Source organism: Terrilactibacillus laevilacticus, assembly GCF_006517395.1.
Taxonomy (GTDB): domain Bacteria; phylum Bacillota; class Bacilli; order Bacillales; family Sporolactobacillaceae; genus Terrilactibacillus; species Terrilactibacillus laevilacticus.
Map to the genome: position 1 here is coordinate 634,385 of NZ_VDCY01000001.1, position 50,074 is coordinate 684,458.

At 37.4% G+C, this 50,074-nt stretch carries 50 protein-coding genes and 1 riboswitch; of the genes, 16 read left to right on the forward strand and 34 right to left on the reverse strand.

Annotated features, from left to right (window positions below; genetic code table 11):
* Positions 1-219: 219 nt before the first annotated feature.
* A complete protein-coding gene (locus FG390_RS02810; RefSeq protein WP_141189476.1) occupies positions 220-1,155 on the reverse strand; it encodes a PhzF family phenazine biosynthesis isomerase in 936 nt (311 codons plus the stop codon).
* 369 nt (positions 1,156-1,524) lie between these two features.
* On the opposite strand from FG390_RS02810, the gene FG390_RS02815 reads away from it, so the two are divergent.
* From FG390_RS02815 to mbcS, 3 genes are all read left to right on the forward strand, one after another.
* Positions 1,525-3,141, forward strand: a complete 1,617-nt coding sequence (locus tag FG390_RS02815) for an ABC-F family ATP-binding cassette domain-containing protein (RefSeq protein ID WP_141189477.1) — start codon at positions 1,525-1,527, stop codon at positions 3,139-3,141.
* A 320-nt stretch (positions 3,142-3,461) separates the two neighbouring features.
* On the forward strand, positions 3,462-4,613 hold the full coding sequence (gene spoIIP / locus FG390_RS02820; protein WP_141189478.1) for a stage II sporulation protein P: 1,152 nt from the start codon (positions 3,462-3,464) through the stop codon (positions 4,611-4,613).
* 261 nt (positions 4,614-4,874) lie between these two features.
* Positions 4,875-6,458: an acyl-CoA synthetase MbcS gene (mbcS, locus tag FG390_RS02825; protein ID WP_141189479.1), complete on the forward strand. Its 1,584-nt coding sequence runs from the start codon at positions 4,875-4,877 to the stop codon at positions 6,456-6,458.
* Positions 6,459-6,548: 90 nt separating this feature from the next.
* On the opposite strand, the gene FG390_RS02830 is transcribed toward mbcS, so the two are convergent.
* From FG390_RS02830 to FG390_RS02840, 3 genes are read right to left on the reverse strand one after another with little or no spacing between them, the layout of a single operon-like run.
* Positions 6,549-7,355, reverse strand: a complete 807-nt coding sequence (locus FG390_RS02830; protein ID WP_141189480.1) for an energy-coupling factor transporter transmembrane component T family protein — start codon at positions 7,353-7,355, stop codon at positions 6,549-6,551.
* Entirely contained in the window at positions 7,352-8,806 is a 1,455-nt protein-coding gene (locus FG390_RS02835; protein ID WP_258311542.1) for an ABC transporter ATP-binding protein, read from the reverse strand. The genes FG390_RS02830 and FG390_RS02835 overlap by 4 nt, the downstream gene beginning before the upstream one ends.
* Positions 8,787-9,368: an ECF transporter S component gene (locus tag FG390_RS02840; protein WP_141189481.1), complete on the reverse strand. Its 582-nt coding sequence runs from the start codon at positions 9,366-9,368 to the stop codon at positions 8,787-8,789. The genes FG390_RS02835 and FG390_RS02840 overlap by 20 nt, the downstream gene beginning before the upstream one ends.
* A gap of 155 nt (positions 9,369-9,523) precedes the next feature.
* Positions 9,524-9,624: riboswitch (TPP riboswitch) on the reverse strand.
* A gap of 165 nt (positions 9,625-9,789) precedes the next feature.
* Between FG390_RS02840 and FG390_RS02845 the strand changes: the two genes are divergently transcribed.
* From FG390_RS02845 to FG390_RS02855, 3 genes are all read left to right on the forward strand, one after another.
* Positions 9,790-10,053, forward strand: coding sequence for a DNA alkylation repair protein (locus FG390_RS02845; RefSeq protein ID WP_141189482.1), 264 nt, complete (start codon positions 9,790-9,792; stop codon positions 10,051-10,053).
* Between the two features lie 149 nt (positions 10,054-10,202).
* Entirely contained in the window at positions 10,203-10,568 is a 366-nt protein-coding gene (locus FG390_RS02850; protein ID WP_141189483.1) for a hypothetical protein, read from the forward strand.
* Positions 10,569-10,791: 223 nt separating this feature from the next.
* The gene (locus tag FG390_RS02855) at positions 10,792-10,998 is read left to right on the forward strand and encodes a hypothetical protein (protein WP_141189484.1); all 207 of its coding nucleotides are present in this window, start codon (positions 10,792-10,794) and stop codon (positions 10,996-10,998) included.
* Here the strand turns inward: FG390_RS02855 and FG390_RS02860 are convergent.
* Both FG390_RS02860 and FG390_RS02865 read right to left on the reverse strand, forming a co-directional pair.
* Entirely contained in the window at positions 10,969-11,358 is a 390-nt protein-coding gene (locus FG390_RS02860) for a YppE family protein (protein ID WP_181406334.1), read from the reverse strand. The genes FG390_RS02855 and FG390_RS02860 overlap by 30 nt on opposite strands.
* Positions 11,359-11,426: 68 nt before the next feature.
* Positions 11,427-11,783 carry a hypothetical protein gene (locus FG390_RS02865; RefSeq protein ID WP_141189486.1) on the reverse strand — a complete coding sequence of 119 codons (357 nt, stop codon included), beginning with the start codon at positions 11,781-11,783 and terminating at the stop codon, positions 11,427-11,429.
* Between the two features lie 356 nt (positions 11,784-12,139).
* Between FG390_RS02865 and recU the strand changes: the two genes are divergently transcribed.
* Both recU and FG390_RS02875 read left to right on the forward strand, forming a co-directional pair.
* On the forward strand, positions 12,140-12,754 hold the full coding sequence (gene recU / locus FG390_RS02870) for a Holliday junction resolvase RecU (RefSeq protein WP_141189487.1): 615 nt from the start codon (positions 12,140-12,142) through the stop codon (positions 12,752-12,754).
* A gap of 81 nt (positions 12,755-12,835) precedes the next feature.
* Positions 12,836-15,520 carry a penicillin-binding protein 1A gene (locus FG390_RS02875; protein WP_141189488.1) on the forward strand — a complete coding sequence of 895 codons (2,685 nt, stop codon included), beginning with the start codon at positions 12,836-12,838 and terminating at the stop codon, positions 15,518-15,520.
* A 32-nt stretch (positions 15,521-15,552) separates the two neighbouring features.
* On the opposite strand, the gene FG390_RS02880 is transcribed toward FG390_RS02875, so the two are convergent.
* From FG390_RS02880 to panB, 9 genes are all read right to left on the reverse strand, one after another.
* Positions 15,553-16,065, reverse strand: a complete 513-nt coding sequence (locus FG390_RS02880; RefSeq protein WP_141189489.1) for a YpoC family protein — start codon at positions 16,063-16,065, stop codon at positions 15,553-15,555.
* On the reverse strand, positions 16,055-16,726 hold the full coding sequence (gene nth / locus FG390_RS02885) for an endonuclease III (protein WP_141189490.1): 672 nt from the start codon (positions 16,724-16,726) through the stop codon (positions 16,055-16,057). The genes FG390_RS02880 and nth overlap by 11 nt, the downstream gene beginning before the upstream one ends.
* Before the next feature lie 24 nt (positions 16,727-16,750).
* A complete protein-coding gene (locus FG390_RS02890; RefSeq protein WP_309147166.1) occupies positions 16,751-17,449 on the reverse strand; it encodes a DnaD domain protein in 699 nt (232 codons plus the stop codon).
* Positions 17,450-17,608: 159 nt separating this feature from the next.
* Positions 17,609-18,901: an asparagine--tRNA ligase gene (asnS, locus tag FG390_RS02895; protein ID WP_141189567.1), complete on the reverse strand. Its 1,293-nt coding sequence runs from the start codon at positions 18,899-18,901 to the stop codon at positions 17,609-17,611.
* A 23-nt stretch (positions 18,902-18,924) separates the two neighbouring features.
* The gene (locus tag FG390_RS15695) at positions 18,925-19,410 is read right to left on the reverse strand and encodes a hypothetical protein (protein ID WP_181406335.1); all 486 of its coding nucleotides are present in this window, start codon (positions 19,408-19,410) and stop codon (positions 18,925-18,927) included.
* Between the two features lie 584 nt (positions 19,411-19,994).
* On the reverse strand, positions 19,995-20,750 hold the full coding sequence (locus FG390_RS02905; protein ID WP_141189492.1) for a ComEC/Rec2 family competence protein: 756 nt from the start codon (positions 20,748-20,750) through the stop codon (positions 19,995-19,997).
* Between the two features lie 104 nt (positions 20,751-20,854).
* Positions 20,855-21,238: an aspartate 1-decarboxylase gene (gene panD / locus FG390_RS02910; RefSeq protein ID WP_141189493.1), complete on the reverse strand. Its 384-nt coding sequence runs from the start codon at positions 21,236-21,238 to the stop codon at positions 20,855-20,857.
* Positions 21,213-22,109, reverse strand: a complete 897-nt coding sequence (gene panC / locus FG390_RS02915) for a pantoate--beta-alanine ligase (RefSeq protein WP_141189494.1) — start codon at positions 22,107-22,109, stop codon at positions 21,213-21,215. Before panC ends, panD begins: the two co-directional genes overlap by 26 nt.
* Positions 22,106-22,945 carry a 3-methyl-2-oxobutanoate hydroxymethyltransferase gene (panB, locus tag FG390_RS02920; RefSeq protein ID WP_141189495.1) on the reverse strand — a complete coding sequence of 280 codons (840 nt, stop codon included), beginning with the start codon at positions 22,943-22,945 and terminating at the stop codon, positions 22,106-22,108. The genes panC and panB overlap by 4 nt, the downstream gene beginning before the upstream one ends.
* 553 nt (positions 22,946-23,498) lie before the next feature.
* Between panB and FG390_RS02925 the strand changes: the two genes are divergently transcribed.
* Positions 23,499-24,959 (forward strand): spore germination protein, encoded by a 1,461-nt coding sequence (locus FG390_RS02925; protein WP_141189496.1) that lies wholly within the window; start codon positions 23,499-23,501, stop codon positions 24,957-24,959.
* Between the two features lie 561 nt (positions 24,960-25,520).
* Positions 25,521-26,162, forward strand: coding sequence for a YitT family protein (locus FG390_RS02930; protein ID WP_246092634.1), 642 nt, complete (start codon positions 25,521-25,523; stop codon positions 26,160-26,162).
* 41 nt (positions 26,163-26,203) lie between these two features.
* Here FG390_RS02930 and FG390_RS02935 read toward each other — a convergent pair whose 3' ends face one another.
* A complete protein-coding gene (locus tag FG390_RS02935) occupies positions 26,204-27,487 on the reverse strand; it encodes an MFS transporter (protein WP_141189497.1) in 1,284 nt (427 codons plus the stop codon).
* A gap of 369 nt (positions 27,488-27,856) precedes the next feature.
* Here FG390_RS02935 and FG390_RS16310 point away from each other — a divergent pair, with 369 nt between their 5' ends.
* Entirely contained in the window at positions 27,857-27,985 is a 129-nt protein-coding gene (locus tag FG390_RS16310; RefSeq protein WP_258311546.1) for a hypothetical protein, read from the forward strand.
* A gap of 160 nt (positions 27,986-28,145) precedes the next feature.
* On the forward strand, positions 28,146-28,532 hold the full coding sequence (locus FG390_RS02945) for a hypothetical protein (protein WP_141189498.1): 387 nt from the start codon (positions 28,146-28,148) through the stop codon (positions 28,530-28,532).
* 67 nt (positions 28,533-28,599) lie between these two features.
* Here FG390_RS02945 and FG390_RS02950 read toward each other — a convergent pair whose 3' ends face one another.
* From FG390_RS02950 to FG390_RS02985, 8 genes are all read right to left on the reverse strand, one after another.
* Positions 28,600-28,875, reverse strand: coding sequence for a YqhV family protein (locus tag FG390_RS02950; RefSeq protein WP_141189499.1), 276 nt, complete (start codon positions 28,873-28,875; stop codon positions 28,600-28,602).
* Positions 28,876-29,041: 166 nt separating this feature from the next.
* Positions 29,042-30,022, reverse strand: coding sequence for a biotin--[acetyl-CoA-carboxylase] ligase (locus FG390_RS02955; RefSeq protein ID WP_141189570.1), 981 nt, complete (start codon positions 30,020-30,022; stop codon positions 29,042-29,044).
* On the reverse strand, positions 30,019-31,200 hold the full coding sequence (locus tag FG390_RS02960) for a CCA tRNA nucleotidyltransferase (protein WP_181406336.1): 1,182 nt from the start codon (positions 31,198-31,200) through the stop codon (positions 30,019-30,021). The genes FG390_RS02955 and FG390_RS02960 overlap by 4 nt, the downstream gene beginning before the upstream one ends.
* Positions 31,201-31,258: 58 nt before the next feature.
* Positions 31,259-32,395: an N-acetyl-alpha-D-glucosaminyl L-malate synthase BshA gene (bshA, locus tag FG390_RS02965; protein WP_141189501.1), complete on the reverse strand. Its 1,137-nt coding sequence runs from the start codon at positions 32,393-32,395 to the stop codon at positions 31,259-31,261.
* Positions 32,395-33,105, reverse strand: coding sequence for a bacillithiol biosynthesis deacetylase BshB1 (bshB1, locus tag FG390_RS02970; RefSeq protein ID WP_141189502.1), 711 nt, complete (start codon positions 33,103-33,105; stop codon positions 32,395-32,397). Before bshB1 ends, bshA begins: the two co-directional genes overlap by 1 nt.
* A complete protein-coding gene (locus FG390_RS02975; RefSeq protein WP_141189571.1) occupies positions 33,102-33,524 on the reverse strand; it encodes a methylglyoxal synthase in 423 nt (140 codons plus the stop codon). The genes bshB1 and FG390_RS02975 overlap by 4 nt, the downstream gene beginning before the upstream one ends.
* Positions 33,525-33,537: 13 nt before the next feature.
* The gene (gene dapB / locus FG390_RS02980; RefSeq protein ID WP_141189503.1) at positions 33,538-34,344 is read right to left on the reverse strand and encodes a 4-hydroxy-tetrahydrodipicolinate reductase; all 807 of its coding nucleotides are present in this window, start codon (positions 34,342-34,344) and stop codon (positions 33,538-33,540) included.
* Positions 34,341-34,661, reverse strand: coding sequence for a nucleotide pyrophosphohydrolase (locus tag FG390_RS02985; protein ID WP_373681521.1), 321 nt, complete (start codon positions 34,659-34,661; stop codon positions 34,341-34,343). Before FG390_RS02985 ends, dapB begins: the two co-directional genes overlap by 4 nt.
* 201 nt (positions 34,662-34,862) lie before the next feature.
* Here FG390_RS02985 and FG390_RS02990 point away from each other — a divergent pair, with 201 nt between their 5' ends.
* The 4 genes from FG390_RS02990 (at position 34,863) to FG390_RS03005 (ending at position 39,367) form a co-directional block, all read left to right on the forward strand.
* Positions 34,863-35,732: a YitT family protein gene (locus FG390_RS02990; RefSeq protein WP_141189505.1), complete on the forward strand. Its 870-nt coding sequence runs from the start codon at positions 34,863-34,865 to the stop codon at positions 35,730-35,732.
* 240 nt (positions 35,733-35,972) lie between these two features.
* Complete coding sequence (locus FG390_RS02995; protein WP_246092635.1) at positions 35,973-36,998, forward strand: zinc-dependent alcohol dehydrogenase; 1,026 nt, start codon at positions 35,973-35,975, stop codon at positions 36,996-36,998.
* A 38-nt stretch (positions 36,999-37,036) separates the two neighbouring features.
* Complete coding sequence (locus FG390_RS03000) at positions 37,037-37,789, forward strand: glucose 1-dehydrogenase (RefSeq protein WP_141189506.1); 753 nt, start codon at positions 37,037-37,039, stop codon at positions 37,787-37,789.
* Positions 37,790-38,032: 243 nt separating this feature from the next.
* The gene (locus FG390_RS03005; RefSeq protein WP_141189507.1) at positions 38,033-39,367 is read left to right on the forward strand and encodes a gluconate:H+ symporter; all 1,335 of its coding nucleotides are present in this window, start codon (positions 38,033-38,035) and stop codon (positions 39,365-39,367) included.
* 302 nt (positions 39,368-39,669) lie between these two features.
* On the opposite strand, the gene FG390_RS03010 is transcribed toward FG390_RS03005, so the two are convergent.
* The 10 genes from FG390_RS03010 to FG390_RS03055 form a co-directional block, all read right to left on the reverse strand.
* Positions 39,670-40,710 carry a uroporphyrinogen decarboxylase family protein gene (locus FG390_RS03010; RefSeq protein WP_141189508.1) on the reverse strand — a complete coding sequence of 347 codons (1,041 nt, stop codon included), beginning with the start codon at positions 40,708-40,710 and terminating at the stop codon, positions 39,670-39,672.
* A 31-nt stretch (positions 40,711-40,741) separates the two neighbouring features.
* The gene (locus tag FG390_RS03015) at positions 40,742-41,485 is read right to left on the reverse strand and encodes an SDR family NAD(P)-dependent oxidoreductase (RefSeq protein WP_141189509.1); all 744 of its coding nucleotides are present in this window, start codon (positions 41,483-41,485) and stop codon (positions 40,742-40,744) included.
* Positions 41,486-41,572: 87 nt separating this feature from the next.
* Positions 41,573-42,313, reverse strand: coding sequence for an amino acid ABC transporter ATP-binding protein (locus tag FG390_RS03020; protein ID WP_141189510.1), 741 nt, complete (start codon positions 42,311-42,313; stop codon positions 41,573-41,575).
* Complete coding sequence (locus FG390_RS03025; RefSeq protein ID WP_141189511.1) at positions 42,300-43,094, reverse strand: amino acid ABC transporter permease; 795 nt, start codon at positions 43,092-43,094, stop codon at positions 42,300-42,302. The genes FG390_RS03020 and FG390_RS03025 overlap by 14 nt, the downstream gene beginning before the upstream one ends.
* Before the next feature lie 13 nt (positions 43,095-43,107).
* Complete coding sequence (locus FG390_RS03030) at positions 43,108-43,806, reverse strand: amino acid ABC transporter permease (RefSeq protein ID WP_141189512.1); 699 nt, start codon at positions 43,804-43,806, stop codon at positions 43,108-43,110.
* A gap of 22 nt (positions 43,807-43,828) precedes the next feature.
* Positions 43,829-44,710: a transporter substrate-binding domain-containing protein gene (locus FG390_RS03035; RefSeq protein WP_141189513.1), complete on the reverse strand. Its 882-nt coding sequence runs from the start codon at positions 44,708-44,710 to the stop codon at positions 43,829-43,831.
* A 14-nt stretch (positions 44,711-44,724) separates the two neighbouring features.
* Complete coding sequence (locus FG390_RS03040; RefSeq protein ID WP_141189514.1) at positions 44,725-45,495, reverse strand: VOC family protein; 771 nt, start codon at positions 45,493-45,495, stop codon at positions 44,725-44,727.
* Between the two features lie 2 nt (positions 45,496-45,497).
* The gene (locus FG390_RS03045; RefSeq protein WP_141189515.1) at positions 45,498-46,307 is read right to left on the reverse strand and encodes a pyrroline-5-carboxylate reductase family protein; all 810 of its coding nucleotides are present in this window, start codon (positions 46,305-46,307) and stop codon (positions 45,498-45,500) included.
* A gap of 858 nt (positions 46,308-47,165) precedes the next feature.
* Complete coding sequence (locus FG390_RS03050) at positions 47,166-48,473, reverse strand: DUF445 domain-containing protein (RefSeq protein WP_141189516.1); 1,308 nt, start codon at positions 48,471-48,473, stop codon at positions 47,166-47,168.
* Positions 48,474-48,486: 13 nt separating this feature from the next.
* Positions 48,487-49,755, reverse strand: a complete 1,269-nt coding sequence (locus FG390_RS03055; RefSeq protein WP_141189517.1) for a DUF445 domain-containing protein — start codon at positions 49,753-49,755, stop codon at positions 48,487-48,489.
* Positions 49,756-50,074 lie beyond the last annotated feature (319 nt).

Genomic DNA, 50,074 nt, shown 5'->3' on the forward strand with positions numbered 1-50,074 from the left:
CACCAAATGATAAGCTGCGAATCTCGGGGCCCGCTCGTTTATTCCGGTCCTCATGTATCGGATACAAGAGGATCGCTGGCTAAAATCGCTCACGTCCTGTGGCTGGCGCCTGAAGCTACCACATCCTGCGGAATGACGGTCCTAAGGAACAGCGCCGCTATTCTCCTTCTTGCTTCTAATTTGTCACCTTTTTGAACACGCACTATAAGTCTGAGAAGTTTAGTTTTGCTTTTGGATCTTTCCTTGAATTAGACCTTGATCGATCTCTTCTTGATCGATCTCCACTTTATTTACGTAGACGGCTGTTCCTGTGATGGTAACAATAGGTTTTTCATCTTCATACTGAATTTGGACGACCACCTCTCCCCGCTTACCCATTTCTTGGCCTTGTTCAATGACTAATTTTTTACTTTTTTCAGGATGGATATAAGTTAAATAATAGGCTCCCATAACGCCAGAAGCTGTCCCTGTTACGGGATCTTCTTTGGTTCCCGAGTACGGTGACGAGAAGTGTCTAGCGTGCATGTTACAATCATGACTATACGTTTCCAAACAAAATGGATGAATCGATACCTTTGGCATGTCTTGAAGTATGAAAGGAAAATGCGTATTTTTAGGATTCATTCTTTTAAATACTTCAAGTCGTTTAATAGGGACTAAGAGTGTCCATGTACCCGTGCTCCCATAAACAATGGGTAAAGATGAATCAATATCATCATTTGTTATATCGAGTGACCTTGCTAAAGATTTAATGGATCCTCGAAATGGTTTAAATTCAGGCGGTCGTTGATGCATGGTTACTTGAAGCTGACCAATACGATTTCGTTGTATTTTAATAGGCAACACTCCCGCTTTCGTTTCGATTAAGACTTCCTTTTTATGATCAATAATTTTTTTTGAATAAAGCGCATAAACCATTGCAATGGTGGCATGCCCACAAAGGTCAACCTCATGACCTGGTGTAAAATACCTTATTTTAAAATCAGCAACTTTTGAAGGAAGGAAGAATGCTGTCTCGTTGTATCTAACGTATGTTGCGATATTTTGCATTTCAGTCTCACTAAGATTAGCTGTTGTAATCACAATACCTGCTGGATTACCTCTATTTGGTATATGACTAAATGCGTCATAGTGGTAAATGGTTATTTTCTTCAACGTATTCTACCCCTTTATATAAATAAGACATGATTCTTTCAAGTATGTTCTTTATACTATTCTCTAACAAGCCATGAATGAAACAATTTTAAACGTGATTAAATAGATTTACCTACGACTATAGACCCATATATTTTGACGCTTATTCTTGAAAAATGAAGAAACTGTAGGTAGGTTCCATAGTCTAAAAATCTTTCTACACCTTAATACTTTTAGTCTAAGATAATAACTTTGCAAAAAACTCATCACTAATAGAAAATTAAACATCCTCTTTTACTATCAGATTCTCGTTTCCTTTTTCTTGCATTCCTATTTGCTATCTAAACATGGTATAATAAACGGAAATCACTTTTTTGGAGGAACTGCATATTGATTACAGTAAATAATGTTGGGTTGCGTTATGGCGATCATAAGCTCTTTGAAGAGATCACCATTAAATTTAATCCAGGCAACTGTTACGGCCTCATAGGGGCCAACGGTGCTGGAAAATCAACGTTTTTAAAAATATTATCAGGAGAAATTGAACCTCAAACAGGCGATGTTCACATGACTCCAGGCGAGAGACTCGCTTTCTTAAAACAAGACCACTTCCAATATGAAGAACAGGTTGTTCTTGATGTTGTTATTATGGGCCATACAAGATTATATGAAGTCATGCAAGAAAAGAACGCCATTTACATGAAGCCTGATTTTTCAGATGAAGACGGTATGAGAGCCGCGGAACTTGAAGGAGAATTTGGTGAATTGAACGGATGGGAAGCAGAATCAGAAGCTGCCGTTCTATTAAATGGTTTAGGTATTTCTGAAGACCTTCATTCTAAAAAAATGAATGAATTAACTGGTTCTGAAAAAGTAAAAGTCCTCTTAGCACAAGCTCTATTTGGTAAACCAGATATTCTTCTATTAGATGAACCGACGAACCATTTAGATAGTCGTGCGATTCAATGGTTAGAAGAGTTTTTAATTAACTTTGAAAACACGGTTATCGTTGTCTCTCACGACCGTTATTTCTTAAATAAAATCTGTACACATATTGCTGATCTGGATTTTGGTAAAATTCAAATTTATGTTGGTAACTATGATTTCTGGTATGAATCAAGTAAATTGGCACAAAAAATGATGCAGGAATCAAATAAGAAAAAAGAAGAAAAAATCAAAGAACTTCAAGCCTTTGTTGCTCGGTTCAGTGCAAACGCATCAAAATCCAAACAAGCCACTTCACGTAAGAAGTTACTTGATAAAATTACTCTCGATGATATTCAGCCTTCTTCACGACGGTACCCTTTTATCCATTTCAAACCCGAACGAGAGATAGGAAATGATGTCCTCTTCGTTGAAGGTTTAACGAAAACAATTGACGGTGTTAAAGTTCTTGATAATCTTCATTTCACTCTTGGCCGTGAAGATAAAGTTGCCTTTGTAGGTCCTAATGAACTTGCCATTACGACTCTATTTAAAATCTTAGCGGGAGAACTTGAACCAGACAGCGGCTCATTTAAATGGGGCGTCACGACAAAGCAGTCTTACTTCCCAAAAGACAACAACGCTTACTTTGAAAATAGTGATCTAACATTAGTCGATTGGCTAAGACAGTATTCGCCTGATGATCAAAGTGAAAGCTTCTTAAGAGGATTCCTAGGTCGTATGCTATTCTCCGGCGAAGAAGCACTCAAAAAAGCGAAAGTCCTTTCTGGTGGTGAAAAAGTTCGCTGCATGCTCTCAAAAATGATGTTATCTGGTGCTAACGTATTAATGCTTGATGAACCAACGAACCACTTAGATCTCGAATCCATTACAGCTCTGAACGAAGGGCTAATCAACTATAAAGGTGTCCTTCTTTTTGCATCACATGACCATCAATTTGTCCAATCGATGGCAACTAGGATCATGGAAATCACACCTCAAGGGTTGATTGATAAAGAATGCTCCTATGACGAGTATTTGGAAGATGCTGAATTACAAGAAAAAGTTAATAGCATGTATTAATTCTAAAACCATGACTATGTGTGAACCCGATAGTCATGGTTTTTTTGCACTTTTCACTCACACTCTATTAGATTTTGGGTTAATTGATCGTTTTCGTTCGCCAATAAAGTTTTACTCTTCATAGTTTAGGATATCGTCAAGTTTTATAGGGTATACAACCCTTAATCTAAAAGCTTTGACTCTCACCTTCTTCTTTTCATGTCTTGTTTATAGGATCGACCTCCTCCCTTTTTCTATTAAAAAAATCTATTTTCTATCATATTCCATAAGCATCATTCATAGGTTTATAGAGACAAGGATCAGATAGGAGGACAAACCACATGAATTCACGATCCAACAAAGATCAGCAACCTTTCTTTACCCAGCTTTTATACAAATGTATTATTTTGTTTCTAACCATCTATGGTTTTATTCTTATTCTGGTTCTAAATCACACACATATAGGGGTTGTGGACTCTTATTTAAACAATATGACGATTCATTCAAAAACGCTTTTCTTTGAGACGTTTGGAAATGAAAATGCAAATTTCAAACAAGTTGTATCTAAAGACGACGAACCCGTTAATGTTTATAATTTATTACTTCAAAGCATAACAAATATAAAATTTAATGATATTCGTAGTCTTATGGGCTCAGAGATACCTGGATTTTCCTCTTATAATGCTAAAATCTTTGTAGCTGGTAAAGGGGTGAATTACACAAATCTACCTGAAGAATCTCCACCGCCACCAAAGAATAGTCTACCGGATACGGATAACGAAAATAATGATAAAAATGAAAATAGTCATAACCAAGACAATCAACAAAATAATCCATCAAACCCGATAAGGAAAAAAGTCGTGTTCTTATACCACACACACAGCTGGGAGTCCTATTTACCGGCATTAAATAAAAAGTCAAATCCAAATGATGCTGTTAGCAATGATCCGTCAAAAGATGTTCTACGAATCGGTAAAGACATCCAAGATTCTCTTGCTAAAAAAGGCATTGGTTCGATTCACGACACGACAGATAAAAATAAACTATTAAAACAAAACGGCTGGAATTATAACCAAGCTTACCAATTTTCACGAAGTATTGTACAGGGTGCAATGAAAAAAGATAAAGACCTGAACTATTTGATTGACATTCATCGAGATTCTTCAGGACGCAAATTAACAACGACAACAATTAAAAATCAAACATATGCTCGAATTGCGATTATCATTGGAGAAGCAAATCCAAATTACTCAGCTAATCTATACTTTGCCAAACAGATTCATAAAGAACTCGATAAAAAATACCCAGGATTGAGTCGTGGTATTATCGGGAAAAGTAAATTGGAAGGAAACGGTGTTTATAATCAGGATCTTTCGAAAAACGCCATACTCATTGAAGTTGGTGGTGTTCAAAATACACTTGATGAACTCGATCGATCAGCAAATGCCTTTTCTGAAGCTTTGACGGAAGTCATCAACTCGACAGATAAATAGATTGAATAAGGGGCCTTATCTTTACATTATTTTAACGATTCATAAGGCCTTTTTATTTTTTCACCGTTTTTCAAAACTTATCCAGTCTCTCCAAGTTGTGAGTAGTCCATTTTTCTGATTTATGTTAAAATGAAAAAAGAATATAAATTTTTAGTAGCAGGTCATAATATTAAGTAATATAATATAACTATAGAAATATATTTACTATAGGCACAGTTGTGATTCTGTGAACATCATAATCTTTTTATAAGGAGACAGAATATGGAACTTCGCGATCTTATAGCACCTGATCAGTATAACTTAACAAGTGAAATAGAAGCCTTTGCTTCAGATAAAACAGCGATTATTTGGGAAGATGACACGGGAGAACAAAAGAAAGTAACTTACAATGAGCTGATATCAAGAGCCAATCAATTGGCTAATGGACTAACGCGCCTAGGTCTTACAAAAGGTGATAAAGTTTTAGTTATGGTCCCAAGGCTGATTGAAGCTTATGTCGTCTATCTTGGTTGCCTTAAAGCAGGAATGGTCCTTATACCTGGATCTGAAATGCTCAGAACTAAAGATATTCATTATCGTATTCATCAAGGTGAAGCAAAAGCCGTCATATCTTTTAAAGACTTTTGCCCGCAAATTGATCGAATAACAGATCCAACACCAACTTTAAAATTCAAATTTTCGATAGGTGGTAAAGTTGAAGGTTGGGAAACACTAGAATCGATTACGAATCCTGAATCTGAAACTTTTCAAACGGTTGCGACAAAACAAGATGACGTGGCGTTCTTAACCTACACATCTGGTACGACAGGTAACCCTAAAGGTGTCGTACATAGTCATGGTTGGGCTTACGCACATTTACGGATTGCTCCGACTCGCTGGCTTAATATTTCAGAAAATGACACCGTATGGGCAACTGCAGGTCCAGGTTGGCAAAAATGGGTATGGAGTCCTTTCTTATCTGTTTTAGGAAAAGGGGCTACAGGGTTTGTTTATCATGGTCGATTCAAACCAGAAAAACAATTAGCCTTATTAGAAAAACATCAGATCAATGTATTGTGCTGTACCCCGACAGAATATCGACTAATGGCTAAAGTGGACCATTTAAGTGATTTTGACCTATCACAGTTGCATAGTGCCGTCTCTGCAGGTGAACCATTAAATCGCGAAGTCATCACTGTTTTCCAAAACGCCTTTGGTATTCAGGTACGTGATGGTTATGGTCAAACAGAAAGTACTCTGCTTATAGGTACGCTTAAAGGCATGGAAATTCGTCCTGGATCAATGGGAAAACCCCTTCTAAGCGAATTTATCACCATTGTTGATGAAGAAGGCCATCCGGTTCCACCAGGAGTCGAAGGAAATATTGCTTTAAGACGTGATTTCCCTGCTCAGTTCAAAACTTATTATAAGGAACCTAAACGTCTGGATGCAGCCATTAGAGGCAATTACTTCTTAACTGGCGACCGTGCAACAAGAGACGAAGATAACTATTTTTGGTTCCAAGGTCGTCGTGATGATATCATCATTAGCTCTGGCTATACCATAGGACCTTTTGAAGTGGAAGATGCTTTGATGAAACATAAAGCCGTTAAAGAATGTGCTGCGGTTGCAAGTCCAGATGAAATTCGCGGTAATATTGTTAAAGCCTTCATTGTTCTTAAAGACGGTTATTCAGGTTCTGAGGAACTTATTAAAGAACTTCAAACGACGGTAAAAGAAAATACCGCTCCGTATAAATATCCACGCGCGATTGAATTTGTTGAGGAGTTGCCAAAAACAGATAGTGGTAAAATCAGACGGGTGGATTTACGTAATCGAGAGCTTCAAGCAGCAAAGCGTTCATAAACCTGATATTTCTCATAAATAACAGCCTATTAAAAGGACTCTCACTGACTAAAATGAGAGTCCTTTTCTTTTGTGCATAAGAAAAAAATTTTAATAAGATCTTTCTAATACGTTGTTATACGGGGTTAACGGAACATAGGATGAGAAAATCCATGCACCAATGATAATAAAAAGAATAAGAGTCGTGAATATAAGATCATATCGACTAAATCCAATTTTATAATAGTATGTCCTCTTTTTAACCATTGAAAATTGCTTCGCTTCCATGGCCACAGCAATTCGCTGAGCACGACGGATCGCTTGGGCTAACAAGATAATAGCATACCTTTTCACACGCCTGTAAAATGCAAGTAGTCCCTTTTCTTCCGACATTCCTCTTACTTTCATGGCTGCTCGAATAATTCGATATTCTTCTATCATGATGGGAATTAATCGAAAAGCGGCTAGGAAAGAATAAGCATATTTAGGCGGGATTCTGAGCTGCTGCATACATGAGTAAAAAAATGGGACGGGCTCAGTTGTTGAAGCAAAGATCAGTCCTAACATACCGTAGACGAATGTCCGTAGCCCTAAATGTAAACCCCTTGTCATACTTTCAATGGATATAGTCATGAAGTGCCATTCAAAAAGCATGTGTGTTCCCTTTCCAAAGAACACCATGGCTGACGCACTAAAAACCGATAAGATAAACGTCATGGTTACGAGCCAAAACGAGAGTTTTCTGGAAAAACCGTTACAGAATAAGTAAAAAATAAAAAAAGCAAATGAGGAAACTAACATCACATTAAAGTTATGAACGAAGAGATATATCATAAAAATAGCGGCTATCGTCAAAAATTTCAAGGTTGGATTGACTCTTGCTAACCATTTTTGATTTGGGTTCAAGTAACTGTTCATGTATTGACCCCTTCCAATTGCACCACTCGCTTCGTTCTTTCATCCGATTTAATTTGGCCGTTATGAATCATGATTTCACGAGTTGCAAAACGATGAACAATTTCTTCTTCGTGAGTAACCATAATCAATGTTGTCCCTTCTTCTCTCATCCTTTCAAACTGTCTGAGCAGGGAAAATGTATTTCTTGCATCTTGCCCAAAGGTAGGCTCATCTAATAGAATGATACTTGGTTTATGAATGATCGAGGAAGCAACGCTTAACCGTCTCTTTTGACCAATGGACAGTTGAAATGGATGTAAATGACGAACATGATCCAAATTAAATAACCGAAGGGCTTCATTCACTTTTAATTGAATCTCCTCCTCTTTGACTCCCCTTATGACGAGTCCGAAAGCCATCTCCTCTTCTACACTATCTGTAACAAATTGGTATTCGGGATTTTGGAAGACAAAACTCACATCATTTTTCTCATTTTTAACCTTCCAGACCCGATCTCCCTTTGTTTTGATTAAATCCATTATTCCTTCAATAAACGTGCTTTTCCCGGCTCCATTTTCGCCAACGATAGCGACCCATTCTCCTTTATTGATTTGGAATTGGGATACTTCAAATTTAACCTGTTTGCCCCGGTAAGCTTTAAAATCTTTTAATATTAAACATGGCTCGGTTAAAAATTCTTGGGGCAACTTTAAGATCTCCCCGTCTGGAAAAGTCTCTTCCCATATTCCAGGGTACCAGATGCCATATTGACGTAATTCACTTCTATATTGATTAAAAATCATTTCTTTTGGACCATCAGCTATTATCTGTCCATTGAAGTTAAATAAGACGATTCGGTCTACATAGTCTATGACATGATCGATTTTATGTTCGACAATGATAAGCGTTTTATCTTTTGAGACGGTTTGTACCGTTTTCCACAGGTCTTCTGTTCCTTTAGGATCAAGCAAAGCTGTCGGTTCATCAAGAAATAAGATATCCGGTTTTAAGGCTAAGACAGACGCTACAGCTAGCCGCTGTTTCATTCCTCCAGATAGCGTTGAAATGAGTTGGTGTCGATGATGTAATTTAAGCCCCACAGCCGTTAGATACTGATCAATCATGTCTTCCATATCATCTTGAGCGACTTGTTGATTTTCGAGGACGAAAGCTATTTCTTCATCTGCATAGGGCATACAAAATTGTGTTTCTGGATCTTGAAAGATAATGCCGCATCTTTTTGGGATGCGGCTTTCTCTTGTTTTAATCGGTATTTCAATACTATTGGGAATCAACCCAGATAAGACTTGCAAAAGAGTCGATTTCCCGCACCCTGAAGGACCTAAAAATAAGATTTTCTCTCCTTGATGATATTGGAATGTTAGGTCTTTAAAAAATAAGTCCTTCTCTTTCGGAAACACAAGTCTAAGATCTGTCACACCAAATGGTTCACTATTTGTTAAGGACATCATAGTCATCCTTAGAGGCTGGTCTCACAAGATTTGTGACCCCCGTTTTCTCAAGTGCTTTAACAAGGAAATAGGCAATAAATCCTGAAATAACCATTGTTCCTAGGAAACGAAATACAACATTTAACAAAATATTCCACCCTGCTAAATCAACAAGATAGCCATAATAATAATCTAAAATATAAGAGCCTACAGCAGCAGCTAAACCAGATAGTATCGTAACAGGAAGATTAAATTTCTTGTAAGCAAAGATTAAGAATATAATTTCGGAAAAGGCCCCTTGAATGATTCCATAATAAAAATTAATGATCCCACCGCTTCCAGCGAATAAAACTTCCATCATAGCAGCTGCAACTTCAGCTAATAGAGCAACGCCAGGTTTACGAATAATTAACATAGCGACTGGAGCAGCAATAAAGTAAATACCATATGTTAATTGTTCGGCCTGGAATCCCAGTATTTTTACAATGTCATATAGCGGACCTGAAATTTTGTAGATTAGCCCAAAGACGATGGCAATTACAATGGTAACTAAAATATCTGTTAATTTAAGACGTTTACTCATGAAACGACTTCCTCCCTATGTAATATTATGACACTTCGGGTTGTTTGAACCTTATCCTGTTCATGATCAGTCATCTTATAATTGGTAACCAATTAAAAAACCACTCCAAACGATAGGAAGTGGTTGATTTTCTCTTTGAAAAAATATGAATGAAAGCCATGAGAAAACCACTTTCCTACGCTGGTATTAACCAGATCAGGTCTAAGGGTCAAAGCCATACGCTTTTCTCAGCAAAAACGCTCCCCTAGTGGACAAATATTGTATTTAATTCTTTTATAAGATACACCAAGTTTCTCCATATTTCAATAGATTCTTTTGGAAGAAAGTTAAAACCAATAAAAAGTGTCTACTTTAGATAAAAACTTATTTGTATAACTTGTGCTAAAGGTGGAAAGATAGAATTTGAGGAGGTGTGTTGTTAGTGTCTCATCCTTATACATGTCCGAACTGCCGGACAAATAAAACGAGATTTAATCTTATTGATCAAGTCGCTCATGCCGTGAAACTGGATCCCAATTCCGGAGAGGTCGTTCAAGAGTACTCATCGGGTCAACTTGAGCCCTTCCATATCCCTTACCGTGGTCCGGAGAGAAAAGTCCAGTGTGCAACTTGTGGTCTTATCGAAGATGAACTCGTTTTTTTAAAACAAGCTGAATACTTACAAGCCAAACAACGTAACGGATGATCTTTTCAAAAATAGCATTAACGGCGGGCTTCATCCTTTCTGTGATACTTCATTGGCATGAGCCTCTCGTAGATAGTGAGCACTCGTACCGAAGTGTCAGACAATTAATCAATACCTCAGATGTTATCGTTCTTGGTACTATCCGAAACGTGAAACATCAAGTCCGGACAAATCGCCAAGTTGGACGTGGCCGGTTAGTTAATTATGAACAAATAGTAAACATCAAACATGTGTTTAAAGGGAATACGAGCTCCAACCTTTCATTAATAACGACCGGCGTGAACCCTCTTCCTCCTCCTCGGGATCCTATTAATAAACGTTATACCGGTCCACTTGCAGAAGGAGATTATCTTCTCTTTTTGTCTTCGCTAAAACAAAATAGTTTTTTTCGGTTAAACAGTGGATTTCAAAGTGTCTACCCATTTATTAATCAAAAAATGATTGCTTTGGAAGAAGGGTTCCATTCCTTAAATGGACTTACAACAGATGAAGTAACATCTTATCTCTCTCAATAATTAATCAAACTTCCATCTATCTCGTCTTTGAAAATAGATGGAAGTTTGTTATATGGTCATTATATACCTGTTAGCCACGAAAATAATCTAGTCAACCTCGTTAATGAATCTTAATAACACTCTTTCACTGATCTCATCGTAATCTATTAAATTTTTTTCTTTTTGGTATAAGGTTAATAGGACAAGCATAAGATGTACTATTAAAACCAAGGAGGAGTCCTTCATGATGATAGAAAAAAACGCACAAAAAACCATCTCTTATTCCGACCAACTCTTTCGAAAATTGAGCCGCTCTATTCGTAATCTTCAACATCTTACTGCTGAAGCTTTATTAGAAAAGATCACGAGTCTCATGTTTGGAATGATTCTATTACTTGGTATTCCATATTTCATCTACATCTTAATCCGGTTTTTGCTCTTGTCCCATTAACTGCTCAAGTATCGTATTTAAGGCGTAATCAATAGCATGAATGGTATTGAGAAATCGTTTCCTTCGTGTATCTTTTTGAAAAGCTGTTACCGAAACAATGGATAAATTTTCTACTAGATTTTCTACTTGAAGTGGATAGACATATTTAGGATGGCATTCACGGATCCATGTCATGACAAGAGGTTCAAATTCCTCAAGGATCTCTTTTAATTCATCAGCGAATGGTTTAACCATACCAAAGAAGTCGATTTCCACATCGGAGTGGGCTGTCCGTTCAATAAATATATCATGCAAGGCCTTATTTTTTAGACGTAATTTTTCAGTCAGTAATTTTAATAATTGTAACTTGGTAGGATCCATGTCATTCACCTCTCGACATATCATACCAAAAAGGACGACAGATTGGGAAACATTACCCTTTGATATAGTTAATTAAGCGTACCTGTTTGAATTGGTTGCAAACGATTAGCCTTAATAGGGTTATAACGATAAACTGGGTTTTGCTTTGTTGCTATTTGATGTTTTTGGGCAAACTGATCTAACTCATTATCAATATTTTTCATCTGTTCATCAATACGTTGCATGGCAAGAAAAATGTTCTCTAACTCCAAGCGTTGTTTCCGCACTTCCTGACTGATCATACTTTCTGCTTTATTCTCGACTTTACGTTCCATTTGTTCTAATTTTAATTCAAACAAATCGAGTCGAAAGGAAAAATCTTCTTTCGTTTTACCACTGTTTTGATTGTTTGTCATCTCGCTTGAATCTATTACTTGTTTTGACATATCGATCACTCCTTCACTATTTGTTGTAATTACACATTTCTTCATCCCGCTTCATTTCCCTTCTCTCTTGACAAAACAAGTGTTCCTTCTTCAAAGAAAGTGTCTTTTCTTTTGATTTAGTAGAAATTCGACAAATAAGTGGAAATGAATCGATGATCCTTGAAATTACCTAACTTTTTAACTTTTTTCTAAGCCATATTGAATAAAAAGAACAAAAGATCCCCTTTTTTGTTATAATAGGTCTGTTATCTAGTCATTAGTTGGGATTTTTCATTCATTTTCACGTGTTTTCAGATTTATACTCTAATCCCTTTAAATAATTGAAAATGTAAATTCAACAAAAGGAGTTTTGCCTCTTGACCTTTTATTATCCTAATGGTAAACCCTATAAGGAGCCTTTTGAAACGGGTAAAAAAACGATCAAACCCATGAATAAAAATAAGATCCAATATGGGAATAGAGGGATGTCCTTAGAGGATGACTTAAACTTAACAAATCAATATTATCTTGAACGACAAATGGCCGTGGTACATAAAAAACCCACCCCAGTTCAAATTGTAAAGGTTGACTACCCTAAGCGTAGTCAGGCTAAAATTACTGAGGCTTATTATAGACGTGCTTCAACGACGGATTATAATGGTGTTTTTCAAGGGAAGTATATTGATTTTGAGGCAAAAGAAACTCATAATGTTAACTTATTGCCGCTCAAAAATTTTCATGATCATCAAATAAAACACATGAGACAGGTGATGATGCAGCAGGGCATTTGCTTCATTATTGTTAAGTTTTCAAAAAAACAGGATGTATATTTACTTGATGCGGGTATTCTTATTCGGTATTGGGATCTTCAACAAACGGGTGGAAGAAAATCGATTCCAAGGGAGACAATAGAACGTGAAGGCCATTTAGTTCCTCAATCGTACTTGCCCCGTCTAGATTATCTCTCTATCGTCAAGCAAGTATACTTATAACTTAGCCATAATTATTTGATAACATTCGAATAATATATGTGGATGAGAATAGCCGCTGTAGAAAGGTAGGATTTTACAATTATGGTCGAATATAATTCGAGAATGGAAAGACGAAAAGCCATGCAGCAACAAAAAAACAAAAACGCTCAGCATGGACAAAAACAATCAAATCCAACAAAGAAAAATAGAAAAAAAACTTTTAAACGAGTTGCTCTTATATGTTTACTTCTGTTCTTATTTTTCATTCTTGCAAGTATGATAACCGTATTTGCAATCATAAAGAACGCACCTTCATTAGATCCTAAAATGCTTAAAGATCCAATTTCTAGCCAAATTATCGATAAGAATGGCAAGATGGCAACCAATGTATTTAATGGTAATAATAGAACGTATTCAGATATCGATAAAATACCGAAAAATGTGCAAAATGCGTTTATATCAACCGAAGATGCTCGTTTTTACCAACATTTTGGTATTGATCCATATCGTATTGGTGGCGCAGTCGTCGCTCAATTTAAAAAAGGATTTGGATCTGAGGGTGCTAGTACGATTACACAGCAAGTGGTGCGAAATTCATTTTTAACCCAGAAAAAACAAATGACAAGAAAAATTCAAGAAGCGTATCTAGCCATTAAATTAGAACAAAAGTATACTAAAAAACAAATTTTAGAAATGTATCTTAATAAAATTTATTTAGGGGCTGGTGCGACTTATGGGGTTTCAAATGCTTCTAAACTATACTTTGGTAAAAATATTCAAGATGTAACCCTTCCTCAGGCAGCCATGCTCGCAGCGATGACGAGGAATCCAGGGTATTATGATCCATTAAGACAACCTGAGCATGCCAAACAGCGACGAGACCTCGTTCTTGATCTGATGGTTCAACATCATGCTATTTCAAAGGAAGAAGCTGAAAAGGCAAAAAAAGTTTCAATTAAAGAAATGACGAAAGGACACACAAAAGTTAAACAAAATAAAACAAAATATAGTGCTTATGTGGACTATCTCTATAAAGAATTAGTCGAAGATAAAAAAGTCATCTCGGCAAATGATTTTTATAATGGCGGACTCAAAATTTACACATCTCTTGATCCTGCCATTCAATCTCGTGTAGAAGAAGTCCTTGATAATGAAAATAACTTCCCTGGAGTTAAACACAATTTCCAAGCAGGCATTTCTATTGTAGATACTAAAACGGGATCCATCCAAGCCATTGGCGGAGCAAGAAATTATGTTAAGGGAAATTTCAACTATGCTACATCGGCTAGTAATAACATAGGATCAACAGCTAAACCAATCATAGACTATGGTCCTGCTATTGAATATATGAATTGGGCGACGAATCATACGGTTGATGATACAGCTGCAGAGGCACACTATTCTGGAGGGCAATCATTCGGAAACTGGAATGGTACATTTGAAGGACCGATGACCATGCGTCGAGCGCTTGCGAGATCACGAAATGTTCCCGCAGTCCAAACGTTAAAAATCTTGAAAGATCAAGTTGGAGATGCAAAAATTAAACAATTTACTAAAAAATTAGGTATCCCACTCGATACGATTTATGAAACATATGGGATTGGGGCATTTGGTGCCTCTCCTTTACAGCTTGCTGGGGCCTATGCTACCTTTGGTAATAATGGTAAGTACAATCAACCCTATGCAGCGATTAAAATCGAATATCCTGATGGTCAAATTCAAGACCTTGATCATGTTCAGCATGTTGCCATGCATGATTACACAGCATATATGATAACGGATATGTTGAAAGACGTGGTTACAAGTGGTACAGGAACGGCTGCAAATCTTCCAGGAGTTCCGTTAGCCGCCAAAACAGGTACTCAAAATGTACCAAAAGAGATTGTTGATAAATACAATCTCAGCAGCTATGAGCAAAGAAATGGTGCCATCAGTTCTTGGTTTGTTGGTTACACCACAAAATACACAGCTTCTATTTGGACTGGATATGGTCACTCTAATGACAAAAATGCTGGGCATGTTTTGATGGGAGCTGAACAGCACTACAATCAATATATATTTAAATATATCATGAGTGGATTCATGCAGGGATCTCAAGATTTTAAGCGACCTAATTCTGTTATAGATATTGGTAATGGAGAGCTCGCCGTAAGAGGTACTCAAGCCGAGGTTCGAAAAGAAACTAAAGAAGATAAAGATAAAATAGTCGATTCACCTACTGGTTTAAATGCCCAATATAATGCAGCATCCAAAGTCGTTTCAATTCAATGGAATTATGATAACGATGCAACATTTATCGTTACGCAAGACGGCGGACCAAGCACATCGACATCAAATAAACAAGTGACCGTCCAAAATGTCACGCCTGGTCAAACTTATACGTTTACGGTTACTGCGAAAACGAAAGATGGCACAAGTAAACCGGCTAGTGTTTCCATTAAAATACCGCAAGATGCAACAACCAATCCAAATGAAAACCAAAATAATCAAGATAATAATGGAAACACAAATTCCAATAATAATGGAAACAATGGAAATAACGGGAATAACCAAAATAACAATAATAACAATAACAACAACGAGAATACTGGTAATAACTCGAAAAACAATCAAAATTCGAATAATAATTCAAATGAAAATACCAATAATACAAACGACAGCAACACATCGGCAAACAATGATAAACCAACGAGTGGTAATGAAGATGCTAATCAAACCCAAAATCAAAATGACAAGAAAAAAGAACCTAACAAACAAGAAAAAGTTCAGAAAGATAATAATCAATAATGACAAAAACCGCTGAAAATCTTCAGCGGTTTTTACTTTCTTATTTTTTTTGCGATGTATTTTTTCATTAATTCATCATACAAAGCATTTAATTGAATAAAACTTACATGATGCACGGGTTTATGACAAATGTAACGAACGCGGTCCGATGCGTTCACGGGTACTAAAGATAAACTAATCATTTCACGATACAAAGATTGATCTAATGTAGGGACGGGTCGACCCTCTATCCAAAATAGAAGGTCAATATAATTGGCTAAGGCCAATATGATGATGGCTTGCACATTGTTCCCTTTTCGATTATGAAAGGCGTCTTTTAGCTGTGGGGAAATCTCCTTCCAGTGATCAAATTTCGCTTTAACATATCCAGTGTCTTGCCATGGCCATGTCGCTATCTGATCATTATGACATAGATATAATATATCATAGAAAAACGGAAAGCTATTTTGTGTCTTTATGTCTATAGGTAACATATCCCCTTCATGGTAAAAAGGTGGGTAACAAAATGAACGAGGAATTTTTATTTTAACGGTGTTATTTTTCAACGCTAACATCTCTTACATTTTTATTCATACGTTTTTTCCCTTCCCGGCAGAGGTGTAGGAGTGGACACTCAGGGCACTCGGGTCTCTGAGCCTTACAATGATATCGCCCGAAAAAAATCAATCGATGGTGGGTTTCAGACCATTTATCTTTAGGAACGATCCTCATCAACGTTTTTTCCACTTCTAGTACACTGTCTTTCCATCTACAAATTCCTAGACGTTTTGATACACGTTCGACATGTGTATCAACAGCTATAGCTGGTTCACCAAATGCAACCGAGACAATAACATTGGCCGTTTTCCGTCCAATTCCAGCTAATTTTAATAATTCTGCGTGATTTGAAGGAAGTTCTCCATCGTAATCTTCAATTAACTGCTGACATAGTTTTCGTATATGCTTAGCCTTGTTACGATATAACCCAATCGAACGAATATCATTTTGTAACTCTTCGATAGGTACAGCTAAATAGTCTTCTGGATGATGGTATTTCTGAAACAGATGAGGCGTCACTTTGTTTACGAGTGCATCTGTACATTGTGCCGATAAAATCACGGCGATGGCTAACTCGAAAGGATTGTGATGGTGTAATTCACAATGTGCCTCTGGAAACATCTCACCAATGACATCCAGTGCTTCGATCGTTTTTTGTTTACTTAACATGAGCCCTTCCCTTTCTCCTCCTCATTATTTTTCCAACCAATTATATAAAGGAAATGTCTGTTGCACTTGGTTTTCCTTCTCTTTCACGGTCCGTGGATATCCTTTCGTATGAGACCGAATCTTTTCACCATGTGCTTTTGCCTGTTGTAATGTTGTGATACCTTTTTTCTTCCAATCAAATAAGATACGATCAATGTAACGGAAATTCAATTTGCCAGAAATCACAGCCTCACGTAGAGCCCCTTTGATTAGTTGGATCGAATGCCGGTCTTCTTCTAACCACAAGGTTAAGGTTTCACATTCTATCGGAGATAAGGGTCGGCCAAATTCATTCTCGAATATCGTATACAAACTCTCTTCCTCTTGTTGATTGGATTCAGTTTCTATTTTACAATACTCAGATACCATTTTTTCCCATAATGGATCAAGAGAATAGCTTTCGGAATAAAGGTGATGATCATTATTTTGTTCAATAGCTAAATAGCCTTGTTGAATCAGCTGTCTTAATAATTGAGCACATTCCGTCCTAGTTAATGTCATTTTATGAGATAGATCCTCAAGAGAAGGAAAGCAAATTCCTTTTATAATAAATGAATGTAATTGAATCAGTAACATACAACTCTTTTCATTCAGCCCCATCGATTTATATGTCTCTAATAATAACGTTGGAATCATAATATTTCCATTCAAAATCATTTCTTTTAACTTTTTATTCTCCATCATTCGACACCTCTTATGCCATTATAACACGCTAAAAGTATAGATTGTGACTCATATGATTATTAAATAAAAAGAAGAATGATTAGAAATATTGTATAAATGAAGGACCCTATCCAGACCTTTATACAATAAAAAAACCTCACATAGTGAGGTTTTTTTGTATTAAGGATAAATTCGGTTTAATAATCTAGGGAATGGACTTGTTTCTCTAATATGTTCAATTCCACAAACCCATGCGACGGTGCGTTCAAGCCCTAAACCGAAGCCTGAATGTGGAACGGAGCCAAATTGTCTAAGTTCCAAGTACCACTTGTATGCAGGATCGGTCAAGTTATGCTCTTCATATCGTTTCTTAAGAAGTTCTAAATCGTCAATACGTTGACTGCCTCCGATAATTTCTCCATATCCTTCTGGAGCTAGGAGGTCTGCGCAAAGAACCACTTCCTCACGACCAGGTTGCGGTTTCATATAAAATGCTTTGATCGTCGTTGGATAGTTGGTTACAAAGACAGGTAGATCGAAACTTTCGGCAATCGCCGTCTCATGTGGTGCACCAAAATCCTCACCCCATTCAATATCATTAAATCCTTTGTCTTTCAATAATTTAATCGCATCATCATAAGTGATTCTTGGGAACGGGGCTTTAATATTTTCAAGTTTACTGAGATCCCGGCCAAGAGTTTTCAAATCTGATGGACAATTTTTAAGGACTGATTGAACAAGAAAAGAGACATAATTTTCTTGAATAACAAGACTTTCTTCATGGTCAGTAAAAGCCATCTCAGGCTCAATCATCCAAAACTCAATTAAATGGCGACGCGTTTTTGATTTTTCAGCACGAAAAGTGGGTCCGAATGAAAATACCTTACCAAAGGCCATCGCGGCTGCTTCCATATACAATTGACCACTTTGAGATAGATAAGCATCACGGTCAAAGTATTCAGTATGGAATAAATCTGTCGAACCTTCAGCTGAGCTTCCTGTCAAAATCGGTGGATCAATTTTAATAAAGTCATGATTATTGAAAAATTCATAGGTTGCTCGAATGATTTCATTTCTAATTCTTAATATGGCATGTTGTCTTGAGGATCTTAACCATAAATGGCGATGGTCCATCAAAAATTCTGTGCCATGTTCTTTTGGTGTGATTGGATAATCGGTGGCATATTGTATGATGTTGAGATCTGTTACGGTGAGTTCAAATCCAGATGGAGCCCGGTCATCTTTACGAACAAGACCTTTAACATAAAATGAACTTTCTTGTGTTAGATGTTTGGCTGCTTCCCAAGCTTCCTCTGATACTTCTTTTTTTACAAGAACACCTTGAATAAACCCCGTACCATCCCTCAATTGTAAAAATTGAATCTTCCCACTAGAACGTTTATTAGTTAACCATACGCCGATCGTCACTTCTTGATCAACATATTGGCTGACTTTTGAAATAGTCGTTTTGATCATATATTTAGCCTCCAATATTTCTAAATATGCAAAATATGTTGTATCTCTTTCCCATCATCAAAGGTTAAAGAGACATAGTTGTAACGTTTTTGATGATCGAGAAACGTAACTTCCCATATGGGAACATCATTAATTGCCCCAAGTTTAACTGAAACAACTTTCAAGGTATCATACTTGAGTGAGTAGAAAATACTTAAGGCTTTATTTTTTGTAATACCGTCTTTTACATTTCTTTCAATGTAACTCCCCTTCTTTGTATCAGGCACCCATAGATAAACATCCTTATTTTTTTTCTTAGTTCTGATAATATGATAAGGCGTTTTACCATTATAGTAAGTCACATTTGAAATTTGTGAGGATGAGATTTTGTCATGTTTTTCAGCCTTCTTTATGGCTGTATTTTCTTCTTTATTTTTGTAAGAGACAGTTTTGTGATAAGTTATCCATGATTGAGAAATGACAACTACAACAATAATTGAAATAAAAATTATAATCCATTTTTTCAAAGTATCACCTTTTATCCCGCCTTAACGGCTAGAAAAGACCCCACCACAAGATTCTGAGTATTTAAAGAAGATAGGCGGGGAATCAACTTCCCGTAAAGGTCCGATTGGTTCAAGCTTTCCATCAGGGGGAATAACGCAGGCTAAAAACGTGACGTCCTGTCGCAACGCCTGCACTAGCACATCCTGTGCGTCGAAAAACCCCCACTGATGGAAGTTTCACTTTATGTAATTAAATCATGATAAATTTGGTTTAAAAATCATATAGAAATGACATCTCTGCCATTCATATCCTCCTTTACGTAAAATCTGTTAGACATAGTTCAATGGAAAAAGGTCAAACTAAGATTACCCTATATTAAAGGGAAAAATTATTCCTAACTCACACGCTTTAAAACGAAACCTATTTTGGTTTCGTTTTATTTTACACTTTAAGAAAGTAAGGATAGTACGAGCTTATCCTCTTTCTACGCTTTCTAGGACCCTCAATCGGCAAGTTTTCTTAAAAACCTTTTTGGTTCATTTCACATATCACATAAATGTGACCAAAGTTTCAAATATCAAAATCATTATATCACGAATTAGCTTCAATTATCAGGTATGGAATGGACTTGATAATCATTTGGTGATAACAGGACTAATACAGTCCCTGTTTCATTTAATAAATATAAATCAATAAAGTTAGATTGTAACTGATGACAAAGTTCTGGGCTAGCGCGGTACCCTTTTTTCTTGAAAATCACAACCATTTCTGGATCTAAATGCTTTATCCAAGTTGAATCCAATCTTGATTTTAATCCAAAATGATCGATTTTAATGATATTTGCTTGGGGAGTTTTTTTGTTTGTCCATTTGTGGGGAATACTTAAAAAATAAATGTTTTCACTACCATAGGATAATAATAAATTCGCTCCTTCATAGCGCTCATTAATTACATTTATTTTTAGTTTACCTATCTTCTTCAGTTCAGTGAATGTTTGACTTTTACTGATGGCTCTAGGTGCTATGTATTGTTTAATATGATATTTTTTTAACAAAATATCTTTGTTGCCCGTATAGAGCCTCCCCGCTCTTGTGATAATTAAGGCATCTAACTTTTTTACCCCATACCTATCTAACCAATTAAATAACTCGTTTCTTGAACTTTTTGCTCCCGTATTAATCAATGTTGTTTGATGAGCTTCTTGGATTAATGTTGCTTCACCGTTAGATAATTTTAAAAAACTAATCGCTATTTGATCATTTTTAAAATGAATGACCACTTCTTTCTTTGCATATGTCATAGAGGCGTGACTAAGAAATATACAAAGCAAACCTATCATCCAAGCAAATTTTTTCATCATTGATCCCCCGTTCATCCATAGTTTGCATTTGAACGAGGGAATTTATAACATCACGTTAAAATATGAACACTTTTTCTTTAGATACAAAAAAATAAAACGTTTCATTAATAAACGGTACGTTCTTTTTCCCCATTTTTAATAGACTGAATGGTATTATCCTTATTCATGAAAGCCACGATCGGTTCATAATCATGACATTGTTGATCGTCCATAACTGCATAAGAAATAATAATAACGGTATCACCTTTTTGAACGAGTCTAGCGGCTGCTCCATTTAGACAAATAGTTCCTGACCCTGCTTCACCTTCTATCACATAGGTTTCCAGTCTAGCGCCATTGTGATTATTGACAATTTGAACCTTTTCATGAGGTAAAATATTGGTTGCCGCTAAAATATCACGATCAATTGTAATGCTACCCATATAGTTCAGGTTAGCTTCAGTCACGGTTGCACGATGTATCTTACTTTTCATCATGTGTCTTAGCATAACCTAGTACCTCCTTAGCTGCAGGAATCATTAGAATTCGATTATCAATTAATCTTGCTTGTTTGTACTTCACAGCACAGGCGATAATCACTTGTCCTGAAAGTTCATCAACAGGTTTAAGTTCTGGATAGCGAAGAATATCAACGTAATCCAATTCACCAAGATTCAAATTTTTATAAAAATAACGAGTAATGGAGCTTTTAATTACTTCAGTTGATTTTTCACCTTTTTCAATGAGACTTTCACCTAACTTCAATGCACGGTTAAGATGTAAAGCTTCTTTTCTTTCCTCAGCACTCAGTTTACTGTTACGAGAACTCATCGCTAGGCCATCCTCTTCACGAATCATTGGACAAGGAAAAAGTTGAATTTGAAAATGAAAATCTTGAATAAGTTGCTGAACAATAGCCACTTGTTGAGCATCCTTTAAACCAAAATAGACGTGATGAGGTGAAACAATATGAAATAACTTGGTTAGAATTGTCGCAACCCCATCAAAATGTCCTGGCCGTTTTTCTCCACATAATACGTCGACACCTTGTGTGACATGAACCATTATAGGGTTATCTTGAGGGTACATGTCTGCTGCACTCGGGTGAAATAGAACGTCTGCACCAAGATCTTCAACAAGTTTAGCGTCCTCGTCTAGTGTTCTAGGATAGGTTTCAAAATCTTCATTCGGACCAAATTGAGTAGGGTTAACAAACACACTTACGACAACAAAATCAGACGTTGTTTTGGCTTTTTTGATTAACGAAGCGTGTCCCTTATGAAGGTTCCCCATTGTTGGTACGAAACCTATCGTCTTCCTTTCTTCTCTGATCTCTGTCGCCAACTTTTGCATGTCTTCAATTGTTGTGATGATGTTCATTCTGATTCTCCTCCTTTTAATGCATGTAAAACTTGGTTATCCAAATGAAAGACATGTTCAGCTGACGGGAAAACAGATTCTTTAACTTCTCGAATATAATCTAATATTCCGTCACGAGAAAGTTTTGAAAGGTCAACATAGGATTTTGCAAATGAAGTCAGTCTATCCATTCCATATTTTAAGACGTCATGATAGACAAGGACTTGTCCATCTGTATATCGACCTGCACCAATTCCAATGACTGGAATCGTTAATTTTTTTGTAATTAAGGTTCCAATTGGTTCAGGAACACATTCAAGCACAAGTGCAAATGCACCAGATTCTTCCGCAGCCAAGGCATCTTGAATTAATTTTTCAGCAGATTCTAGACTCTTTCCTTGTACTTTGTATCCTCCCATGGCACCAACAGATTGCGGAGTTAAACCAAGATGTGACATGACTGCAACACCGGCATCCGTCAACCTTTTAATCATCTGAAAAACTTCGCCGCTTCCTTCTAATTTAAGAGCATGTGCCCCGCCGCTTTGAATCAGTTTTCTTGCTGATTGTATCGTATCTGATACGGTTCCATGATACGTTAAAAAGGGCATGTCCGTGACAATGAAAGTGTCTTGTGCCCCGCGTTTAACAGCTTTTGTATGAAGAATCATTTCATCCAGTGTGACATCAACAGTCGATTCATAGCCATGTACGACCATTCCCACAGAATCACCCACGAGGATTAGGTCAATCCCTGCTTCTTCGGCTCCTTTAGCTGACGGATAATCATAAGCCGTCAACATGGCTATTTTCTCATGATTCTTTTTCATTTTTTGAAAATGAGTTATTGTCTTCAATTGTTTTCCTTCCTCCTTGTCATTAAAAAGAGGACTGGTAAAAAAGATTATGACCTCATGTCTCTTAGGTAAGTCTAAAAAAGAAAAAGCCCCACCTTTAACATCTTATCATTTAAGATGATTGGCGAAGACAGAGGTATCCCATTTGACTAAAATATAGCGAAATAATAAAAACGCTTTTTATTTTATATTCAAATAGGTCTTATTTAAATACCATCCTCTGTCCAAGTCCATATTTCTGGATCATGGCAGAATATTTGGGTTTGGTTATCAAACACGTGGTGCCGCTTCTGTAAATGAATGCAGCCCTTATCCTAACCTGTGTTATTGAATATCATACCCATTCGTAAGTATATAGAAGATAAGGTGATTTAGCAATAAGTAGAAATATAACACATTTAAAAATGTTAACACTGAATCAAGACATATTAAACATCATCTTACGGTATTAATGCATTGGTAGCTAAACCTTTGTGTATTTTTTTATGTATAAATGGTAATCATTGAAATAATCATCTTTTATAAAATTTTGTCTATCGATTTGAGGTTTGTTATGGATAATCAACCAAAAAAACAAGTGGGAACCAACATTGATGAAAATATAGCGTATTTAAAACATGAACTCGGCGTTGGAAAGAACTTTGATGTTATTCATTTAGATGTTGAGTATGCTGAAAAGAAAATGGCCATGTTTCTTGTAGATGGATTAGTTAATGATAATCTCCTCCACCTCCTTTTGAAATTCCTCGCAAAAGTAAAAAAAGAAGAGTTAAAAGGAAATACATTAAAAAAGCTTCTTAGATCAGAAATTCCTCACGTTGAGGTAAGTTCAAATGACAATTTAAATCAAGTTGTCGATATCATATTGACTGGTCAAACGGCTCTTATCGTTGATGGAATTAACGAAGTTATTTTAATTGATGCGAGGACTTATCCCGTCCGTGGACCGGAAGAACCTGACACAGAAAGAGTGGTTAGAGGAGCTCGTGATGGATTTGTCGAAACAATCGTATTTAATACTGCTTTAACAAGAAGACGAATTCGCGATCGTACATTAAGAATGGAATTTTTACAGCTTGGGCGTCGTTCAAAAACGGACATTGTCATTTGTTATATTGGAGATATCGCGGATCCGGAGATGGTACATAAACTAAAAGACATACTTTCAGACATCGATACAGATGGCCTTCCTATGGCAGAAAAAACGATCGACGAATATATATCGGGGAATTACTGGAACCCATTTCCGGTTGTTCGGTTTACCGAACGTCCTGATACAACAGCAGCCCATCTATTTGAGGGGCACATCTGCATCTTTGTTGATGGTTCCCCATCTGTCATGATTACGCCAGTCACCTACTGGCATCATCTGCAACATGCAGAAGAATATCGAAATAAACCTCTAACCGGGGCCTATTTAAGAATGGTGCGATATTTAGCCGTTTTTGGATCAATTTTTATAATGCCTCTATGGTATTTATTAAATTTAGAACCTAGTTTAATCCCAGACCGATTTGACTTTATAGGTCCAAATGACAAAGGTCAAATACCCCTTCTACTCCAATTCCTACTTGTTGAAGTTGGCATGGATATGTTACGAATGGCGGCGATTCATACCCCTACGGCACTAGCTACCGCCCTTGGACTGGTTGCAGCCTTAATGATTGGGCAAGTCGCTGTTGAAGTTGGTCTATTTACGAATGAAGTCATCTTGTATTTTTCGATTGCTGCTATCGGAACATTTGCGACACCGAGTTATGAACTCGGCTTGGCCAATCGGCTCGTGCGTATTGCTTTACTCCTTTCTACAGCCTTGTTTCATACACCGGGTTATGTCATTGCATCAACGATCTTTATTATTCTACTCGCACGTATGCAATCCTTTGGTGTTCCATACCTCTGGCCTTTTATACCATTTAACTTCAAGGCTTTTCGAGATGTATTGGTTCGTTCGCCAATCCCGTTAAAAAATCGTCGACCACGTGTCCTTAATCCTAAAGACCCAGATCGATAAGTAATCTAATATATTTAGGGAATTTTATCCATTAGGTCATTCAAAAAAAAGAGCCTTATCGCTTTTTTTTTGAACCTAAGCAAGTATAAAAATAATTTACGCCTTACAGGCCCCGCAATCGGCAAGTTTTCTTTATCCAATCGTACCCTTCACCCACTCACGTTTGAATGTGAGATATTGGTCAACTTAAAGTAGAAGAAGCCGTTTTACTTGCGGATCGTGTTATCTTACTTCAGGATGGATCGATTGCCCAAGATATTCAAATACCAATCTCTCGACCTAGACAAAGAAATCATCCCGCCTTCTCACCACTAGTGAATCAAATATTAAATCAAATTTTAGGGCGTCACGACAAAGATACCATGATGATTTGATATGTAAATTTAGCCAACCGTCCCATGAAAGAATGGAACAGGTCGGCTCTTTTTTGTTTTACAGTTCGCTTATCCTTTCTCCTTATATTTATGAGAAATATATGACATTCTCTTAAGTGAATCCGAATACATTAATAAAAGAGGACAAGTCATCATATATTTCATTAAAATGTTAGGATGATTTCATTTGAAAAGGCATAATACGATTTACGTATTGAGTTATTTATCGAAAAAATACATACTGATTTTTATAGGCGCCGTCATTCAAGGTTTTTCTATGGGTGTTTTTTTATTTCCTAATGCGATCCCAACGGGTGGGGCTGCTGGATTAACCGTATTGCTTAATTATTGGATTCATTTACCTCTTAGTGTGACATTATGGATATTGAACTCATCTGTTCTATTATTCGCCTATCAATATTTAGGTGGTGGATATGTTGTTGGAACCCTTTTTGGTATTACAGTAACATCTGTTTCCATCGATGTCTTTGGAAAACTTTTGGTCACGCCTTTTTCTAACGTGTGGATTGACGTGTTCTTCGGTTCGATATTTTTCGGTATTGGTATTTCCTTCCTATTGAGACAAGGGATTTCCAATGGAGGAATCGGCGTCATCGCTTATATTATATCGAGGTATCGACATGTTGACCCTGGAAAACCGATGTTTTGGATTAATGGCATTATTTTTGTTATTACGGCTTATGTGATCGATTGGCAAATTGTTATACAAGCCATTCTCTGTCAATGGATTTCCACAAAAATTATTAATTGGTTATATAATCTTTCTATTGAAGCAAAGGTACCTTCATTAGCTTGGCGAAAAAAATAACCACCTCACGAGTAGGGTTGTCTAAACATCTCCATAGTCGTTTATCGACCTCCAACTGGCTCTAAAATCGTCCTATTTTTCTCTTTTTTGCCTCTTTTTCCTCTTTCATTTTTACCTGTTTGTTCTTGTTCGTTATCCTTGACACGGATCAAAAACAAAGCAAGTACGCCCACTAAAAAAGTAAATCCAGCAATGGATAAAAACATTCCCATTCTGGACCATGAGATTAACCAACCAAAAACAGGCGGACCAACAGCTACACCAAGAAACCGAACAGATCCGTAAAGGGATGTGACAAAACCTCTTCTCTCTTTTCCTACGGCTCCAGTAATAAAACTATTGATACACGGAAGAATTAAACCAGTTCCCACACTGCTTATCACGAGCACCGATATAAATGGAACTATGTTTTTAAAAAAGGCTAATGAACCATAAGAAATTGTTACAAAAATAAAACCTAAGATGATCAGTTTTTTCATCAACTTCTGATTTTCACCAATTTTACTTCCTGTAATATAAGAAGTCGAACACATCACTAATAGCGGGATGGCTAGGACAAGCCCTTTTATAACACCATCAATACGATATGTTTTTTCTAAAGTATCAGATAAATAAAAAAGGATTCCAAACAAAGTGAATAAACAGGTTGCTCCAGCAAGGTAAGCTGTAAGAAGCCATTTTCCTTCTTGTTTAAAGACACTTAATAATCCTTTAACGTATTGGCCAAATTTTGGTGCTTCTTTCTTCTTCTTTTTTTCCTTTATAAAAATCCATGTAAGAATAATGGATACAAGAACGACAGCAGGAAAGGCAAAGAAGACCCCATACCAGACAATTAATGCAACTAAAGATCCTAAGATAGGTGATAAAACCTTACCAAAACCATTTGATGCTTCGACCAGTCCAAGGACTCTGCTTTCTTCAGATCCTTTAAATAGATCTCCTGTTAAAGCCATGGCTATCGGTGCTGTTCCTGATGCACCAATTCCTTGAAGAGTTCGTCCAACGATGATCCATATATAGGCATTTGAAAATATAGCTGCAGCAAAGCCTGCCAATATTCCTCCTAATCCATATAGCATTAAGGATGGAATAATAACCGCTTTTCGGGAGAAACGGTCTGATAAGTATCCAAGGATAGGGATAGAAATGGCTGCTACAGCAGAAAAGGCTGTTATTGTTAAACTGGTTTGAAATGAACTGAGTTTTAATTCAGATTGCATTTTTGGCAATATTGGAATGAGCATGGAATTCCCTAAAGTCATGATTAATGGGATAGATCCAATCGCTGCGACCACCATTGCCGAAGTTTTTTTATTAGTCATGATAAATGGTCCTCCACATAAACTATTCTCCATGTTAGATTATCCCTTGTGTGAAAACTTATTCAGTGATTAAAATGGTAAGATTTTTCTTTTTGTCATCGGATCATGTAGAATACCTGGGTTTCGTCTTTTGATCATAAATCACATATTTAGAGAGGTTGTTTTCGCAACAACTAGCCTCGACTTCTTTGAAAAAGTCATTAGGTATCATAACTTATTAACGGAAGCATACATTAGAATAAGTTGGACAAATACATATATTTGAAAATTAAGGTGATTTATTTGCGTACAAGTTTAATGACTCGTTTCCACCTCTATTGTATACGGGCAACCTTCATTATATTGGGCGCTGTTATACAAAGTTTTGCCATGGGAGTATTTCTATTTCCAAATTCGACTCCTTCGGGTGGTGCTGGTGGACTAACAAAAATAGTCAGCGTATCGTTTAATTTCTCCTTACCCACTTTCATTCCTTTTTTTGCTTGGCGTAAAAAATAAGGATGAATTAATTCATCCTTATTTTCCCTAATTTCTCGTTTTCCGTTTTTTTCAGTCTCCATCTTAACTATCACAACATAAATGAGGTAAACAGATTTATGAAGTATAAAGAAAGTTTTTAAGGAGAAAATACCCCTTATTCACATTAAGGAGTAGAGTCATGAAGTTATTTATAGAACACATATTAGATCATATTGAACAAATAGGAAAAAGAAATGAATTTACAGTTTCTCTTTCTAGCACAAAAAATGAAGATAATTATTTACGGGGCGTCCTACAATTTTTTGATGATATGTTTAATGTTCACTACGTTGTCTTTTTCAGTTATCCAGATGAACAACCTAACCTCAACTATATTTTCTGGCTTCTTGATAAAAAGGGAAATGAGCAAACCATACAAAAAGATGGATCTAAAGAAAAAATGCTTGATGTTGTAAAAAAGTTAGCTATTAAAGAAGTCCATGTTAATCTTGCTAAAGGCAAGGATATTCGTAAACTTTTTAAAGAGTTAGAAAATGTCATGGCGAATGAAAAGAAAGAGTGCTAAAAGATGGAACAGTTTCTTTTTTTAAACAAAGAGAGTTTCGGTATGTAGTAAGAAGAGTCAAATAATTTCAACCACTTCTTACTCCATAAAGGATTAAAGCTATTCCTGTAAAAATCCATAAAATTTTAATAAAAGAGATTTTATCAGCTATCCCAATAAGTCCAATGGATGTTGTTGCTATGAGAATCAGCGGACCAACGATGGCTAAGGAGCTATTTATAACAAGTGCTTTATCTATTTGATTGACCTTTAACATAAGAATGGCTGCTATAATTTCAATACTACCTGATAGAAGTCTTAAAGTGGCCATACCTAATACTGCTTTCTCAAATAATAAAAACATAAGTTTGCTCCTCCATTTTCTGAATGTCATTCTATTATATGTAGGATTTGGATTTATAGGACAGGTTTTTCATATGAAATATAGCACGAATTGGTTAAAATTATGGGATATATCCTACATAAAGTGAAAAAAAGAGGGTTCTTTACCTTCCCTCTTTGATTTAGCCTTATTCTATTTCGATGTCCGCGGAATAAATTTTGTGAATAGAACCCTGATCATCTTCTAGTAAAAGCGCACCTTCTTCATCTATCCCCTTAGCGAGACCAGTTAAAACTTTTCCATTAAATAATCGAGCATTGATCCGTTTACCAATACTCACAGCATGGCTCTCCCACATCCATTTAATGACCGAAAATCCTTCTTCTAAATATCGCAAATAAAGCTCTTCAAAATAGAAAAGGATCGTTTGAACAATTAATGACATATCATGTTCTTTTCCAGTTAATGTTTTTAACGATGTGGCCACGTGACGTATTTCTTCTGGAAAATCATTTTTATTGGCATTGATATTCATCCCCATACCAATAATGACAGCTTTAACGTTTGTCCCTTCAGTTTGCATTTCCGTTAAAATACCCACTATTTTTTTCCCCATGACAAGGATATCATTTGGCCATTTAATATCTGTTTGAATACCCGTTACTTCCGTAATAGCTTTATAAACGGCGACTGCAGCAATAAGTGTTAGTTGAGGAATCCTATTAATGGACAGTTTAGGTCGTAAAATTAAACTCATCGCAATCCCTTTTCCTTTCGGCATAGACCAGGTACGTCCGAGTCTGCCGCGTCCAGTCATTTGATGACTCGTAATGACCAATGTGCCATGTGGTGCCCCATCCTCCGCTAAATGTTGAGTCTCTTTTTGAGTCGATCCGATGGAATCAAAATAGATCAAATGTTGTCCTAACTCTTTCGTTTTTAAGCCAACTAGAATTCGAGCTTCACTTAATTCATTTGGTGTTGAAAGAAGTCGGTATCCCTTCTTTTGAATGGCTTCAATCTTGAAACCTTCTGATTCTAGTTCTTTAATATGTTTCCAAACGGCTGTCCTAGAACAGCCAAGGACATCACAAATTTTTTGCCCAGACAAGTGAATATCAGGATGTTTTAACAACATGTCTAGAATTTTATGTTTTGTTTTTTTCATTGTAAGAGCCATTGTTTGATGTCCTCCTTTCTATTTATCAGTTGACCCGACAGAATAAGTTTTTCGATTTGTTCAAGCTTTTGTGCGATCCAAGGTCCGCTTTCTTTGTTCAACCACTCTATAAGATCATGACCTGAAACAGAGACATCTTGACGATGATGTATAGGCATCCTCTTCCATAATTGATGAATCTGTTGGTCTTGCATTGAATAATGAGAATAAAAGACATAGTTTAATCGTTCGATGGCAAGGGCTTGTTCTAGTCCGCTTTGATACAAAGAATAAATATCCCATGGTTTTTGAGCTTGCTCTTGAAAAACTGACTTTAATGTAATCATCGCTTTCCTTAAAGAACTGGACATTTTCCATTTATAACAAAATTCTCGAATATCTATTTTAAGAGCCAATAAAAAAGCACACCAATGTTCAGCATCACTTTGAAGCATGATAAGTTTTCGTTTACTGTGATTGAGAATGTCCTCTCCTTTATTCTTACAGAGTAAAAGATGTTCATGACAATTTGTTTCAACGAGATATTGTAATGCTTTTGATACTGCTTGTCCATGAAGGAGTTTAGTCATTTCTTGAGACACTCGTTCTATGGATACTTTGGACAACAATGGAGATGTTTCATTAAAGGCTTGCCTTTCAAGACTTCCAAGCGTAAAATCCAATTGGCTTAGAAAACGCAATCCACGTAATAAGCGTAGAGGATCTTCTTGAATTCGATCTAATGGGTTTCCTACCATTCGAATTTGTTTTAATTGACAATCTTTTTTTCCCCCATAGGGATCAATGAGAACCCCTTCCTTATCTATTGCCATTGCATTCATGGTAAAATCCCGACGTTTTAAATCTTCTTGAATGGAGGAAACAAAGGTCACGGTATTGGGATGCCTAAAATCACGATACTCAGATTCAGATCGAAAAGTCGTCACTTCATACCCTTCTCCTTGATAAATAACAAGAACAGTCCCATGTTCAATTCCCACAGGGACTGTTTTCGGAAATAGGTTTTGAACGATGTCAGGGGTAGCAGACGTTGTAATATCAATATCATGAACAGGCAAGCCGAGAAAAGCATTCCTGACTGCTCCGCCGACGACATAGGCATCATAACCATGATCATTTAATTGATTTAAAATTGGTATGACTTTAGGAAAAGGAAATTGCAACACCTGCCACCTCTTTATCTATTGTTTAACCGGGTAGATCATTTATTATACTTAAATCTATCTAATGATTATTTTTACCAAGTACTTGATAATAGACGGATTCATACTGAGAAAGAATGTGCTCAGTTCCAAATGTCGTTCGAGCCCGTTTAAAAGCTTGGCTCGCCATTTTTTCATGTAAACCCAGATTTTGAAGCACTTCAAGGGCTCGTGAAGATGCTGCTTTTATATCTCCACATGGTACGATAAAACCTGTTTCACCATCCACAATGACTTCTGGGATGCCCCCAATGCGTGTTCCTATAGCAGGTACTGAACAAGCAGCTGCCTCTAAGAGGATTAAACCAAAACTTTCTTTTTCAGATAAAAGGAGAACAAGATCACTTATTGATAATAAGTCAGCCACATTTTCTTTTTTCCCAAGGCAAAGGACGTGCTCTTCAATTCCAAGATCTCGCACGATATCTCGCACGATAGGAAATTCAGGACCTTCACCGATAAGCAATAATTTTGATGGTAGTTGATCATGAACGTTTTTAAAGGTTTGGATAATATCTGGTACCCTTTTCACACGCCGAAAATTAGAAATATGAATAAGAACTTTTTCATTCTCCTCAATACCAAGCTCTTTCTTTAGGTCAGGAATGTCACGTCTGACATAAGTTTCTTCATCAACAAAATTATAGATTGGAACAATTTCTTTATTCGTATGGAGCATGTCCCTTGTTTGATGAACAAGATCTTTGGATACAGCCGTTACAGCATCGGATTTTTCGATACCAAAACGAATTATTTCACTGAGTGATGGATCATCACCAAGAACCGTTATGTCTGTCCCATGTAGTGTCGTAACAATTTTAAATGCACCACCGGCCATTTCTTTAGCTAAGAAGGCACAAACAGCGTGTGGCATGGCATAATGAACATGCAAAATATCCAACTTTTCCCTCAAAGCCACTTCAGCCATCTTGCTTGCGAGGGTTAAATCGTATGGAGGATAACGAAATACGGCGTATTGATTCACTTCAACCTCATGAAAAAAAACGTTTCGTAAGGGTTTGTCCAATCTAAAGGGCATGCTGGATGTAATAAAATGAATTTCATGGCCTTTTTGAGCAAGTAATTTTCCAAGCTCGGTCGCAACAACACCTGAACCGCCGATGGTAGGGTAACACGTAATACCAATCTTAAGTCCCATCACACATGACCTCCAACTATATCACCTAGGGTTAAGGGTCTCTTTGTTTTAAAACCTTCGGCATATGTAACATTAATTTCTTTTCCAAATAATCGATCGCGACTTTGTACCGTTTCTATATATCCGTTTGTCAGCGGTGTGTCTACTCCGTTAGTCGGTTCGAATTGACTTTCATAGGCTATTAGTGCTGCCAGTTTTTTTTCGTAAACATCTGATATGTTAACGACAAAGTCTGGATGATGAAATCCATTAATAAAATAATAATAAAGTTCTTTAGGCCTGAAACTTGGCAAATTCAAATGAGCGGTATATTTTTTTATTCCTGCCGAAAAGTAGGCTTGATCAATCAAATGGCCACAATCACCATGATCTGGATGACGATCTTTATTATATGGGGCAAAGATCACTTTAGGTTGATATTCTCGAATAATATCCACAATCGCAGCACATTTTTCCTCGGTAAATTGGAGGCCACGGTCAGGAAAACCTAAATTTTCACGAACTTCAAGATTCAATGCTATAGACGCCCTTTTGGCTTCCTTTTGTCTTAATTCAACATTGCCATTAGACGATAAATCAGCTTTTGTTAGATCGCAGATGCCAACTTTGTAACCTTTTTGAGCATGTAAAGCCAGTGTTCCACCCATCCCGATTTCAACATCATCTGGATGGGCACCAAATGCTAAAATATCAAGTTGTCGTTCACTCATTCTTTACTATTTCCTTCTTCCTTATCATGTATTATCTCGCGCCAATGTAGGTCGTTTCGACTTAAAGCATGCATGACCAGTTCGGCTGAAGCCATGTTTGAAGCAAGAGGGATTTGATAAACATCACTTAAACGCATTAAAGCACTGACATCAGGCTCATGTGGTTGGGCAGTTAATGGATCGCGAAAGAACAGAATAATATCCATATTATTTGTTGCCACCATGGCGCCTATTTGTTGATCTCCTCCAAGTGGACCGGACTGAAAACGATGGATTTTAAGTGAGGTAGCTTCCATGATGCGTAGGCCAGTGGTTCCTGTCGCAAACAGTTCATGCTTCGATAATATCGGTTCATAGGCTGTTGCAAATCGTACCATATCGTCTTTCTTTTTATCATGAGCGATGAGTGCTATTTTCATCATTCTTTCCCCCTCAATCAAGAATATTTTCAAGACCATATACGAGCGTGTTTAGAGACATAACTGTTCTGACACTATAAGCAACACCAGTCATGAAGGATTGACGATTCATGGAGTCATGACGCAAGGTTAGTAACTCTCCATCTCCTCCAAGTAGAACTTCTTGGTGAGCAATAAGACCTGGCAAGCGAACACTATGAATTCTCAAGCCATCGAACTCTGCTCCTCTAGCACCAGGCAATAATTCTTTCTCCTCGGGATGTCCTTGAGCTTTTTGTTCTCGATTTTTTTGAATAAGTTCAGCTGTTTTCACGGCTGTTCCTGATGGTGCATCTTTTTTCTGATCATGATGCATTTCAATAATCTCAACGTCAGGAAAATATTTGGCTGCCATACTGCTAAACTTCATTAAGAGAACGGCACCGATCGCAAAATTAGGAGCAATAATCCCGCCTAACTGTTTTTCATCCATTTGTTTTTTAAATCTTTCAACCTCTTCACTTGTAAAACCTGACGTACCAATAACTGTTTTGATTCCATAATCGATGGCTGTCTGCAAATGTTTCTTACCAATCTCAGGATGTGTGAAATCAATTAAGACATCTGGTTTAACATCACTAAAACAATGTTCAATATCAGTATATACCCTAGCATCCATGGATGAGAGATTTAAGAGATCACCAATTTTTTCTCCCTCATATTTATGATCAACAACCCCTACCAATTCAAAATCGGGAGTTCTAGAAATCATTTTGACTGTTTCCGATCCCATTCGACCACGTGCACCAGCAACGATTAATTTTATTTTTTCTTGACTCATGATTTTTCCTCCTGTGCGTCTATTCTTGTCCAACGATTCTTATCTCGTGTATTAAATTTATTCATCACCATCTTGAACGATTTTTCCATATCTATATCTAAAGAATTGGCAAGACACGTTAAAACAAATAACAAATCTCCAAGTTCTTCGTCTATAGCCTTCTCGCCTTCAGAGGCTTTCTTTTTCTTTTCACCATAATAATGGTTGATCTCCCGTGCAAGTTCGCCAAGCTCTTCTGTCAAACGAGCCGTCATGGCAAGTGGTGAAAAATAACCTTCTTTAAACTGACTTATGTATTCATCTACTTCTTTCTGCATACCTTTTATACTTAACTGATTCAAATCTCTAGCCTCCCAAAACATCCACTACATGTAATATTAAGCAAAAAAGGATGTATTGACAAATCTTTTGTCGATTGAACGTTCAGTTTCTTTTATATATAATTAAGTTCATGCCATTAATTAGTAAAAGAAGGTATAAAACGTCATTAAATTAGCCAATACAAAGGGATTGAAATTATGAATGTATCGATTAAATTAAAAAATACCTTATTCATTATCGTTGGTTCTGCTTTTTTCGCTTTTGGACTTGTTAACTTTAACATTAAGAACAAACTGGCGGAAGGCGGAATTACAGGAATAACACTCATTTTATATAACTTATTTCATATTGATCCAGCAATAAGCAATATCGTCATAAATATCCCCTTGTTCTTCATAGGTTGGAGGTATTTAGGTAAAAATGGTTTTATTTATACTTTAATTGGAACAGTCGGCCTATCCTTTTTCCTATATGTCTTCCAGCATTTTTTAACTTTTAATATCTCATTAACCGGTGATATGACACTAGCTGCATTATTTGCAGGCGTCCTTATTGGATTAGGACTCGGAATTATTTTTAAATATGGCGGAACAACAGGTGGCTCTGATATTGTCGCTCGTATTCTTTTCAAATATGTCGGTTGGAATATTGGAAAAACCATGTTTATTATTGATGCTTTAGTTATTACAGCCTCACTTATTTATTTGAATTTTGTTCAAGCCATGTATACACTAGTTGCTGTTTTTGTTGCTGCGCGAGTCATTGATTTTATTCAAAAAGGGGCCTATGCAGCAAAGGCGGCTATGATTATATCACAAAAAAATGAAGCTATATCTAATATTATCATAAAAAATCTTGACCGTAGTGTCACCATACTCAATGGAAAGGGCGGTTATACGGGTCAACAAATGGGAGTCCTCTATTGTGTTGTCAGTCAAAGTGAGATTTTTAGATTAAAAAATCTTGTTAACCAAATTGACCCCCATGCTTTTGTATCTATTCATGATGTATATGAAGTTTTCGGTGAAGGATTTACACTAGATTCAGATAAGAAACCAATAAATTAAGAACCTCTTGATGGAATCATATCATGAGGTTCTTTTTTGTTCTTTAATCATATAAGAGACAAAAATTGAGCTGTTTTTAAAACCAACTAGTCTAACATCCTCCTATTGGTCATATACTCACTGTAAATTGAATTCTAGTTAAAACGATCCGTCCTTTTAATTAGATTCTATGCTTATAGTGTCTTATTCCAAATAAAAGTCCTCAATGTTTAAAATAAATTTACAGTTGGAGGGATAGAAATGTCAGAAATGAAGGCTGGACTCTACAAGTCGCCAAAACATGTTGAAATGGGTCAATTACCGATTCCAACCATCAAAAAAGATGAGGTCCTAGTCAAAGTCTCCTTTGCCGGTATATGCGGTACAGACATGATGATTTACTTTGGGAGACATCCTAGAGCAAAAGCACCTCTTGCCATGGGACATGAATTCAGCGGTATTATTGAAAAAGTTCATCCTCTCTCAGTAGATGAATTTTCAGTTGGCGATCGCGTCGTTATTGAACCAACCTTAAGTTGTGGTTCGTGTGATGCATGTCGTTCCGGTCAATTTCATGTATGCAACTTACTACAATTAATCGGCATTGATCATCACGGTGGATTTGCTGAATATGTTTCGGTTCCTACACATCGATTACATAAAATCCCTTCGAATGTAACTGAAGAACATGCAGCAGTTGTCGAACCAGTGGCTGTCGCTATACATACTGTCAAACGATCTTCCCTTCAATTAGGCGATACGGTCCTAATATTAGGTGCTGGTCCAATTGGTTTACTCATTGGTCTAGCGGCACAAAATGCTGGTGCTGGAGAGATCATCATCTCGGATGTTAGTCCTTTTCGCTTAGAAAAAGCCAAGGAATTAGGATTCCATGTTGTTGATAGTCAAACTGACGATGTTGTTCAAGTGGCTCTTTCTCTTACAAATGGAAAAGGAGCAGATGTTGTCTTTGAGGTTGCAGGACATCAAGCAACGATTGACCAAATGTTACCTGCCATTAAGTTTCAAGGTAAGGCAACTGTTGTAAGCGTATTCAAAAATAAGCCGCAAGTTGATCTTGCTGCGATGCACTTTCGTGAATTGTCATTAACTACGACTCGATGCTACACACATGATGATTTTAGAACTGCACTAAGACTGATGGAGGATGGTCGAATCGATGTCGCCCCTATTATCTCTCACATTTTACCTATCGAAGAGATTAAAAAAGGATTTGAATTAATGGAATACCCTGATGAATCTCTAAAAATACTATTTCATCCTTAATAATATATAAAACTTTTTAAAAAATGAGGTGAGAGATTATGAATCTATTTTCATTAAATGGAAAAGTTGCCTGTATTTCTGGTGCGACACGCGGTATTGGTAAAGTGATGGCACTTGCTTTAGCAGAAGCTGGAGCTGACATTGCTCTTCTACAACGATCCGAAAATCAAGAAGTCAAAGAAGCTATTGAAACAATTGGGAAGACTTGTAAAATTATCTCATGCGATATGTCAAACCCAAACGATGTTAAAGCAGCCATTCCTAAAGTCCTAAACGAATTTGGAACCATTGATATTCTTGTGAATAATGCAGGAATTCAAAGACGTTCGCCTTCTACCACTTTCTCAGAAAAAGATTTTGATGACGTCTTACAAGTTAATCTAAAAGCTGTTTGGCTTTTATGCCAGCAAGCTGGAAAACACATGGTTGCGAAAGGTCATGGGAAAATCATTAATACGGCGTCTCTTCTTTCATTCCAGGGGGGGTGTACTGTCCCTGCTTACGCTGCTGCAAAAGGAGGTGTTGCCCAGATTACAAAAGCGCTTGCCAATGAGTGGGCAGAGCATAATGTGAATGTGAATGCCATCGTTCCAGGTTACATTGCAACTGATATGAATACAGCCCTTATTCAGGATCCCATTCGGAGTAAGCAAATTTTGGACCGTATTCCAGCTGGACGTTGGGGTACACCGGAAGATTTTAAAGGCACCATTATTTTTCTTGCCTCTAATGCATCCAATTATATCCATGGTCATTTACTTGTTGTCGATGGTGGATGGTTAGGCAGATAGGTCAACTCTTTTTGATCCCGCCTTAACGGCGAATATTGATCCCCACTTCAAGGTTCTGAGCATTCAAAGAAAATAGGTTGGCACAACTGCCCGTAAAGGCCCGATTGGTTCTGGCTCACCATTAGTGGAGGATGAAGCAGGCTAAAAACCAGGCGTCCTATCGCAACGACTGCACTAGCACATCCTGTGCATCGAAAAACCCCCGCTGATGGAAGTTTCATAATAATGAAGGAGGAATTAGTGATGCCCATATTTATTGTTGCTTTAGGTGTATTATTATTACTTTTCTTGATTGTCAAATTAAAGGTTAATACGTTTATTTCGTTAGTTGTTGTTGCTATTTTAGTTGCCCTTGGTCTTGGTATGGATATCACTAAAATTATCACATCTGTCGAAACAGGGATAGGCAGTCAATTAGGTCACCTCGCTCTTGTGTTTGGTTTTGGCGCAATGCTTGGGAAATTAGTCGCTGATGCTGGTGGTGCTTATCGAATCGCCATTACATTAATCAATCGCTTTGGTCGTAAAAAAATTCAAGTGGCTGTTGTTGTTGCTTCTTTCATTATCGGTATTGCTCTCTTCTTTGAGGTAGGTCTTGTCCTTTTAATTCCAATTATTTTTGCCATAGCCACTGAACTTGGTATTTCTATTTTATATTTGGGAATTCCAATGGTTGCTGCCTTATCGGTGACACACGGTTTCCTACCACCTCACCCAGCACCAACAGCGATAACAGCCGCCTATGGCGCAAATATGGGGCAAGTCCTTTTGTTTGGACTTATTATCTCTATTCCAACAGCCATTGTTGCAGGGCCTCTATTTAGTAAAATTGCCATTAAGGTGATACCTAGCGCATTTGAACGTAAAGGTAATATCAAAGCCTTAGGAAAACAAAAAGAATTTAAACTTGAGGATACACCTGGATTTTTCATAAGTACGATAACATCCCTATTTCCAGTTATTTTAATGGCGTTAGCAACGATTTTTTCTTTAGCCGTTAAAAGTGATACACCGATTAAGTCATTCATTGAATTTATTGGTGCTCCAGGAACGGCCATGCTTATTTCGCTCATCATTGCCATCTATACGATGGGAATTGCACGTAAAATCCCTATGAAATCGATCATGAGTTCCGTTGAAACGTCGATTAGCCAAATTGCTATGATGCTCCTTATCATTGGCGGTGGTGGTGCCTTCAAACAAGTCTTAATCGATGGTGGTGTAGGCGATTATGTTGCAAAAATGTTTACTGGAACAAATCTATCGCCTCTATTACTAGCTTGGATCATTGCTGCTATATTACGTCTTTGCCTTGGATCAGCTACTGTTGCTGCATTAACAACGGCTGGCCTCGTAACACCACTTATGGTATCCGGTGCAGTAAACCCTGCACTAATGGTTCTTGCAACTGGTGCGGGAAGTTTAATAGCTTCTCATGTAAACGACGCTGGTTTCTGGATGTTTAAAGAATACTTCAATTTAAGTTTAAAAGAAACGTTTGGAACATGGACATTATTAGAAACCATTATTTCTATTATGGGCTTAATTTGTGTCCTCATCCTTAGCGCGTTTATTTAAAGCGCTTTCAATCAATTTTTTATCTTATTATCAACCAAAAATTAAACCATCGAGTGTTATAAATAAATATAAAAGAAAGCCTATTATTGCACAACAATGGAACCATTAACTCTGATCCATCTTGTCTTTTATTGTCTTCTTCTTTCTTTCTCGTTTCACACGTGAAGGGCTCTGCTAAATTACAAATGCCTTAAAAATGAATGAGTGGAGAGAAAGGTGATCACTTTTCTCTCCACTCATTTTGCCTAACCATCAATTCGAGCCAAAACAGCTTTTCTTATCAAAAATATATTTCATATGTGTTACCTTTTCTCACTGCCTGTAACCCGCTGGTATGCCTCGACCGTTAGCATTTCCGAGACCCATTGACCATGAGCATCATCCGTGTCAAACGGGATACTGCAATCGCCACTGAGGAGAATGCCTTGGTGCCCGTTTTCTTCGAGCAGACGCTGCGTTTCAGCCTGAATCTCTTCTTTTGAACCTTTGTAAAAGACACCGTTCTCCGTATTCTCAAAACCACCCATCACCGCACGACCGCCAAAGAGTTCCTTTCCTTCTTTCAAAGAAACTTCTTCCACGTAAGTGGCCCAGTGAAAGGCTTTTACCGGATAATCTTTATAATCGCCCAGCTGGTTCCGTTTGCCGTTAAAGCCGCAGATATGGATGATATTGTAATCACGAATGTCTTGAACCGCCCGCAACAATTTAACCTCGCTTGGCTGAACATATTGCTGCCACTGCTTCGTACTAATGAGCGAATCCTGAGGCTGCTGAACGCACAGATAGATGCCGTCAATCCCCGATTCTTTAATCAATTTAGTGCCCAAAACAATCAGATCATCGCTAAGCACGTCAAAGGCATCGGCAATTGCCTCAGGCTCCTTTTTTAAAAAGCGGTAAATTTTTTCGGAATCCTTTTCAAGAATTTCAAAACGCAGACGCAACTGATACCACGGAGAAAAAATATTGTAAAAACTACCAATTTCACCCTCGTAATGGTCAACAATTGCCTTAATTGCGGCTACCTGCCGAGTGATCCATGGATCATCCGGATCAATGGGCTGAATCTTTTTCAGATCCTCCGGTGTCTCAAACTCATTATCAATCACACTGGGATGCAAGAAGAATCCATCACTCATAATCTTCGTAAAATCAGGGTGGTAACGATCATAAAAATTCTGCTGGCGATTAACCACCTCATCGATCACTGCTAAGTCACGGTATCCAAGAACTTGTTTTTGCTCATTTGATAGATAGTGATGCCAAAAACCGGCTAACACTCGGTCTGTCGGCTTGTTATCCAACGTATCTAGTAGAATTTGATGTTTATTTTCTGCCACAACAGTCACCACCTGGATTTATTTATTGCCTTTATGCTAAACGCCAGCCACCATTGACATGAAGACTTTGGCCAGTGATGTAGCTCGCATCGTCGGAAATCAGAAAGGCAATCGGCTTTGCGACTTCGGCCGCTTGGGCAGGTCGTTGCATCGGCACTTTTTTTCGGTACTTTTCAATGTTTTCTAGAAGCCGCTCATGTGTCATTTCCGTATCGGTAATTCCCGGAACAACCGCATTTACGCGAACATTTTTGGAAGCGCCCTCCAGTGCCAATGTCTTAGTCAGACTTGTCACGGCACCTTTTGAGGCAGAATAGGCATCGTAATCCAGGATACCGTCAAAGGCATCGACAGACGTCACGTTCACAATGCTGCCAAAGCCCTGATCGAACAATTTCGGAAGCAGTGCCAGACTTGGATACAAGGTGCCATAGAAGTTGACGTCCATGATTTCCTTCCAGGACTTATCGTCATAGTTTAAAACGTCCGTCGTGTAGAAAATACCTGCGGAATTGACCAACCCGTCAATACGTCCGGTTTTTGCATAGATTTCATCAATTACCTGTTGAACAGCATCCTTATCGGTCAATTCAAGTTGATAGGTTGGACTCTCAACACCATCACGAATCGTCTCAGCTTGTACCTTAGCCAGACGCTCTCTATTACGGCCAATTAAATGTACGTTGTACCCTCGCTTAGCGAGCTCAACGGCAGCAGCCCGGCCAATGCCACTGCTTGCACCCGTAACAATGACATGTTTTTCTATACTTGTCATGTGCCTAGATCTCCTTCGTTATTCGGTTTACATCATAATTTTTTAAAAAGTATGGCTGAACCTGCTCATCCGGCAGTTGTTTCTTTTTTATACGTTCGATAAGATGTCCGTCAAGAACTTCTTGGTGCGTTCTTCAGAAGGATTCTCAAAAATCTTTTTAGGAGATCCTTGCTCGACAATATAACCGTCAGCCATAAAAATCACTCGATTTGAAACATCACGAGCAAAATTCATCTGATGCGTAACGACAACCATCGTCGTCCCTGAATTTGCCAAATCCTGCATGACTTTTAGCACTTCCCCAACAAGTTCCGGATCCAAGGCCGAAGTCGGCTCGTCAAAGAAAATAACCTGAGGATTCAGAGCAATCGCCCTAGCAATCCCGACACGCTGCTGCTGACCGCCAGAAAGCTGTGATGGGTAGTGGTTCTGACGATCCGTCAAACCAACACGTTCCAGTGCCTCCAGAGCAATTTTTTTCGCTTCGCTTTTTTTCACTTTGCGGGCAACGATCAAGCCTTCCGTAATGTTCTGCAATGCCGTTTTGTTATTAAAAAGGTTATAGTTTTGAAAAACAAATCCGACATTGCGTCGAATTGTATTGATGTCTTTTCCATTTAATTTCTGGAAGTCATTATCGATTCCGGCAAAAGAGATATGCCCGCCATCAGCTTCTTCCAAAGTGGTAATCGTCCGCAACAGCGTCGTCTTCCCAGAACCACTGGGCCCGATAATCGAAATGACATCGCCCTTATTCACATTGAAGCTGATTCCCTTAAGAATGTCATGACCTGCATAGCTTTTCTTTAAGCCTTCAATTGTTAGCATGGTTGGTCCTCTCGCTTTCTGTTAAATCTGTTTTCGCTGTTAGTTTCGGCTGCTTGAGACTAAAGGGAAGCCAGTTAAAGCCGGTTGTTTGCTTTGTTGGTCTTCGATATCTGCTGAAATAGCGCTCGAGCAGGTAGAAGATCACTTCGGCACTATAGCAGATGATCAGATAGTAAACCCAAACTACTAAATAGGCTTCCAAAAAGTTATAGTTGAAAGCTGCCTCCGTTTTCGCAATCGCAGTAATATCTTTAACAGACATGATAAAAGCCAAAGATGAATTTTTAATCAGGTATAAAGTTGCGTTCGCTATGTTGGGCACCGCCGAAATCAACGCCTGAGGCAGAATGATGCGCCAAAAGGTTTGACGCGGTTGCATCCCAACCATTAGACCCGCCTCCATCTGCCCCTTATCAACCGTCTGAAGCGCTGAGCGGAAAACTTCCGTCAAGGTCGCAATGCTATTCAATGTAAAGACGATGTAGGCATAATAAATCGGATTGATGTCGAATGCTGCCTTGCCAATAATCACATTCAACAGACTCGGAAACGCACTGTAAACAATCAGAATCTGTGCAATAATGGGTGTTCCTCTGACGAGGGATACATAGAATTTCACAAATTGTTCCAAGACCTTTATACGATAGATCCTAATTAATGCAAATAAGACGCCAATCGGCAATGAGATCAGTAGTGCAACTAAGACAATATTCAGTGTAACGGGAATGCCTTGAAGGGCTGTGTAGGCCACTTTAACCATAAAATTTGTATCTAACGACATTTAAGAGGCCCCCTTAAACTGCAATGGTTTTTCTTTTTTTCTGATAAGATTTCTCAACCAAGGACACACCCTTGTCAATCGCCAATGAGATAACCCAGTAGATTAAGGCTAAAGCGCAATACGTCTGCCACGCATAGCCGCCTGAGTTATTGGCCACAATCATTTGTGCCTTGGCAACCATATCGACGACCCCGATTGTGAACGTCAATGCCCCTTCTTTTAGAAGGTTGACTACTGAATTCGCAAAGTTAGGCAGTGCCACGACAAAGGCTTGCGGCAAAATAATCCGATAAAAAGTCTGGAACGGGCTCATGCCGACGAGCAGCCCTGCCTCCATTTGCCCCTTGGATATGGACTCATATGCCGAACGCATAATTTCAGAAACCGGTGCTGAAAACAGTAATGTTAAAGCAATTATGACAAAGTACATGCGGTTCCATCCATCAATATTTGTGTGGAACCAGCCATTGAAGAGAAGCGGCATGCCGTAATAAACCAAGAATATCATGATGATTGAAGGTGTTGCCCGAATAACACTCACATAGATACTGGCGAGTACTCTCAAAATAACCGACTGACTCAATCTTGCCGCTGCAAGCAGCAGCCCGAGCAAACTTCCCAAAATGATCGATGATAACGATACAATCAAGGTGATGTTAATGGCTGGAAGTAATTGACCTAAGAAGTTGACGATTAATTTGATATTCTCCATTTAGAAACCCTCAACTTCCTCATTATTTAAATGGTTGATTCAACAATTTAAAGTTATCCTGACCAAAGTATTTCTCTGAAAGTTCCGCTGCCTTGCCGGAATCAATGATTTTCGTAATCGCCTTGTCATAAGCTGCAGCAAATTCCTTCTGATCCTTATTAAATAGCGGGTACGTCTTGATTCCGCCTAATGTAACGTAAGTTAACTTGCCTTTCAAATCAGCGTTCGCACCGTTTTTCTTTTCAACATTGGCTTCATACATTGGGCGGATCGCAAAGAATGCATCGTAACGGCCTTCGTTAACCCACTTCAAAGCATCAGAAACTACGAATGTATCGGCACTGCCTAACTTGATCTTCGGATTATGGTTTTTGTTATAATCAGCGATTACAGCATATTGTCCATTTTGCGGAGCGATCGGTACTAATTTGCCGTTATTCTGAGCGAGTTTAGCTAAACCGCCGAACTTATCTTTATCTTTCGTACGCACAACAAAACCGGAGTCACTCACACCTAAGTAATTTTTTGGAAAGAGGTACGTCTTGGCACGATCCGCCGTGTAGAAAACATTCTTAACGCCAACTTGATACTTGCCGCTCTTCACACCGATTAAAACGTCATCGTCACTCGTGCCGACATAGTCAAATTTATATTGAGGCAATCGTTTATCTACTTCACGCATGATTGCGACATCATAACCATCACCCTGCTTCTTGTCATTTTGATACGTGATTGGGAAGTTAGTCGTCGCATAAGCAACTTTAATGACCTTCGGATTGTTGGTACTTGCCTTATCTGAAGATGCTTTTTTATCTGAACCAAAGCCTCCAAGAAAATAAACACCTCCGATGACAACAACGATTGCTGCGATCACACCAATAATAATCTTATCTAATTTCTTCATTTTGTGGTTCCCCCTTATTTAAATGAAAACGTTATGTTGCCAAACACTAATGTTTGTTGTTTTAATTGATCCCCGGCGCCGTCAAATTTCAGTTGAACAACGTGGTTTTCCGTTCCTTGCTTAAAAATCAATTGCCGATCGTGCAATTGGATTCGGTATCCGGTATCCGTTCTTTCTGGTTTAGTTTCCAGTAACTGTCCCCAGACGCCGGCCGTTTTTTCCGGATCCGATACGTTGAAAATAGCTTGACTGACCAGCAAATTTCCAGCAGCATGTTGGACAATCAGTCCTTGCTCTGTAAGCTTTTTCTCTCGAGCATCATCGCTGCCCTGCCATTGGATGAAAAATGGGTAGGGCAGACCATCTATGGTGTCGTCGATAAAGAAAATTGACCAGGTGATCAGGTGCCCTTGTTCGTCCAACCGTTTGCCGACTTGGATGTCACCTGCATTGACTCCAGATTCCTTCAAACGTGCATGCGTTGCTTCAATGTCCGACGTGCGGATCGCGATCGTATTGATGCGTTGTACTTTTTGTTCATAATCTTTAACTGCATCATAAACCGCAGACGCATCTTCACGTGAAAAGTTCTTTGCCCGAGCCTCATCATAAACAGAAATCAGTTCAATGTAATTCAAGCCAAAATAACCTAATGCGTTTTCGGTGCCCCACTTTTCATGACGGCCCCCGCGTGAAAATACAATACCGTGTTCTCCGAAGAACTGAGCTGCTTGATCCACATCTTGAACGTTGATCATCGTATGGTCCCAAGTTAAAACAGCCATTTTTATTCCCCTTTTCCCAATTCTGTCGTCCGTTTGATTGCAGCGAGCACCGCATTCTGAATGCCAGCTGCAAAGTCACTGGCATCCAGTTCATGCTGAGCCGTAATCCCTACACCGCCGGCAGAGTTGTTGATATCCAGCAATTCGTACGGATGCTTGCCGGTAATCTCCAGCATTTTCGCCGCTCCCTGCAGGTTCTCAAGTGCGATTTTATTGGCTTGTTTTCTCGATAACCCGCCAAGTACACCGCTATTAGTCAACGCCAAATAGAAGTTATAAACATAATTTGGTCCTGCAATGGCGTAACCCGTGTAAATATCAATTTGTTCCTCAGGTATATAGTCAACTTTCCCGAAACTATTCAGAAATTCATCGACATCTTCCTGATTCGCTGCTGCATTCAGCGCCGCACCGGAAACGCCAAATCCCGTATCTGTGAGCGTGTTTGGAATGATACGAGCGACCGGATAGTCGGCTACTTCCAGCGCGTCTTCCAATTGTTCGATCGTGACACCTGCAATAATCGAGATCAGCGGTTTCTTTTGGCCGCTCGACCCAATTTGCTTGGTAATTTGCTCCCAATCATCTTGCGGGCGAACCCCCAATAAGATTAAGTCAGCGTTCTTTAATAGTTCAGGTTGAAACTCCCGGCTTGTTGTTATATGATACGTCTCCGCTAAGTAGCGCACACGCTCCGGACTGACATCTACAACATGCGTGCTCTCAGCAGAGATTGCCTGATTTTCTAGTGACGCACGAATGATCGCTTCAACCATTTGACCACCGCCAATGGCATACAATGATTTTGTCATTTTCTCTCCCCCATTTTAAAAAAACGCCTTAAGCTCTTTTGGGCTTAACGGCGCCGTTTCTGATCCATGATATTGAATCCGAATATTGCTTTTTCACTCTTAACGGGGTGACTTTTAAGTGAAATAACTCAGTCGATTCGATGCCAATGGATAGACGCCATAATAAGTGGTGCAGAAACATACATATAAATTGCATACAACACATTAGTATCATTTGACCTAATTTCACTTTATGTTCACCTCCAAAGCTCATCTATTAACCCAAAACTATTAAACTATATTCCTATAGTAATAGTATGTTTTATGGTTGTCAATTGATTTTTTTATTTTAACATTGTTCAGAGTTTAAAAACACCTTTTTTTAAGGCCACAAGCGGATTGCTAAGAAAAATTTTTTCGACATACACCCATGGTCAATTAAATAAGATTAATTTGAAAAAAGTGATTAAAAAGATCATTTACTGAAAAAATTTCGTTTACCTCCCTTTTACAGAGAAAGTAATTATATTCAGGATAGATTCCTGCGATTCAGTGTGTGCATCAAACCGCCGCAGACTTTCTGAAATGTTTTAAGATTAACCGCATAACTAAAAACACACCTACTGAAGGTGTGCTGCTTTCTTTGAATTAAAAATTGATTAATCCTTTCCATTCAAGTAAACCTTCATTTAATAATGAGTATTGAACTCAGGACCTGAAAAGAAACATTGGAGCATGGACGTTATAAGAAACCATCATTTCTATCATGGGCTTAATTTGTATCCTCATCCTTAGCTTATTTTATTTAAAATACTTGAAAGCACAGTCAAATAGCCAATAATAGACTTTTTATCCCATATTCTTGAGATGAGAAGCCTATTATAAACTCATTAATAAACCATAAAGCGTCATAAATAAATATAAAAGAAAGCCAATAATTGCTCCAACGATGGATCCATTAACTCTGATCCATTGCAAATCGGATCCAACTTTACTTTCTATTAAGTCTTCTAAATCTTTATTTGAGAATTGATTTAAACTTTCATTAACAAACATGCCAATTTTGATATGTTCTTGTTCAATTATTTGAATAACCCAATTTGTAACTCGTTGTTCTATTATTGTTATTAACTCTTCATTTTCTTTAAAATTATTCCAATAAGATTCCAATTGAGCATGAAGAAACGGCTTTATTGATGAAGGACTTATAAAATTAGAAGATGGCTTTTCCTCTAGATATTCCGATAATCCTTTAATAAAAGCATGAAGCAATGGGCGGATTTCGATTTGGTCTATAACGCCTAATTTCCATCTATCGACAGCACTCTTCATCGAAGACTCCTTATCCAATTTAGATAGACTTTCTTTTAACATACATTTAGCTTTTAAACGTAACGGATGGTTTCTATGCTTTAATCTATATAATGATTGAGTGAGTTCATGATAAATACTGTCTGCCATATCTTGGACATTCATCACATTGGTTAATTCTAAAAAACCTAAAGCAAAACTTCCCCACGACTTTTCAAGCCAATTTCCCTTTTTTTTATAGTCTTGGAACATCGCATCGATAAAAATTGATAGTTGCACTTTCATTTCAGGTTCTTGAATTTTGGAGATTCCAATGTCAATCATCCAATCGATATATTTATCGATTTCTCCATATTGAATCTGATGGTCAATTATTTTATATAAAAATGGGTTAATATCGAACCTTCTTAGCTTCTTCTTGATCCAACTTTCCAAAACAATTAAAATTTTATCTTGTTCAAATTTCTTTAGTAGTTTAGGGGATTCGTTTACTAACTTTTCCACTAATTTTTTAAGTCCATCCGTTTGGTCAATATACCTAATAAATAAGCTTACGAAAGAAATTTGTTGAATTTTATCTTTGATTAAAGATTGATTTAACAATTCATGTTCAACCATTTTTGTGACAGATTCGATTAACTTCTCTCGATGCCGAGAAATAAGAGCTGTATGAGGGATTGGTAAACCAAGTGGTTTTCTAAATAATGCTGTTATTGCAAACCAGTCAGCTATACCTCCAACCAATGCTGCCTCAGCCATAAAATAAATTAATTTAACAATATAAAAAGAACCATAGTCATGTCTTAAAATCACGGCAATAACAAAAATAACAAACACTATGGCAAGAACACTATTTGCTAGATACCGATTCTTCATTTATTCCCCTTCTTTAAACCCAATAGGTAAGTAGATAAAGGATAACCCCTGTAAAAAAGCCAACTAATGTTCCACTTACACGAATAAGTTGTAGATCATGACCTGCTTTTGATTCAATTAAATGAACTAAGTCATCAGTCGTGTAAGTATTTAATCCTTCTTTTACCAAAGTTCCTAAAAGATGATGCTTAACATGGATCCAATGTCTCACCATTATTTGCAATAATCTTTCCATCTCATCCCGAATGGAAGAATGCGATTTATATTGTTGAAGCAATGCCTCGAAAATAGACTCTACCTTCTCTGCTTTGATAACATGACCATTATCTGATGTCACTATATCTTTATATTGCTGAAGAAATTCAGTAACATAAGTATCTATACGAATTTTATTAATGAGTTGATTATTTATCCAAGAGTCTATTTTTTCTCTTAATACACGATCACCTTTTATTTGATCAATGTAGTTCAAACACTTCTTTCGAATTTTTTCACGTATTGGATTTTCCCCATCCATGATATTTTCAAGAAAATCAATGAGCCGTTTTTGTACATTAAATGTTAATTTATCAATGGTAGAGTCTGTAATAAACCTATCTATCCACTGTCTAAAAGTTTGTTCTTTCATATACGACGTCTTAGCTTCTAATAAACTCATTCTAATCAATTCTGAAATCTCGTTACTCTTACATATACCGATAACTTCTTCAAGAATGAATTGAATGAATTTTTCTCCCTGGCGCTTTTTTATTGTATACTCTATGACCGCTATGATAAGTGGCGTGAATTCTAAATTTCTTCGTTGTTCCTTTAGTGTATGTTCCAGAAATGCCCCAATCTCAGTAGAATTCATATGTTTTATGTAATCAATCATCATGTTTTGTATGATTTCGGATATTTCATATTTAACTTCATCATGATCTAAAAATTGAACTATTTTTTCTTCTAAACGTATTTTTTCCACTTTCCGATCAAGGTTCTCTTTTGAAAATAAATCATTCTCGATCATACTTACTAAAGTGTCAGTAAGCCTTTCGCGGTTTGAAGATATGATATCTGTCCGGATGAATAAAGATGGATTAGATTTTATCCCTAATGGTTTTCGAAAAAGAGCCGATACGGCAAACCAATCAGCAAGTCCTGCCACTAAAGCTGCTGTAAATCCACTTAGCATTAAGCCACCAAAAAACGTGATTCTAAATATAAAGCTTACTAGGAACCCTAAAAATACAAAAATCAAAAGTCCAGTGGCAAAATAACTCCTATTTTTTCTCTTTGTCAATATCTATCACCTACTTGTTAGATACAAAGAACTAACTCTATTTATAAACAGACATTTACATTATCATCCATCTATTTTATGTTAAACGGTAAGAATATTCAATTATTTATGAGGGTTTGATTATCTCCTTAGTATTTTTTGTATGGATTTGTTTTAGTTTACATAATGTTTATATATATTATTATTGAGGACTTTTTGATTTTTATTTGAGCTACTTTCCGTTTTATTGAGCTACTTTCCGTTTTATTGAGCTACTTTCCGTTTTATTGAGCTACTTTCCGTTTTATTGAGCTACTTTCCGTTTTATTGAGCTACTTTC

Coding starts and splice junctions, on each gene's coding strand:
- FG390_RS02865 (WP_141189486.1), bottom strand. CDS start 11,783: ATGTCAAAACAAGTAATAGATTCAAGCGAGATGACAAACAATCAAAAC.
- dapB (WP_141189503.1), bottom strand. CDS start 34,344: ATGAGTCAAGAAAAAATAAAATTAATCGTTGCTGGTGCACGTGGTCGA.
- panC (WP_141189494.1), bottom strand. CDS start 22,109: ATGAACATCATCACAACAATTGAAGACATGCAAAAGTTGGCGACAGAG.
- FG390_RS02945 (WP_141189498.1), top strand. CDS start 28,146: ATGAAGTTATTTATAGAACACATATTAGATCATATTGAACAAATAGGA.
- FG390_RS03035 (WP_141189513.1), bottom strand. CDS start 44,710: ATGAAGAAATTAGATAAGATTATTATTGGTGTGATCGCAGCAATCGTT.
- FG390_RS03040 (WP_141189514.1), bottom strand. CDS start 45,495: ATGGCTGTTTTAACTTGGGACCATACGATGATCAACGTTCAAGATGTG.
- FG390_RS02935 (WP_141189497.1), bottom strand. CDS start 27,487: ATGACTAATAAAAAAACTTCGGCAATGGTGGTCGCAGCGATTGGATCT.
- FG390_RS02875 (WP_141189488.1), top strand. CDS start 12,836: ATGGTCGAATATAATTCGAGAATGGAAAGACGAAAAGCCATGCAGCAA.
- FG390_RS02855 (WP_141189484.1), top strand. CDS start 10,792: ATGATGATAGAAAAAAACGCACAAAAAACCATCTCTTATTCCGACCAA.
- FG390_RS03000 (WP_141189506.1), top strand. CDS start 37,037: ATGAATCTATTTTCATTAAATGGAAAAGTTGCCTGTATTTCTGGTGCG.
- bshB1 (WP_141189502.1), bottom strand. CDS start 33,105: ATGAGTGAACGACAACTTGATATTTTAGCATTTGGTGCCCATCCAGAT.
- FG390_RS02955 (WP_141189570.1), bottom strand. CDS start 30,022: ATGAAAAAAACAAAACATAAAATTCTAGACATGTTGTTAAAACATCCT.
- FG390_RS02890 (WP_309147166.1), bottom strand. CDS start 17,449: ATGATGGAGAATAAAAAGTTAAAAGAAATGATTTTGAATGGAAATATT.
- FG390_RS02925 (WP_141189496.1), top strand. CDS start 23,499: ATGGATAATCAACCAAAAAAACAAGTGGGAACCAACATTGATGAAAAT.
- FG390_RS02995 (WP_246092635.1), top strand. CDS start 35,973: ATGTCAGAAATGAAGGCTGGACTCTACAAGTCGCCAAAACATGTTGAA.
- FG390_RS02985 (WP_373681521.1), bottom strand. CDS start 34,661: ATGCAGAAAGAAGTAGATGAATACATAAGTCAGTTTAAAGAAGGTTAT.
- bshA (WP_141189501.1), bottom strand. CDS start 32,395: ATGGGACTTAAGATTGGTATTACGTGTTACCCTACCATCGGCGGTTCA.
- FG390_RS03005 (WP_141189507.1), top strand. CDS start 38,033: ATGCCCATATTTATTGTTGCTTTAGGTGTATTATTATTACTTTTCTTG.
- nth (WP_141189490.1), bottom strand. CDS start 16,726: ATGTTAAGTAAACAAAAAACGATCGAAGCACTGGATGTCATTGGTGAG.
- FG390_RS02990 (WP_141189505.1), top strand. CDS start 34,863: ATGAATGTATCGATTAAATTAAAAAATACCTTATTCATTATCGTTGGT.
- spoIIP (WP_141189478.1), top strand. CDS start 3,462: ATGAATTCACGATCCAACAAAGATCAGCAACCTTTCTTTACCCAGCTT.
- FG390_RS02950 (WP_141189499.1), bottom strand. CDS start 28,875: ATGTTTTTATTATTTGAGAAAGCAGTATTAGGTATGGCCACTTTAAGA.
- FG390_RS03050 (WP_141189516.1), bottom strand. CDS start 48,473: ATGAAGAATCGGTATCTAGCAAATAGTGTTCTTGCCATAGTGTTTGTT.
- FG390_RS03030 (WP_141189512.1), bottom strand. CDS start 43,806: ATGGAGAATATCAAATTAATCGTCAACTTCTTAGGTCAATTACTTCCA.
- FG390_RS03020 (WP_141189510.1), bottom strand. CDS start 42,313: ATGCTAACAATTGAAGGCTTAAAGAAAAGCTATGCAGGTCATGACATT.
- mbcS (WP_141189479.1), top strand. CDS start 4,875: ATGGAACTTCGCGATCTTATAGCACCTGATCAGTATAACTTAACAAGT.
- panD (WP_141189493.1), bottom strand. CDS start 21,238: ATGCTAAGACACATGATGAAAAGTAAGATACATCGTGCAACCGTGACT.
- FG390_RS16310 (WP_258311546.1), top strand. CDS start 27,857: ATGGGAGTATTTCTATTTCCAAATTCGACTCCTTCGGGTGGTGCTGGT.
- FG390_RS03015 (WP_141189509.1), bottom strand. CDS start 41,485: ATGACAAGTATAGAAAAACATGTCATTGTTACGGGTGCAAGCAGTGGC.
- FG390_RS02905 (WP_141189492.1), bottom strand. CDS start 20,750: ATGATGAAAAAATTTGCTTGGATGATAGGTTTGCTTTGTATATTTCTT.
- FG390_RS03045 (WP_141189515.1), bottom strand. CDS start 46,307: ATGACAAAATCATTGTATGCCATTGGCGGTGGTCAAATGGTTGAAGCG.
- FG390_RS02840 (WP_141189481.1), bottom strand. CDS start 9,368: ATGAGTAAACGTCTTAAATTAACAGATATTTTAGTTACCATTGTAATT.
- FG390_RS02975 (WP_141189571.1), bottom strand. CDS start 33,524: ATGAAAATAGCACTCATCGCTCATGATAAAAAGAAAGACGATATGGTA.
- FG390_RS03025 (WP_141189511.1), bottom strand. CDS start 43,094: ATGTCGTTAGATACAAATTTTATGGTTAAAGTGGCCTACACAGCCCTT.
- FG390_RS02835 (WP_258311542.1), bottom strand. CDS start 8,806: ATGATGTCCTTAACAAATAGTGAACCATTTGGTGTGACAGATCTTAGA.
- FG390_RS02830 (WP_141189480.1), bottom strand. CDS start 7,355: ATGAACAGTTACTTGAACCCAAATCAAAAATGGTTAGCAAGAGTCAAT.
- FG390_RS02860 (WP_181406334.1), bottom strand. CDS start 11,358: ATGGATCCTACCAAGTTACAATTATTAAAATTACTGACTGAAAAATTA.